Origin of the sequence: Achromobacter insolitus, assembly GCF_002209555.1 — a bacterium.
In the GTDB taxonomy this organism is placed as follows: domain Bacteria; phylum Pseudomonadota; class Gammaproteobacteria; order Burkholderiales; family Burkholderiaceae_B; genus Achromobacter; species Achromobacter insolitus.
In genome coordinates this window covers 57672-112635 of the sequence record NZ_NJIF01000012.1, presented here as the reverse complement: position 1 = coordinate 112635, position 54964 = coordinate 57672, and the positions used below count along the sequence as shown (strand labels likewise).

The following is a 54964-nucleotide window of genomic DNA, read 5'->3' as shown; positions in this document are numbered from 1 at the left end:
CTTGCTGCCGCGGAGCAGCCCTGGGTCCAGGGTCAATTCCTCGCCCTGGCCTACCACGACGTGGAAGACGACGACCCCGACCAGGCGTTCCTGAGCGTGCGCACCGACCGCCTGGCCGAGCAACTGGCCTGGCTGCGCGCCAACGGCTACCAGGCGGTGACCGTGGACCAGATCCTGGCCGCGCGCCAGGGCGGCAAAGCGCTGCCCGATCGCGCCGTCCTGCTGTCCTTCGACGACGGCTACCGCAGCTTCTATACGCGCGTGCTGCCCATCCTGAAAGCCTATCAATGGCCTGCCCTGCTGGCGCCCGTGGGCGTCTGGATGGACACCCCCGCCAACCAGCGCGTGGACTTCGGCGGCAGCCCCGAAGACCGCAAGCGTTTCCTGAACTGGGACGAGATCCGCGAAATCTCGCGGTCGGGGCTGGTGGAAATTGCCGCGCACACCAATGCCTCGCACTACGGCGCGCTGGCCAACCCCCAGGGCAATACCGAGCCTGCCGCTGCCATCCGCGCCTATGACGCGCAGACCCGGCGCTACGAGACCGAAGCGCAGTTCAATGCCCGCATGGGCGGCGACGTCGCCGCCATCACCGAGAAGATCCGCCGCGCCACCGGCAAGAAGCCGCGAGTGTGGGTCTGGCCCTACGGCGCCGAAGGCGGATCCACCCTGCGTATCACTGCCGAGCATGGCTATCAACTCGCCCTGACGCTGGAAGATGGCGCCGGCCGCGTCGGCCGCCTGATGTCCACGCCGCGTCTGCTGCTGGCGAGCGACCCGACGCTCAAGCCCTTCGCCAACAGCGTGGTCGGCATGGAAGCCCAGCCCTTCATGCGTGTCGCGCACGTGGACCTGGACTATGTCTACGACCCGGATCCGGCCCAGACGGACCGCAACCTGGGCGAACTGGTGCAGCGCATCCTGGACATGCAGATCAACACGGTGTTTCTGCAGGCCTACTCGGACCCCGAGGGCGACGGGCTGGTGAAATCGGTCTACTTCCCCAACCGCTGGCTGCCCACCCGGGCCGACCTGTTCAACCGCGCCGCGTGGCAGTTGCACAACCGCGCCAACGTGATGGTCTATGCCTGGATGCCTGTGCTGTCCTTCGACCTGGAACCCGCCCTGCCCCGCGTCACGCGCTGGACCGACGATCAGGCGCAGCCGGCCCCGGACCCCGACCAGTACCGCCGCTTGTCGCCGTTCGACGCCACCGTGCGCGCGCGCATCGGCGATCTGTACGAGGACCTGGCCCGCTACGCGATCTTCGACGGCATCCTGTTCCACGACGACGCGCTGCTGTCCGACTATGAAGACGCCAGTCCAGGCGCGCTGGCTGCCTACCGGGCCGCCGGTTTGCCAGGCAGCATCGCCGAGCTGCGCGCGGATCCCGACACCCTGCAGCGCTGGACGCGCTTCAAGAGCCGCGCGCTGGTGGACTTCACGGCCGAGCTCACGCAACGGGTGCGGGCGGTGCGCGGTCCGCAGATCAAGACGGCCCGCAATATCTTTGCAGAACCCATCCTGAATCCCGGCAGCGAGACCTGGTTCGCCCAGAACCTGGACGACTTCCTCGGCGCTTACGACTGGACCGCGCCCATGGCGATGCCGCTGATGGAGAACGTGCCCGCTGGCAAGGAAAACGCCTGGCTGGACAAGCTGGTCGATACCGTCGCGAAACGCCCCGGCGCGCTGGACAAGACGGTGTTCGAGCTGCAGGCGCGCGACTGGCGCACCGGCCCCGGCCGCCCCGAGGCAACCCCGGTCGACACGGCAGTGCTCGCCGGCTGGATGAAGCGGCTGCAACTGCGTGGCTCGCGCAGCTTCGGCTACTACCCCGACGACTTCTCGCAAGACCAGCCCCGGTTGCAAGGCATCCGGCCCGCCATCTCCGAAGCCTGGTACCCCATCCGATGATAGACCGACTGATTGCCCTGCTGATTCTCTGCGCGGTGCTTGGCGCGCCCTTCGGTTTCACGCTGATGCTGACCGGTGAGGCGCTCCTGGGCTTCGTGTTCTTCTACCCGCTGTTCATGTCCGGCATGTGGATGGCTGGCGGCATTTACTTCTGGTGGCATTGGGAGCGCCACTGGAAATGGGGCAAGGACAGCCAGCCGCCGGCCCTGGCCGGCAATCCGCTGGTGTCCATTCTTGTGCCCTGCTACAACGAAGCCGACAACGGCGAAGAGACGCTGCTGGCCGCGTTGGGCCAGAACTACCCGCACATTGAGGTTATCGCCATCAACGACGGCTCCAGCGACGGCACCGCCGAGATGCTGGACCGCATGGCAGCCGCCCATCCGCGGCTGCGCGTGGTGCACCTGGCGCAGAACCAGGGCAAGGCGATGGCGCTGCGCATGGGCGCCATGGCCGCGCGCAGCGAATACCTGGTCTGCATCGATGGCGACGCCATGCTGGATCCGGACGCGGCCGCCTACCTGGTGGCCCCGCTGATCGACAACCCGCGCGTCGGCGCCGTGACGGGCAACCCACGCATCCGTACCCGCTCCACCTTGATCGGGCGGATCCAGGTCGGCGAGTTCTCTTCGATCATCGGCCTTATCAAGCGCACGCAGCGTGTCTATGGCCAGGTGTTTACCGTGTCCGGGGTGGTCGCCGCGTTCCGGCGCGCGGCGCTGGACCGGGTGGGCTACTGGAGCCTGGACATGATCACCGAAGATATCGACATCAGCTGGAAGCTGCAGCGCGACCACTGGTCCATCTTCTATGAACCCCGCGGGCTGTGCTGGATCCTGATGCCGGAAACCCTGCGCGGGCTATGGAAGCAGCGGCTGCGCTGGGCCCAGGGCGGCGCCGAAGTCTTTCTGAAAAACCTGCGTTCCATCTGGATCTGGCGCCATCGCCGCCTGTGGCCGCTGATGGCGGAGTTCTGCCTGTCCACGGCCTGGGCCTTCGCCTTCGGCGTATCGGTGCTGCTGTGGGCCATCAGCCAGGTGGTCGCGCTGCCCAACAATATGCAGATTGCCAGCCTGATGCCGCCCGCCTTCACCGGCATGATGCTGGCGGTCGTCTGCCTGCTGCAGTTCGTCGTCAGCATCCTGATCGACCGCCGCTACGAGCCCGGCCTGGCCCGTTCGTTGTACTGGGTCATCTGGTATCCGCTGGCCTTCTGGATGGTGAGCCTGTTCACCACCCTGGTCAGCTTTCCCAAAGTCATGCTCCGCAAGCAGGCCCGGCGCGCGCGCTGGACCAGCCCTGACCGGGGCATCAAATCTCCGGACGCAAGCTCATGATCATCACCACGCAACGTTCCCGCGCAGGCTACCTGTTCGACCTGGTCCTGACCGCCATCGGCTGGTTTGCCTTCGTCTATCTCTTTGGCTCCGGGATCCTGGCCATACTGCGCGCCGCCGCGGGCGGTCCCGACGCCTCGCTGTGGCCGGTGTTCCTGCCCACCGTGAACACGCTCTGGGGATACGCCGTGCTGGCGCTGGTCAATGCCGGTGTGTTGGTCGCCTGGGCCATCTACAACCACCGCAAATTCGCCGGCAAGGACCGCCGCAAGCCAATCAAACCGCTGAGCGACCGCCGCCTGGCGGCCAGCTTCGCGATCACGCCGGCCCAGCTGACGCAGCTGAGGTCGGCGCGCACCTGCATCATCCACCATGGCGCTGCCGGGGACATCACCGGCATCGAAACCGGCCAGCCCCACCTGAGCGCCGTGCGGACAGGCTGACACCCGCGCTTGCCGGGAAGCCAGGGCCCAGGCAAAGGCCCCGGTTTCCCCGGGGTGCGCGGGGAGTTGCCGACGCAGCACGGCCGTCAGCGGCGCGACTTCTCCACGTCGGGCAGCAGGATCGCCACCACGCCCAGCAAGGGCAGATAGGCGCAGACCTGGTACACATAGCCTATGCTCGTCGCATCGGCCAGCTTGCCCAGCGCCGCGGCGCCCACCCCTCCCATACCGAAGGCAAAGCCGAAGAACAGGCCGGCGATCATCCCCACCTTGCCTGGCACCAGCTCCTGCGCGTAGACCACGATGGCCGAGAATGCCGAGGCCAGCACCATGCCGATGATCACCACCAGCACGCCCGTCCAGAACAGGTTCATGTAGGGCAACAGCAGCGTAAACGGCGCCACGCCCAGTATGGACACCCAGATCACGATCTTGCGGCCGATGCGGTCGCCGACCGGGCCGCCCACCACCGTGCCCACCGCCACGGCGGCCAGGAAAAGGAACAGATAGAGTTGCGCCTCGCGCACCGACAGCGCAAATTTATCGATCAGGTAGAAAGTGAAGTAGCTGTTCAGGCTGGCCAGATAGAAGTACTTGGAGAACACCAGCACGCCCAGCACCGCCAGCGCGCCCAGCACCTGGTTGCGCGACAGCGCATGGCCTGCGCCCTCGCGCCGCGCGCGCGGCTTGAGCCGCACGCGGTTGGCGCTGTACCAGCGCCCGATACCGGTCAGCACGACAATGCCGAACAGCGCGGCCAGGGAAAACCACGCCACGCTGCGCTGCCCGTGCGGAATGATGAAGAGCGCGGCCAGCAAGGGCCCAAGCGCCGACCCCACGTTGCCTCCCACCTGGAACAGCGATTGCGCCAGGCCGTGGCGCCCGCCCGACGCCATGCGCGCCACGCGCGATGACTCCGGATGGAACACCGAGGAGCCCGTGCCCACCAGGACCGCGGCCACCAGCAGCCAGCCGAACGACGGCGCCATGGAAAGCAGCAGCAATCCCACCAGGGTGAAGCCCATGCCCACCGGCAGCGAGTACGGTTTGGGATTGCGGTCCGTGTAGAAGCCGATGAAGGGCTGCAAGAGCGATGCCGCCAGCTGGTAGACCAGCGTGATCAGCCCAATCTGCGCGAACGACAGGCTGAAAGAGTCCTTCAACATGGGATAGATGGCCAACAGGATCGACTGGATCATGTCGTTCATCAGATGCGCCACGCTGATCGCGCCCAGCACCTTGAAGGCGGTGGACGGATCCGAGGAGGCGGCTGGCGGTGCAGCCGTATCGGCATCGGCAATGGCGGCGGCGGGGTTCTGGGGTGGATTCATGGGTTGCGGGACGCGGTATGGGGATAAGGGCACGCCCGGCACCGTGCCGGGACCTGTAGCCAGTGTAGGAATCGGGACCGGGATCGATCTGCCAATTTCCGTCGCGTAAGTGACAAAATACGGAAATTACACTTCAGCCGCCCCTTGCTCATCCTTACGCCGGAAGTGACACGCATGCCCGCCCGACTACTTTTGCCCGACCCCGCCCGCAGCATCAATCCGCAGGACTACCAGCACCGGCCGCGCGTGGTGACGGCCATGGCCAAGGAATTCCCGCCCGGCACCCGGACCGGCACCCATTCCCATCCTCGCGCCCAGTTGGTCTACGCGGTGGAGGGCATCATGCGCGTGACGACCCCCAGCGGCTTCTGGGCCCTGCCGCCGCTGCGCGCGCTGTGGGTGCCGGCGGGCGTGCCGCATGGCGTGGACATGGTGGGCGCCGTATCCATGCGCTCGCTCTACCTCGAAGCCGAAACCGCCCGAGACTACTGGCCGCAATGCCAGGTGGTCGAGGTCAGCGGCCTGCTGCGCGAACTGATCCTGGCGCTGACCGCCGAACCCATCGACTACCCGCTGGGGGGCCGCGCGGAGCAGATCGCCGCCCTGCTCCTGTCCGAACTGGCCGCGGCGCACGTCGCGCCGCTGCAAATTCCCTGGCCGCGCGACCGCCGCCTGCAGACCATCTGCGCGGCCATCCTGGATGCTCCCGGCTTGCAACGTGGCATTGAGGACTGGGGCAGCGAAGTCGGCGCCAGCGCGCGCACGCTGATCCGGCTGTTCCAGGCGGAACTGGGGCTGAACTACCGACAGTGGGTGCAGCAGGTACGGCTGGCCGAGGCCGTGTGCCGGCTGTCCCAAGGCGCGCCGGTTGCGCGCATTGCCTCCGACCTGGGCTATCGCAGCACCAGCGCCTTTTCGGCGATGTTCCACCGCGCGCTGGGCGCGCCGCCGCAGCATTACCTGCGCCCTGCGGCCGCCGGCTGAACCGGGCGCGGGCCGCTAACGGCCCGCTGACGCCTGCAACCGGACTTGCCGTTTGTCACGGCGCGCAATACATTTCTCGGCGCGCGGGAGCGGCGGTGGCGCAACAAAGCCGCCCCCGGCGTATGCTAGAGCCCGTCCCTGAATTTCCCCCCGCGTCCGCTGGCTCCGCCCCCCGGGCAAGTTTGGTTACCGAAACCTTATTGCTCCCTGGGCGGTCTATAGCGTTCTGCCCTAGAATCGCCTGCAATGAGCACCCCCCAGCAATCCTCCGCCACCCCGGGCGGCAAACCGGGCCTCCCCTGGAAACGACTCCTGATCAAGGCAGGCGTGGCCGCCGCTGGCGCCGCCGTGTGCGGCGCCGTCCTGCTCGGCCTTGCTCTGGCCCTGGCGTGGCCCAGCCTGCCCGACCTGCACGCAATGACCGACTACCGGCCGCGCGTGCCGCTGCGCATCTATACGGCGGACAAGGTACTGATTGGCGAATACGGCGAAGAACACCGCAATGTGCTGCGCTTTGACGAAATCCCGCCCGTGATGCGCCAGGCGGTGCTGGCGGCCGAGGACGACCGCTTCTACAGCCATGGCGGCGTGGACTGGATGGGCGTGGCGCGTGCCGTGCTGACCAACATCGTCAAGGGCTCCAAGAGCCAGGGCGGCAGCACGATCACGATGCAGGTGGCGCGCAATTTCTACCTGTCGTCCGAGAAGACCTATTCGCGCAAGTTCTACGAGCTGCTGCTGACCTTCAAGATCGAATCCGAGCTCACCAAGGACCAGATCCTCGAGCTCTACATGAACCAGATCTACCTGGGCCACCGCGCCTATGGTTTCGCGGCCGCCTCGCGCACCTATCTGGGCAAGCCCCTGTCCGAAGTCACGCCCGCGGAAGCCGCCATGCTCGCCGGCATCCCCAAGGCCCCGTCACGTTTCAACCCCATCACCAATTTCCCGCGCGCCGAGATCCGTCAGCACTACGTGCTGGGCCGCATGAAAACACTGGGTTACCTCACGCCCGAACAGACCGATGAAGCGCTCAAGCAGCGCCTGACCATCCGCGGCGCGGACGGCGCCAGCGCGCGCGGCTTTGCGATCCATGGCGACTACCCCGCCGAACTCGCGCGCCAGCTCATGTATGGCGTGTTCCAGGAAGAAACCTATTCCAAGGGCATCGACGTCTACACCACCATCGATTCCAAGGACCAGGAAGCGGCCTATCGCGCCGTGCGCGACGGCGTCCTGGACTACACCCGCCGCGCGGTATATCCCGGCCCGGAAGATCAGATCGACCTGCCCGACGGCGTCGAAAAGGACGCGGCCGCACTGGATGAGATCCTGGATGGCGTGCAGGAAAAAACGCCTGACAGCGAAGACCTGCTGGCCGCCGTGGTGCTGGCCGCCAGCCCCACCGAAGTAACGCTGGCGCGCAGCGCCCGCGACATCATCACGATCAGCGACAAAAAGGCATTGGCGGTCGTGGCGCGCGCGCTCAATCCCAAGGCCAGCGACAGCCAGCGCCTGCGCCGTGGCTCGGTGGTCTATATCCACAAGAATGGCGACAACTGGGAAATCATCAACATGCCGACGCTGCAGGCGGCGCTGGTTTCCATGGTGCCGCAGGACGGCGCCATCCGCGCCATGATCGGCGGCTTCGATTACAACCGCGGCGGCTTCAATCGGGTAACGCAAGCCTGGCGCCAGCCCGGCTCGAACATCAAGCCCTTCGTCTACGCCGCGGCGCTGGAGCGCGGCCTGACCCCGGCCACGCAGATTTCGGACCAGCCCTTCATGCTGACGGCGGAGCAGACCGGCTCCAAAGCGTGGCAGCCCAAGAACGACGGCAACAAATACGAGCCCATGCTGACCCTGCGCCAGGGCCTCATGCGCTCCAAGAACATGGTGTCGATCCGCATCCTGCAGGCCATTTCGCCGCAATACGCGCAGGACTACCTGACCCGGTTCGGTTTCGACAAGGCGCGCTGGCCGGCCGTGCTGCCGCTGGCGCTGGGCGCGGGCGGCGCCACGCCCCTGCAGGTGGTCAATGGCTACAGCGTGTTCGCCAACGGCGGCTACCGCGTCACTCCCTACCTGGTGGACCGCGTCACCGACCGTTCGGGCAATGTGCTGATGCAGGCGCAACCGGTGGTGGCCGGCGACGCCCAGGCACGCGCCATCGATCCCCGCACCGCCTGGGTCATGGACGACATCCTGCGCGGCGTCACGGTCAGCGGCACCGCCGCGCGCGCACACCAGGTGCTCAAGCGCAATGACATCGGCGGCAAGACCGGCACCACCAACGAGGCCGTGGACGTCTGGTTCTCGGGTTTCACGCCCAGCCTCGCCACCACGGTCTGGATGGGCTTTGACCAGCCGAAGTCGCTGGGCACCAACGAATTCGGCAGCGGCCTGGCCTTGAGCACCTGGCTGGACTATATGCAACCGGCGCTGAAAGGCATCCCGGAAGCAATGCCCGCGCCACGGCCTGACGGCCTGATCGTGGACAACGGCGAATACTATTTCTCGGAATTCCCGCCGGGCCAGGCCGTGGCCTCGCTGGACCTCTCCTCGGGCGACGCGCTGACCGACTTCCTGAACAACAACCGCTCCACGGATGGCGTGGACACCTCGGTCAAGCCCTTGCCGCCCGGCGGCTCGGCGCCCCAAGGCGGTCCTGGCCAGCCCCCCTTGGCCCTGCCGGTCCCCGTGCCATCGGCGTCCGGCGCGCCGGCCGGCAATGCGCCGGTCATCCCGCCCATTCCGGTTCCTCGCGTGGACGCCGACACTCCCGCGCGCGCCAGCGCCGTCAGCGGCGCCGGACCGGTAGCCGCCCGGCCGCTCTGATCGCGCCCGCCCCCCCCGGCGCCAGGCGCCGGGGCCACGCCTGAGCTATTCCTGCTCCGCGAGTTCGGTCACGACCTCGCGCGGCCAAGCCTGCAGGGACTCCAGATCCAGGAAGGTGAAGTAGCCGGATTTCCAGCCTTCGGTATCGATGTGGTAGACGTTGCCCAGCACCAACGGCGCCGGAACCGGCGTATGCCCGGCCACCACCGCCCTCACGCCCCGGATGCCGGTGCGGTCCATCTGCCGCAGACGGTCGCGCGACCACTGGCAGGCGGCGCTGGTGCGCCGGTAGCGGTCCTGCAGCGCGGACTCCAGCCGCGGCCAGAACAGCACCGGGCAATCCGCGTGCAACAGCCCCACCGCGCCGTCCAGGGTTTCAACTTCGATGGCGATGGGTAATTGCGCGAAGGCTTCAGCAAAGACCTTCTGGCGTTCCGAGGGCAGATCCAGGAACCAGCCGCCGCCATAGCCACGCCAGTTGTCCACGTCCACCTGCCCGGTGCGCACGTGGCGGATGGCGTAGTCCTCGTGATTGCCCTGGACCGCGTAAAACCAGGGCCGGGCGAGCCACTCCAGCGCGGCCTCGCTCTCCGGGCCGCGGTCCACCAGGTCTCCCACGGAAAACAGACGGTCCGTGGCCGGATCGAAACCCAGTTGGCCCAGGCTTTCCTCCAGGCGGGAAAAATGGCCGTGCAGATCGCCCACCGCGAAATCGCGGCCTAGCTCGTTGCGCGGGACTTTGAGAAAACGCTGCTCCATGATGATCCGGGACTGCTGCTGGGTTGATGCTTGATCCCCCTTTTTAACCCGCTTTCAAGCCGTCTCGGCGTCCCACCCTTGCCGTCCCATGGTCAAAATTTGGTTACGAGAATCGATATTATTCGCGATAATATTCAGCTTTCTCCAACCCGCGCCTGCAAGGGCCCGCCCCCCATGACTGCCGCGTCCACCATCAAAACCTGGTATCTGGTCCATAAATGGACCAGCCTGGTCTGCACGATCTTCCTGCTTATCATCTGTCTTACCGGCTTGCCGCTGGTTTTTCACCACGAGATCGAGCACTGGCTCGACGATGCCAAGCCGCTGTCGGACGTGCCCGCGTCGACCCCGCGCGCCAACCTGGACAAGCTGGTCGACAGCGCCCGCGCGATGTATCCGGGCGAAGTCATCGACTATCTGTTCTTCGATCCCGACGAACCGCAGGTCTATGTGGGGATGGCCAAGACGCCCGGAGACGGCCAGGTGTCCGGTCACGCCGTGCGCATGGACGCGCGCACGGGCGACGTGCTGCTGGACGGCCCGCTATACACGCAAGACAAGTTTTCCTTCATGGGCATCATGCTGGCGTTGCACGTGGACCTGTTCGCAGGGCTGCCCGGCGAGCTGTTCCTGGGCTTCATGGGGCTGCTGTTCTGCGTGGCGATCGTCTCCGGTGTCGTGCTCTACGGCCCCTTCATGAAGAAGCTGGAGTTCGGCACGGTGCGCGCCAGCCGTTCCACCCGCCTGAAGTGGCTGGACCTGCACAATCTGCTGGGCATCGTGACGTTGGTCTGGGCCTTCGTGGTGGGCGTCACGGGCGTGATCAACGAACTCTCCACCCCGCTGTTCCGCCTGTGGCAGTCCACTGAACTGGTGCGCATCCTGGAACCCTACAAGGGCCAGAACGTGCCCACCGAGCTGGCCTCGGCCCAGGGCGCCGCCGATACCGCCCGCAAGGCCATGCCCGGCAATGAAGTGTCGTTCATCGCCTTCCCCGGCAACGCCTTCGGCAGCCCCCATCACTACATCACCTGGATGCGCGGCGACTCGCCGCTGACGTCGCGCCTGAACACGCCGGTCCTGGTGGACGGCAAGACGGGCGAGCTGACCACCGTGGCCAAAATGCCGTGGTACCTGACCGCGCTGGAACTGTCGCGCCCCCTGCACTTTGGCGACTACGCCGGCATGCCGCTGAAGATCATCTGGGCGCTGCTGGATGTCATCACCATCATCGTGCTGGTCAGCGGGCTATATCTCTGGCTGGCGCGCCGCCGCGCCACCGAGGCGCGCATTGCCGAACTCGTGCGCAAGCACCAGGCCGCCGCCCTCCCGAAAAGGACTCCCGCATGAGCAAGACGGCCCGTGGTTTCATGTTTGTGTGGGGCGCGCCTATCCTGCTGGGCGTGCTCAGCGCGTTCGGCCTGCTGGCCGCCCTGCTGGGCACGGGGGGCTGGCACTGGGCATCCTGGACCGCCCTGGCCATCCTGCTGGTGGTCATCGTGCGCTACTGGATGTTCCCGCTGAAGCGCCAGGCTTGACCGCTGCGCCCCGTGCCTAGGCCTGGCCTTACTTGCCGAACGTCTCGGGGTCCGGCCCCAGGCGCGCGCCTTCCTTGATGCCATCGATGGCGGCCATGTCCGCCGCCGACAGCTCGAAATCGAACACGTCGATGTTCTCGCGGATGCGGACCGGCGTCACCGACTTCGGAATCACGATCAGATCGCTCTGCAAATGCCAGCGCAGCGTCACCTGGGCAGCCGATTTGCCGTATTTCTTCGCCAGCTCCAGGATAACCTTGTCCTTGGCGACCCCGCCCTGGGCCAGGGGGCTCCAGGACTCCGTCGCGATGCCGTGCCTGGCATGGAAGGCCCGCAGCGCGCGCTGGGTGAAGCCGGGATGCAGCTCGACCTGATTGACCGAGGGCGTGACGCCGGAGGCATCGATCAGCCGTTCCAGGTTGGCCTGGGTGAAATTGGACACGCCGATCGAGCGCGCGCGGCCGTCTTCCTTCATTTCGATCATCGCCTTCCAGGCGTCCACGAACTTCGTGCTGCCGGCCACCGGCCAATGGATCAAGTACAGGTCCACATAGGCCAGGCCCAGTTTTTCCAGGCTCTCGTCCATGGCTTTGTGGGCCTCGTCGTAGCCATGCCTGTCATTCCAGAGCTTGGTCGTGATGAACAGATCCTTGCGCGCCACGCCGGCCGCGCGCAACCCCGCGCCCACGCCAGCCTCATTGCCATAGATGGCCGCGGTGTCCACCGAGCGGTAGCCCGCCGCCAACGCCTCTTTCACGCTTGCGGCCGCCTGATCGTTCGGCACTTGCCAGACGCCCAGGCCCAGCTGGGGAATCTTGCTGCCGTCGTTCAACTTCACTGCGGGTACCTTCGCCATAAGACCCTCCGTAGCTTGCAACGCGACGCCCGCGCGGCGAACATGCGCCGGGTCGCGCAACCAAGGGGCAGCCAGGCTCTATCCTTGGTTGAGACAGTAAAAAACGGGCCCGTCAGGCTGCGCCCGAGTCGCTATGCCGGATTGAAAACCCCCGGGAGAGGTCTACACATCCCAGGGGCCGTGAGGCCGATAATACCCCCAGAGCCGCCAATTCCTTGAATGTCCTGCGCCACAGCGGGCATTTCCGCCCCTGGCGCGGCCTCCCGGCGGAAATGCCGCCCGTGGCCGATAATGCGCTTCCGACGGCCTGCCGGCCGATGCATCCCCCTCCCGGCACTGACTATGAATGCTCCTGACACGCGGCCGCAAGGCCGCGGTGGTTTCTCCACGTTACGCACCCTGCTTCCCTACCTCTGGCCACCAGGCGAGACGGGCCTGAAGACGCGCGTGGTCGCGGCCCTCCTGTGCCTGTTCGCGGCCAAGGGGGCACTGGTCTACGTGCCCCTGCTGTACAAGCAGGCCATCGACGAGCTGGGCAAAGGCACGCCGGGAACCGTCACGGTGCCGCTCGGCCTGATCCTGGCCTACGGCACCGCCCGGGTGCTCTCGCTGCTGTTCTCGGAATTGCGCGACGCCATCTTCGCCCGTGTCGGGCAGCACGCCATTCGCGCGGTCGGCCTGCAGGTCTTTCGCCACCTGCATGCGCTGGCGCTGCGCTTTCACCTGGCGCGCCAGACCGGCGGCCTGAACCGCGCCATCGAGCGCGGCACCAAGGGCATCCAGACCCTGCTGTCGTTCCTGCTCTTCAGCATCCTGCCGACCTTTTTCGAGATCGGGCTGGTCTGCATCGTGCTATGGAAGATGTTCGACATCTGGCTGGCGCTGGCCACCGGCGCGACCGTCACGCTGTACATCGTGTACACGCTGCTCGTCACCGAATGGCGCGCCAAGTTCCGGCGCCAGATGAACGAAACCGACTCCGAGGCCAACACCAAGGCGATCGAGAGCCTGCTGAACTACGAAACGGTCAAATACTTCGGCAACGAAGAGCACGAGGCGCGCCGCTACGATGCCTCGCTTACCCGCTACGAGCGCGCCGCCGTGCGCAGCCAGGTCAGCCTGTCCATCCTGAATATCGGCCAGGCGGCCATCATCTCCGTGGGTCTCACGCTGGTCATGTGGATGGCGGCCACAGGCATCGCCGAGGGCCGCTACACGCTGGGGGACTTCGTCCTGGTCAACACCTATCTGCTGCAGCTGTACCAGCCGCTGAGCTTCTTCGGCTTCGTCTATCGCGAGATCAAGCAGGCCATCATCGACATGGAGCGCATGTTCGAACTGCTGGGGCAGGACCGCGAAGTGGCGGACCGCCCGGACGCCCTGCCTCTGCGCGTGGCGGGCGGCGAGGTGGAATTCCGCAACGTGCGTTTCGGCTATGACGCGCGCCGCCCCATCCTGAAAGGAGTCAGCTTCACCATCCCGGCCGGCAGGACCGTGGCCGTCGTGGGCACCTCCGGCGCGGGCAAATCGACCATCGCGCGCCTGCTGTTCCGCTTCTATGATGCCGATGGCGGCGCAATCCTCATCGATGGCCAGGACGTGCGCGACGTGACGCAGGCCAGCCTGCGGGCGGCGATTGGCGTCGTGCCCCAAGACACCGTGCTGTTCAACGACACCATTCTCTACAACATCGGCTATGGCCGCCCCGGCGCCACCGAAGCGGAGATCCAGGCCGCCGCGCGCCTGGCGCACATCCACGACCTGATCATGACCATGCCGGACGGCTACCAGACCATGGTCGGCGAACGCGGACTGAAACTGTCCGGCGGCGAAAAGCAGCGCGTGGCGATCGCCCGCACCATCTTGAAGAACCCGGCGATCTTCCTGTTCGACGAAGCCACCAGCGCGCTGGACACGCATACGGAACGCGAAATCCAGGCAAACCTGCGCGAAGTCAGCCAGGGCCGCAGCACCCTGATCATCGCGCACCGCCTGTCCACCGTGGCGGATGCGGATGAGATCATCGTGCTGGCCGATGGCCGCATCGTCGAACGCGGCCGCCATCCGCAATTGCTGGCGCGCGGCGGCGTATACGCCGGGATGTGGGCCCGCCAGCAGGATGGCGCGCAGGCCGGCGCGCCGGATTGACAAGCCCAGCCGCCCTGTCCGAACATCCCTCACTTTGATTTCCAGGCCTACCATGCAGGATTCAGCCCCCCTCCCAGCCGTCCGCGTCTGCGCATCGTCCGATCTGGCCAATGGCGGCCTGGGCGTGAAAATCCCCGTGTCCGACGGCGCAGGCCGCACCACGGCCTTTTTCGTGCGCTACCAGGACCGCGTACATGGCTACCTGAACCGTTGCGCCCACGTCGGCGTCGAACTGGACTGGGAAGGCAGCTTCTTTACCCGCGCCGGCGACCTGATCATGTGCGCGCGCCACGGGGCCACCTATCAGCCGGACACCGGCCTGTGCGTGGGCGGCCCCTGTAAAAACGGCCGCCTGACCGTCCTGGCGGTCGAGGAACGCGACGGCACCGTTTACTGGCAGCCCGCCGGAAAAATCCGCCCGCAGGACGACGCGGCCGCCGGTCTTTCGTAGGAACCAGCGCCTCCGAACGCCGTCCGCCCCCGGGCACCTTGCGCCGTCCCGCAGGTTCGTCGCATGCCGGAATCCTTACGCTGGCGTCGGGTTCAGGCCCGGGCCACGGCGGTTTCGGACGGCGCCTGCCGCTCCGCGTAGCGGCGGGCCAGCACCGCGCAAACCATCAACTGCATCTGGTGGAAGATCATCAGCGGCAACACCACCACCCCCATCTGCGACGTGCCGAACAGCACCGTGGCCAGCGGAATCCCAGAAGCCAGCGACTTCTTCGAACCGCAGAAGACCAGCGTGATCTCGTTTTCCTTGGACAGCCCCAGCTTGCGGCTGCCCCAGGTCGTAACCAGCAGCACCGTGCCCAGCAGCAAGGCGTTCACCAAAACCATGGAAGCCAGGTCGATGGCCGGAAATGCGTGCCAGATGCCCTGCGCCACCGCCTCGCTGAACGCGGTATAGACGGCCAGCAGAATGGAGCTGCGGTCCACTTTGGACAACGTGCGGTTGTTGCGCTGGGCCCAGGCGCCGATCCAGGGCCGCAGCAAGCTGCCCACCGCGAACGGCAGCAGCAATTGCAGGAGAATGCGGCCGGCATCGGCCAGCCCATGCCCGCCGCCCTGGCGATGCAGCAGCACCGCCACCAACAACGGCGTCAACACGGTCCCCAGCAGGTTCGACGCAGTGGCCGCGCAGATCGCGCCCGGAACATTGCCGCGCGCCATGGACGTGAAGGCGATCGACGATTGCACCGTGGAAGACAAGGTGCAGACGAACAGCACGCCCAGCCATAGCGACGGCGTCAACAGTCCGGGGAACAGCGCCCGCAATCCCAGGCCTAGCGCGGGAAAGAGCAGAAAGGTACACGCCAGGATCAACGCGTGCAGGCGCACGTCCTTTACGCCCGCCACGATGGCATCCGTGGACAGGCGCGCCCCGTGCAGGAAGAACAACAGGGAAATCGCCACATTGCTGGCCACGGTCATGAACGCCGCGCCCTTGCCCACTGCCGGGAAAAAGCTGGCAAAGACCACCGTGGCGATCAGGATGAGCGTGAACTGGTCAGGGAGAAAACGGCGCATGTCGGCAAGCCTTGGAGTTTCCGTGCAGGTTGCCGAAAACTATAGGCGCGCCACTTGCCATCGTGAAGACCATTAGGTACTTTAACTGTCATCGGATTTTCCTATGACCCGCCTGCCATGCTCAATCCTTTGTGGCTCAAGACTTTCGCCGCGGCCGCCGCCGCGCCCAGCTTCACCGAGACCGCTCGCCGGCTGGGCCTGACCCAGCCTACGGTCAGCGAGCACATCCGCCAGCTGGAGCAGGCGCTGAACCGGCGCCTGTTCCAGCGCGATACGCACTCGCTCGCGCTCACCAGCGACGGCCGCAGCCTGCTGGTCCATGCGCAGATCATCCTGAATGCCCATGAGCGCGCCGAACGCCTGTTCGACGCTCCTCGCCTGCGCGGGCGCGTGCGCCTGGGGACCTCGGACGACCTGGCGATGGGGCCGCTGCCCGACGTGCTGGCCGCCTTCCGCCTGGCGCACCCCGAAGTGGAACTGGATCTGACCATCGGCGTCACCAGCGAGCTCTACAAGCTGCTGGACGACAACGGCCTGGATGTGATGATAGGCAAGCGCCGCAAGGGCGACCGCCGGGGGCAGACCCTGCACAAGGAAGCCCTGCTCTGGCGGGCCAAGGAAGGCTTGCGCGTGGCGCCCGGCGAGCCGCTGCCGCTGATACTGCTGCGCGAACCCAGCGTGACGCGCGCGCTGGCGCTGGATGCGCTGGCGCGCGCCGGCCGCAGCTGGCAGATCGTATGCACCAGCACCAGCTATGCGGGCTGCCAGGCGGCTGCCCGCGCCGGCCTGGGCATTACGGTGCAACCCTCGCACCTGTCCACGGCGGGTCTCGCCGCGCCAACGGGCGCCGCCCACCTGCCCGCGCTGCCCCAGGTCGAATTCATCGTGATTTCGGCTCCCGCCCCCAACAAGCCTACGCGGGCGCTGACCGAAATCCTGATGCGCAGCACGCTGACCTGAGCCCCCGCGCCCGGGGGCTACTGCGCAGCGGTCTGGGTATGCAGCAGCCTGCCTTCCAGCGGTTGCGGCTGCTTCAACAGGTTCAGGATCGGGCACCATTGCTCCACGGCCTCGTGCACGGCTCGCACCGCGCTCTCGTCGGCGGGCGACACGATATGCGCGGTATAGCGGATGTTGTGCGGAAAGAACGGCACGCGCTCATAGCCCGGCTTGCCGCCGCGAGGGTCAAGATCGCCTTCGATCTCGACCTGCAGTGACTCCAACGGCAGCTCCAATTCCGCCGCCTTGATCAGGAAGATGTGGGTCAGGCAACTCCCCAGCGATCCCAACAGCAATTCGGGCGAACTCGGCCCCAGGTCATAGCCCGCGAAATCGGCCGGACTATCGCTGACCACCTGATGGTCGCGGATCCGGATGCGGCGCACGCCGCTGCGTCCTTCCGCACTGACGTGCGCGCGCAGCTTCACCGGCTCCACGGACTTCGGATCGCGTCCGTTACGCGCCAGCACGGCGGCGCGCTTCTGGTCCAGATACTCGTTCAATGTACTCATGTTGCAGGCCTCGCATGGGTTGGAATGTGCTTAATTAACCGCCGCGCCTAGCGTTCGCGCCGCGTATCAGGAATGGCAATGGGCGCACGGTCCATTGCCAGCAACAACTCGCCCAGCCCGCGGGCCGTCGTGCCCTCCATCCGTCCTCCCGGCCCGCAGACCTCGTCCGCGCTGGTCCAGGCGGGCGCCGCGCCCGGCAGCCGGCGCGCGCGCAGCCAGCCCTGCCGGTCGACCATGAACTGCGCGCCTGCCAGCTCTCCGGGCGCAACGCCCGCCGCCAGCGCATAGGCGTTCCAGGCATCTGCTCCCGCGGCCACGCAATCCGCATTCACGTCCTCGGTCACGCCACGGGTCAGCGCCACGCTCAGGAGCCGCGGATCCTGCGGTTCCTCGGGCGCGCCCGCGGCATACGCCATCACCCGCAGGGGCAATCCGCGCAGGCCGCTCAACCGCGTCGCCCGGCCGTCGCGGCACACCAGATCGACGACGGGCGCAGGCACGGCCGGCATGCCAATGCCGCCATCGACGCCATATGCCCGCAAGCGCAGATGATCCAGCACCTGCCAGATCTCATCCGCGCTCAAGGTGGCGCCGAACGCCGGCATCGCGGGCCGATCGGCCGGCTCCCGTCCGCCATGCGCGATACGCCAATGCAGCTCGCCTTCCAGACGGTTCTGGAACAAGGCGGCGCCCAGCACACTGGGCCAGACGGGCAGGCTGGCCGCCCGCTCTCCACGTCCATCCGCCGCCGCGCCATGGCACGCGGCGCAATGTGCCTGGTACAGGCGCCCGCCTTGCAGCAGATTCTCATCGGAAAATGGCAATGCCGACCGCTGATAGGAAGAACTGTGCGCCTCGGTCAACAGCATCTGCGGGCGCGGCCAGTCCGTAAACAGCACCATCATTGCGGCAGCGCACAACCACGCCAGGCGTCGACGCTGGGCCAACAGCGCGCCGCAAAGCAACGCCAACGCCGCCGCCGTCTGCGCCAACGCCAGCCATAGCCGGCGCCAGGTATGCGGGCTGACGGGCAGATCCGGGTCGTAGCGCCACGGGAAAGGCCAATAGGCCAGCACCGGCGTACCGCCGGGCTGGCGCCAGGCCGCCGCGGCCAGGAGCAGCGCCAGCACCATGAGCCCGATTGTGAATACGGCCGCAAGCCGCCATGGCGGCCGCGCGGCGGCCGGCCCGGGCAGCCGCCGACGCGCAGGGTTCACCACGTTGCGTCCAGTCCCAGCAAGGCCAACGCGCGATGGCGCAACGCCGCCAGGCGCGGATCGCCGCGATGCCTGGGGTACGGGAGATCGTTGACGATCTCGGCCTTGATCCGCGCCGGCCGCTCGCTCAGCACCACGATGCGCGAGGCCATGAACAGCGCCTCTTCCACATCATGCGTGACCAGCAAGGCCGTGTAGCCCGTGCGTTGCCACAGTTCCACCAGTTCGGATTGCATGGCGATGCGCGTCAGCGAATCCAGTTTGCCCAAAGGCTCGTCCAGGATCAGGATGCGGGGATCGTTGACCAGCGCGCGCGCCAGCGCGGCCCGCTGCGCCATGCCCCCCGAAAGCTGATGCGGGTACGCCTGGCCAAACGCCTGCAGGCCCACCCGCTGCAAGGCGTCATCCACCCTGCCACGCTGCGCTTTAAGCAGCCCCCGCGCCTGCAGGCCCAGGGCTACGTTGTCCCAGACCGTGCGCCAGGGATACAGCGTCGGATCCTGGAACACCACGATGCGTGACGGCGACGGCCCCGTTATCGGTTCGCCGTCCGCCAGCAGGCCGCCCTCGGCGGGAGGCTCCAGGCCCGCGACCAGGCGCAGCAACGTCGACTTGCCGCAACCGCTGGGCCCAAGCAACGCCACGAACTCGCCCGGCTCCACCTCCAGGTCTATGCCGTCAAGCACCGGCAATTCCGCGCCGTCCAGGTCGAAGTGATGGTTCACGCCGCGCACGGCCAGCGCGGCGCCGGACGCACCCGCGTTTTCCGAGACCGCCCCTACCATTTCACGACTCCCTTCTGCCAGGCCAAAAGGCGATCGCGGCCCAGGAACAGCAGCGTGATCAAGCCCGAGAACACCAGGGCCATCACGATGAGCGCGCCATACATATTGGCGTAGGACGCCCAGCCCTGGGCCCAGGACAGGTACCAGCCCAGCCCGGATTTCACGCCCATCATCTCGGCCGCCACCAGCACCGAGAATGAGGCGCCCAGCCCCATGAACAGGCCCACGAAGACCTGCGGCAATGCCGCGGGGATCGCCACGCGCAGCACCAGGAACCATTCATTGGCGCCCATGGTGCGTGCCACGTCGTAGTACGCGCGGTTTACCCCGGCCACGCCCGACCAGGTCAACACCGTGACCGGAAACCAGGTGGCCAGGGCGATCAGGAACACGGCGGCCGACCAGCTCGACGGGAAAAAGAAGAACGCCATCGGCAGCAAGGCAGTGGATGGCACCGGGCCCAGAAAGCGCAGCACCGGATGCACCCAATAGCCCAGTCCGCGCGACCAGCCGATCGCAACCCCGGTCAGAAAGCCCGCGGCCGCGCCCAGCACAAAGCCGTTGGCCAACAGCCACAGCGAATTCACCAGGCTGTCGGCCAGCCGCTTGTAGTCGGTGGCATACACCTCGATCAGCGATTGCGGCGGCGCGAAGAACGGGCTGGGCAAGAGCGCCAGCTTGGCTGTCGTGATTTCCCAGGCGCCTACCGCCACGGCCAGGGCCGCGAGCCAGGGGCCAGCGCGATGCAAAGCGCGCACCGCCCGCAACTGGCCTGCGCCAGGCGCCGCGGCCAGCAACAGCACAATCGCCAGCGCCAGCGCTGCCGCGCCGAATTCACGCGTGTAGCCCCAGGAAGAAAAGCCGACCTCTACATTCGGCCACGCCAGCGTCACTCCGCCCACCCCGGCCCACAAGACGGCGGCCGCGATCCCGGTTTTCCACAGGCGCCCGTGGCGCATGGCCGAGGGCGCGCCCGCGGCGGCGCCGGGCAATACGTCAGCCGAGGACATTGGGCACCACCACTTGCGCGTATTTGTTGACGTCCAGGCCCGCGCTGAGCACCTTGATCGTCTTCAGGTCTTTCGCGTAGCCCACGATTTCCTCACGCAGCGCGGCGCCCGTCGATGCATGTCCATGGCTATGGCTGCGCAGGATGGCCGCCACGCGTTCCGCAGGTACCTTACCGGGCACGTAGGGCGCGAAAATGCGGGCGGTCTCATCCGGATTGGACGCTGTCCAGCGCTGCGCATCGATCACCGCGCGCGCAATGGCGGCGGCGGCCTCGGGATCCTTGCGCACCAGATCGCCGCGCAGGCCCAGCACGCAGCAGGTGCGGTTCTCGTAGTCACCCTCGATGTTGGTGGCGATCTCGCGCAAGTGGTTGTCTTCGCGCAGCGTGTAGATCAGAGGATCATCGCCGGCGATGGCGTCGACCTCGCCTTTGCGCAGGACCTCGCCGAACAGGTCCTGGGGATACTGGCGCCAGTCCACCGATTCCGGATCGATGCCCAGCTGCGCCACGCGGATCGCGAAGAAGTTCTTTACCGGGCTGGCCTGGTCAGACACGGCCACGCGGCGTCCTTTCAAGTCGTTGACGCTTTTGATTGGCGAATCCGCCGCAGTCAGCAGGCGCATGCAGCCGCCATGCGTGCCCACGGCCAGCTTCACATCAAAGCCCTGTTCCAGCGGCTTCAGCCAGCGCAGCGCCATGCCGATGCCGCCATCGGCGTGGCCAGTGGCGATTGCCTCCAGCAGCTGATCGGTGGAACCGCTGAAGTTGATGCGTTCGACCTTCAGGTTGTATTTGTCGAAGAAGCCGCGCTCCAACGCCACGGACACGGGCGACTGGCAGACCGCGGTCTGGCTCCATGCGATCTTGAAAGTGCGCGGCGAGGCGTCGGCTGCCAGCACGCGCGAGCCCAGCATGCCCAGCGGCGCGGCAAGACCCGCAGCGCCTGCCGCGCGCAACAACGCGCGGCGCGAAATTCCCCGCGTGGAGATGGCGCGGGAATGGACGTTCGTATTCATCAACCTTCCTTTTGAGCAGACTGTGAATGGCGATGATTGCCATGCGGCATCATCGGCCTGCGCTCAGGGGTTCGACAAATACAAAGTCGGGATAACAATATGGGCGGCGCACCGCCGCCGAAGGGTCGTGCTATTCGGGCAGGTAGTCCGGAACGCCTTCTTCGTCGACCTGCTTGATGCGGTCCAGCGCGTTGCGCGCGGCCGACATCGCCTCCACCGTGCTGCGGAAACGCCGGCTGATGAAGATTTCGAAGGCCAGGTGGTCCGGCTTATCGTCGTCGATCTGCTCTGGCACATCCGCCTGGTCGGCGGCCTGCGCGTCCAGCTCTGCCTGCGTCTGTTTTTTTGGCAGCCGCCGCGTTTCGATGAAAGCGCGCGGCGGCACGCGCCCCTCGGGTTGGGTCGCATACGCGAGCACCGAAAATCCGTTGATGATCTTCTCAGCCATGGCGGTTCCGTGTGGCCGCGCCCAGAAAGGCGCGGATCGTTGTTACCGACTACGGCCCGCCGCAGGGAAACTTAAGCCAGCGCCGCCTGGCGCGTGCGCACGTAGGCCGCCACCTGCCCCAGCACATCGGACAGGTCGGCCTGCAGCGGCGCGAAGCCCGAATTGCGCTCGCGCGTCACCTCATCCATGTACAGCGGACGGCGGATTTCCACCTGCAGACTGTGGCGGTTCAAGGCCGGCTGCCCGATCTGCGCAATCAGTTGCACGCCCTTGTAAGGGTCGTTGCGCGCGACGGTATAGCCCTTGTCGCGCAGCGCCGCTTCGATGAGGGCGATGAACTCCGGCTCGCAGGTCGAGCCGTCGCGGTCGCCCAACACGAAGTCCGCCAACGGATGCTCGCTCGTGCGGCCCAGACGCTCGTAGGCGTCGTTGGGCATGGAGTGCAGATTCAGGTGCCAGACCGCGCCAAAACGCTGCCGCACCTGCTGGATCGCCTGCGACAAGGCAGCGTGATAAGGCTCGTAATACGCCTGGATGCGATGCCGCACTTCAGCCAACGTCAGCTTGCGATCATAGATCGGCGTGGACTTGTCCATCCTGCGCCAGATCAAGCCTTTGCCCAGGCGGGTCTTCTCACCCGGATCCAGCGGTTCAGGCCAGGGCTGCGCCAGCAGCTCCGGATCGAGGTCTTGCAGCGTGCGGTTGGGATCGATGTAGACCCGCGGAAAGTTCGCGGCGATCAGCGTTGCGCCCAAGGCAGGCGCCGCCGACCACAACGCGTCCACATGCGTGTCCTCGCCTTGGCGCAGCTGCGCCAGGGTAGCCACAGCCCCAAAATCATCAGGATAGCGCTCGCCGCTATGCGGCGAATCGCATACCAGCGGCAAGGCCGGGCCCGTGGGCTCGTGTACGGAAACAGCGTCGAAGTCGGCGTGGGTCATCGTCAATCAGCCTGAATGTTCGCAGTCTTGGCGACCTTGGCGTAACGGGCCAGGGCCTGCTCGATCTGCACCTGGAATTCCTGGGGCGTCGTGCGCACCAGCGTACCACCCACGTCCTCGGCCTTCTTGCGGAACTCCGGGTCGTCCTGCGCAGCGCGCACCGCCTTGTTCAGGCGCTCGATCACGGCCGGCGGCGTGCCGGCGGGCGCCACCAGGCCAAACCAGCCGCCCGTGCCCATGTCGGCATAGCCCAGTTCGATGTAGGTAGGCACGTCGGGCAACAGCGGCGAGCGCTCGGCGCCCAGCACGGCCAGCGCGCGCAGCTTGCCGCCCTGCACCTGAGGCAAGGTCGAAGACAGGTTGTCGGTGATCGCGTCCACCTGGCCGCCCATGACATCATTGAGCGCCGGGCCCGCGCCGCGGTAGGGCACGTGCAGCAGCTTGATGCCCGACAACATCATGAAGTTCTCGATATTCACATGGCCCAGCGAACCCACGCCCGGCGACGCAAAGCTGTAACGCTCAGGTTGCTGCTTGGCCAGGGCCACGAACTCGGCCATGTTCTTGGCCGGGATATTCGGGTTGATCGCGAAAATGCTGGGCACTGCCACCACATTGGCCACCGGCACGAAATCCTTCACCGGGTCGTAGTTCATCTTGCGGAAGACGGCCGGGTTCGAGCCGTGCGTGCTCATCGTGGCCATGCCGATCGTGTAGCCGTCAGGCGTCGCGCGCGCCACCTGCTCCATGCCCAGCGAACCGCCGGCGCCGGCCTTGTTCTCGACCACGATGGTCTGCTTCAGGTCGCGGCCGGCGTACTCGGCCACGAGGCGCGCCACGATGTCGGTCGAACCGCCGGCGGCGAACGGCACCACCAGCTTGATGGGGCGGGCAGGATAGTCGGCGGCTTGGGCGATGCCGGCGAAGGTCAGCGTGGCGAACATGCCGGCAAGCGCGACGCGCGCGGACCGGCCCAGAAGGCGGCGAGACATGGGGATGACTCCGAAAGTTGAAGGTCAATCGACAAGGCCGCCAGTGTCCGAACTTTACGGTCCCCTTTCAAACGACTATATTGCACGGCTTCATTACCATTGGTCATGCTAGGGCCCTAGACACGCAATGCGCCTGCACTCGCCATCCATGTCCGAACTGCACGCCTTCGTGACGGCGGCGCGCCTGGGCAGCTTCACCCGGGCCGCCGAAACCTTGTGCGTGACCCAGGGCGCCGTCAGCCGGGCGATTTCACGCCTGGAAGCGCATTTCGGCCAACCGCTGATGCACCGCAACGCCCACGGCCTCACGCTCACCGAAACCGGCCGCCGCCTGTACGACGGCACGCAAAATCCCCTGCAGGAGATCGAGACGCTCAGCGCCGGCTTGCGAGCCGGCAACCGCCGCCAGCGCCTCACGCTGTCCACGGTCCCGACGCTGGCCAGCGCCTGGCTGGTGCCCCGCCTGCCCGACTTCCACGCGCGCCATCCGGACATCCAGCTAGGCTTCGCGGCCTACCGCCGCAATGAAGACTTCTCGGGCGAAACGCCCGATGCCAGCATCCTGTCCGGATTGCCCGAGCAATGGCCTGGCTGGCAGGTGGACTATGTGATCGGCCGCGAGATGGTTGTCATCTGCCACCCTGCAAGGCTGGCGGCACGGCGCGCGCAAGGGCTCTGGGACACCCCCGCGGGCTTGCTGGGGGAGCCGCTGCTCTACCACTCCAACGGCGTGGACAACTGGACGCAATGGCTGGCCGCCGCCGGCGTGCCGCGCGCCAAGGTGCAGCTGGCCAACGGCTTCGACCAGGTTTCCATCCTGGTACGCGCGGTCATGACCGACATGGGCATCGCCGTCCTGCAGCGCTGCCTGGTCCGCGACGATCTGCAGTCGGGGCGCGTGGCCGCCCCTTTTCCCGAACTGCCCGTACGCATCGCCCGGGGCTACCACCTGTGCGCGCCGGCGCAGCGCCGCGATCACTATGCGCTCGCCTGTTTCCGCCAATGGCTGCTGGAGACCGCCGGCCAGGATCCCGACGTGCTGGCCGCAAGCCCGGACTGAGTCGGCCCCGGTCGATACAAGTCGTTTCGCGAAGCGGGCGGCAACTGCTACAAAACGAAAACGGGCTCCTGTACAGGAGCCCGCTCACATGAGGGGACGGAATGCTCAAGGCGCGAGCTTGAACCCCAGGTCCACGCCCCACTTGTCGGTCTCGCGCAGCCACTTCGCCCCGCAGTTCAGGCAACGGAAGTGGTCTTCGCGGCTTTCTTCCCGGCCTTTCTGCGTCGGGTTGGTAAATCCTTGATGTCCCAGATGGGCATGCGGCGCAACGCCCGCAAGCCCTGGGTTAATGCGTTGGCAAGCCAGGCACATAACGCTCATTGGTGCTTCCCTACAAACATAGTTACTAAATTGTAAGGGATTTCACCAATACTTTTCTATCAATCTATGTCGATAAATCCAAAAATAATTGTTAACGCCACAATTAAACAACGGTCGGCATGGCGGCCAGGCAGGTAGCCAAGTGGTAGGGCGAGGTCGAGGGCATGTCCGCGCGCACCACCGTCCCCTCCGCATCCAGGCATTCATGCCAGCCTCCGGCGTGCAGGAAACGCGTCCGGAACATGGCCAGGCCCGCCTCCAGGGCGGGCAGGTCTCCCAGCACCCCGAGCACCCGCAGATACTCGGTCTGGGCCCAGATCCTGCGCGTGTCGTCGATGACGGCCCCGGATTCATCCAGCGCTGCCACCACCCCGCCCTCGTCCACCCCCAAACGGCGCGACCAACGCACCGCGCGCGGCAGCGATTCCGCCAGATCCAGGCCTTCGAACACCTCGGCCGAACCGTGCACCAGCGACAACCACTCGAACTGGTGGCCGGGTTCCAGCCGGTTGCCTGCGGTGCCCTGCCGCTCTTCCGAAATGCACTGCGAGGCCGCGTGCACGAAGAAATGGCTGATGCCTTGCGCCAGGCCACGCAGACGCTGCGCATACAGCGTGGGCTCCGCCACATGTGCGGCGGCCAGATACGCCTCGGTCAGGTGCATCATCGGATTCTGCGCGGGCGCGCGCAGGGGCTGGTTCAGGTCGGCGCTCAACGCCGCGTGATACAGCGAATCGGCGGTCTTGAAACGCGCCTCGATGACCGACGAAGTGGCCAGCATGAGCTTGCGCGCATCTGCGTTGCGGCTGCGGCGGAAATACGCGGCGCATGCCAGCACGATGAATGCGTGGGTATACAGGTCCTGGGTTTCGTCCAGCGGACGCGCCTGGGCGTCCACGCTGTAGCGCCAACCGCCGTTTACGTCGTCACGGAATACACGGCGCAGCGATTCGAACAACAGATCGGCATGCGCGCCGGCGGCCGCGCCCGGCGCCTCAGAAAAAATGTAGAGCTGGCGCGCGCAAGCCATGGCGCGATAACGCTGCGCCGGCAGCGCAGCGCCGGTGGCCGCATCCAGCGATTCAAAAGGCAGACCCAGCGCGCCATTGAAGCCCGGCCCCATCCAAAGAGGCAGGACAACGGAATCAAAATGGTCGCGTAGTGCGCGGATGTGCTCCGCAAGTGAAGAGTTGGTCTGTGCGGCAGTCATCTTGGAACGGCGCATACCCAATAAGGGCCCCAGATTTTGGAGCAGCAACGATAACCGAAATTTTCGCCGCAAACCGTTGAGTATTCTCCAAAGCGTCATGCTCACACAGACCGGTCCCGCCAATCAGCTCCGTCCAGGGCGAAGCGCCCTATCGGAAGATGTTTTCCTCTACCCAGTTCTGCGCGAATACTTCCGCGCGATCGCGTGCTTCGTCCAACGAAGCGCAGTTGCCCAAGTGGGAAAACGCGGCATCCACTTCGGTGCCGCCCTCGGCCGTAACCGTCAGCAATACGCCATATCCGCCGGTATCCATGGCCGCTGTGGAAACGTCGATCAGAACTTCCTGGTCACGATGCTGCATGTGCTACCTCCCAGTCGGTTACTTAAACGCGTGAACCACGCGTGACGTTGCGGGGGCAGAATCCCCGCGCAAATGAATAGACCCGTAAACGTCACGCAAGTTCATCTTACTGGCGACTCGGTGCCCGCGATACGACGAAAAGCAGCCAAATCGCGCATTCCGTCTCAGGAAATTCCCGTAGCACGGCCCGAATAGTCGCGAAGCTGCGAAATACTGCGAAAACATTCGCAAATTGTGCAGGAATTGCCGCAGCAAACGCTCAAGACGCGGCAAAACGCGGAATGATGTCCTGCGCTGCGACTGTGACCCGCCTCATCGAAATTCGCGGTGCCGCGCCTGCGCAGGACTACCTCAAGTGGATCGCGCCGGGCTCTTCCATGCGCAGCGCGAGCTTGCCCTTGTCGGTGATGAGCCAGCGGCCGTCGGCGCCGGCTTGAATGCAACGCAGCGTCTCCAGCGCCTGCGCAACGTGCGCGGGCACTTCAGTCTGGGCAGCGCCGGGCTCGCAGTTGTCTGCCACGATGCGCAGCCAATGGCCCAACTCGCCTTTCTCGAAACGGTGCAATGCCATGCGGTAACTCTCTCTTGAATTCCCTACGATAGCACGCCGCCAGGCTCGCCCTAGGTGAGCAGCCTGGGCAGCGACGAGGCCAGCAACGCCACGCCCGACACCGTAAGCAAACCCAGCACAATGCGGCGGAACGCGGCATCGCTGATGCCCACATAGACGCGCGTGCCCCACAAGGTCGGCACCAGCATCGCGGGCACGATCACTCCAAACAGCGGCAACATGTCGCGCGTGACCACGCCGGTGTAGACATAGCTCGCCATCGTCACGACCAGCATCGACAAGTTGAAGTTCTGGATCACCGCGCGCTGCACGTCACGGTCGAAGCGGCGCAAGGTGCACCACAAGGTCGGGATAACGCCCGTGAATCCGCCTATGCCGCCCATGACGCCGCCCATCGCGCCCACCACGCCATCCGCGAACCGTCCGCCGGCGGTAATGGGAGGCAGGCGTGTCGCGAACAACATGATGGGGCACCAGATCGCCAACAGGCCGCCGACCAGCGCCTTGAACATCAGCGGGTCCAGATACGGCAGCAGCTTGACGCCCACCGGAATGCCCAGCAATCCGCCTGCAACGAACGGCAGCAGATGCGCCACCGTGAAGCCGCGGCGCACCGTAAACGCGGCCAGCAACTGGCCGGTCAGCGAGCCGAACACCACCATCGCGGCGGCAAGCTTCGGATCTATCGTCCAGGCCCAGAAGGACATGGCGACCATGCCGAAGCCGAAACCCGACAGGCCCTGCACGAAACCTGCGGCCATGGCGCCCGCCGCGACCAGCACATATAAGGAATCCATTTCCGCCGCGCATCCGCAAGAGAAGCCGGAACCGGTCCCGGCGCACGACATTCTAGAACGCGCCGGCGCTTCTCTCGGAGATGTACGCGAGTCGCGGCCTACGAAGGGCGCAGCGCGAGCGGACGCTTCATGCGTGTCGCTGCCGCGGACGCCGCCACGCTGGCGGCGATAAGCGCCAGGCCCAGCGCGAGATCAGCCGAAATGCGTTCCTGGAAAACCAGCGACGAAACGATCAAACCGATCACCGGCACGCAGAGCATGGCGATCGAAGTCGCGACCGGCGGCATTTTCTGCGTCATGCCCAGCACCACGATGAAAGTCAGTGCGGTGGCCAGCGGGCCGGTGTACAGGATCACCGGCCAGGCCTGTGGCTCCGCGAGAAAGGCCGGCGCACCGTCACGCGCCCACGCCAATGCGGCCAACGGTATCGCAGCGATGGCGGTCTGCCAGGGAATCATGTCCGCCCCCAGCCGGATATGCCGGTTGCCGCGCAACTGGATGATGTTGCACGCCCATGCGAAGGAGGCGCCCAGCAGCATGGCCAGTCCTATCACCGTGTGCGTCTGCCAGGGGCTGAACGCCGGCGCGACGATGACGCCGATGCCGGCGTAGCTCAACGCCGTCGCCAGCCATTGCGCCATCGAGAGGCGTTCCTTCAGGACCAGCGACGACAGCGGGATGACCCAGATGGACGTGGCGTAGGCGATCACCGATGCGCGTCCGGGCGCCACGTACTGCAGCGCCCACAGGGCCAGCGCGGTAAAAGCACCCATCTGCAGCAACGCCACGCCCGCCACCAACGGAAGCTCCTGCCGCGTGGGCAGGCGCAGGCGGCCCAGCATGCCCAGCACCAGCACGCTGATCAACGCGGCCGATCCGAAGCGGCTGGCGGCCAGCCAGAGCGGGCTCATGTGCGCCAGCCCCAACTTCATGATGGGCCAGTTCCCGCCCCAGATGGCTACCGCGCCGACCAGCGGCAAAAACCTGCCCAACGTGCTCTGCTGACTCATTACTGCCAATCTACCGCTTGAATATTCCGTGTTTTAGCGAAATCGCCAAATGATGGAATAGTCTATAGGGTAAACCCCAGCATCTTTCACTGCATTCACGCGAATTTCCCGTCATACTCGGCACACTTGAATGGCCGAATGACGATAGCTAGGTGACTTATGCCGGAAATCAACCTGGATGCCACTGACATCCGTATCCTCAACGAACTCCAGCGCGATGCGCGGCTGACCAATGTCGAGCTCGCGGCGCGCGTAAATCTGTCCGCCTCGCCCTGCCTGGCCCGCGTGCGCCGCCTTGAGACCGAAGGCCTGATCGACCGCCGCGTCACGCTGCTGAACGCCCGCAAGCTTGGCCTGAAGGTCAATGTGTTCATCCAGATTTCGCTGGACAAGCAGCGCAAGGCGGCGCTGGACGTATTCGAACGCGAGATCGCCGTCCTGCCGGAAATCATGGAGTGCTACCTGATGTCGGGCGACGCCGACTATCTGATACGCGCCCTGGTGCCCGACGTCGATGCGCTGGAACGACTGATCGTCGAACACATCACCCGCATCCCGGGCGTGGCCAGCATCCGCTCCAGCTTTGCCTTGAAGCAGGTGCTCTACACCACCGCCGTCCCGCTCGCGTAAGGCGCGTCGCGGCAAACTTGCGGGATCCTCCGCGCCCCTCCACAATGAAAGCGCCACGCGGGCCGTGCGCCCGCGCCGGCGTCCCTCCCATCGCCTAGCAAGGAGAACACCATGCCTGAAACCGACTGGTTCCCCGGCGGCACGCTACCCGATCGTCAGGGCTATTTCGAAGTGGAATTCGAGACCGGTGAAACCGAAATCACACGCTACGGCATGCTCGGCTGGGAGCCCGAGCAGGATCGTGGCCGCATCAAACGCTGGCGCGGCCTGGACCCGGCAATCGAAGCCGCCGAAATGCAGCGCGAGCGCGCGGTGCGCAGCAACGGCGACTCCGTCATGGGCTGACGCCCGGCCGCCCCTTGCGGCGGCCAGCCAATGCAAAACGCCGCGGAGGACTCATCCGCGGCGTTTTGTTTTGCCAGAAGGCTTACAGGTCCAGCTTGGAGATCTTGGTACCAGCCAAGGACACGCCCGCCATCAGGCCGCCGTTGTTCATCACGAAACCGACGATGGGCTGTTGAGCCGTATTCGTATCGATCCGGCCGTTCGCACCAATATTGACGACCGCCACCGTAGCGTCGGCACCCACGGTCCAGCCACTGCTATTGCGGAACTTGGCCAACGCTTCATCGGTCATGAACAGCAACACCATCGCCTTCGATTGGGCACCGGCCTGGAAGCCGACCGAGCCCGCCGTGGTGCTGTAGTAGCCGGCGTTGGCACCGCCCACGCGCAACACGCCCTTGCCGTGCTCCGCCCCGATGATGAAACTGCCGCTCAGCACGTCTGGGAATATCAGCACGCCCTTGGCGCGCGCGACCAATTCCTTGGACTGGGGCGATGCCTGGTAAAGCTTGCCCAACGTGGCATCGGCCGCGCTGTTCAATGACTGGCGCTGCTCGGTTGCGGTGGCCGAGGATTTGGGACTGGTGGTGGTGCAGCCCGTAAACATCAGACCGGCTACGCCGATCGCCGCGGCGGCCAAGCCAGCGCGACGCAAGACAGGAAAAGTATCAAACATGGAACTCTCCTTTTTGTTGTCACCCTGTACCACTGTACCGGGCAAATGCGCCCGCGCAAGGCACACGATTGTGCGAAAAGAAACAAAACCTGCCTGCGCCGCGGGTTCCCGCCCTTCGATAGCGCCCCTACAGGATGCCGTAACGGGGTTCGCCCGTGGACTCATCCACCGACACGATGCCCGACAGCACCAGTTCCGCATGGCGTCTTGCTGTGCCTGGGTCGTCGAAAGTCACGAAGCGCGGCAGCGACCAGCGCCGCTCGAAAACGCCCTCCGTCCTGCGGCACACCGCAACCTCGATAGCCAACACGCCGGTATCCAGCCGGATGACCTGGCATTCCACCTCGAATCCATCGATATGACGCTGTGGCCACGCGCCCATGCCTCGCTCCTGAAAGAAGTTCGCCCGGCCGCAATATGCCAAAAATAATTCGGCTTGAAAAGCAATGTTTTCAAGGAGTTATGACGTACTAGAGCAGCTAGTGCGCAAGCATCTTGCAGCGTGCGGAAACGGCCTCGAATCGCCCCATTTCCGGGTCGATTGCCACTGGCGCGCAAAGCGTGGCCGCGCGCCGCCACTCCCCTATTGAGCGCCGGGCGGACGTATCCATTGCGCGTCCCATAAGCCCTCGCCGCGCTCGAGCGCCGCGCCCAAGGCCTGTTTGCTGCGCTGCGCTACCGCTGCGAGCAGGGCATTGCATACCGAGAAAGCCGCCGTGTAGGAATCGAAAGGCGACGCGCTGGAACTGCGCGCAATGAGCACGTGGTGCGCAGAGGCCGCGGCGGGGGCCGATGCCGAATCGGTGATCAGGATTACCTTGCCGCCGCGCTGCCGGAAGTATTTGACCGCATTGGCCGCAGCAACTGAATAGCGTCGGAACGTGAAGGCCAGCAGCACGTCGGCCTCATCGATCCAGAGCAACTGGTCTTCCAGGAACAGCGGGCCGGCGGCCACCATGGGTTTCACCGATGGCAGGCACAGGTTCAGGTAAAGCGCCACATGGCTCGCCAACGGCGCTGCCTGGCGCAGCCCCAGCACATGCACCCGCCCCCTGCGTTGCGTCAGCAGCCGCACTGCCGCTTCGAAGGCGGCCACGTCGATGGACGCGTACGTCTCTTTCAGGTTGTGCTGATCATGCAGCAAGGCGTTGTGCAGGCAAGCGCGCGGCGACGGCTTGTCGCTGCCGACCACGTCCGCGCGCTCGCCAGGCGAGGCCAGGCGCGCCGTCACTTCCGCGCGCGCCTCCATCTGCGCCTGCGCATAGCTTTCGTAGCCCAGCTTGGCCAGCAATCGCACCACGGTGGACGCGCTGGTGCCGACCAGACTGGCCAATGCCGTTGCCGATTCCAGCAAGCTTTGCGGATAGCGCGCCTGCATTTCCTCAACCAGCACCTGTTCGGTCTTGCTGAGCTTGCGGCCATAGCCGGCAATTCGTTGGTGCAGGTTCATTCTTGGAAGGTCCTAGGTGATAACCCCAAATTTCACAACACTCATTGCATCTTATATTGCAGCCTGCAATTTCTATTGCAAATTAGACCAAACCCGCAGTCACCACAAGAGAATTCCATGAAGCATCACCCGCAGGGGCCGTCCTTGGCCCGCCGCAGCCTGGTCCTGGCCGGCCTGGGCGCCGCCTTGCTGCCGTTGGCCGCGCGCGCCAATGCCTATCCGTCGCGCCCCATCACGCTGGTCGTTCCTTTTCCGGCGGGCGGCTCTGTCGACCTGATCGGCCGGCTGTATGCGGACGCCCTGGGCAAGGCGCTGGGCACCAGCGTCATTATCGAAAACCGCGATGGAGCGGGCGGCGCCATCGGCAGCAAGCGGGTCGCGCGTGCCACGCCTGACGGCTACACGCTGGTTGCATCATCGCAAAGCTCGCATCTGGCCAACCCATTGATGCGCGGAGATATCGGCTACGACCCGATCAAGGATTTCGTCTCGATTTCGCAGCTGTCGCGCACGCCGAACGTGCTGGTGACCAACGCCGCCGTGCCCGCCCGCAACCTCGCGGAGTTCGTCGCCCTGCTGAAAGCGCGTCCCGATCAGCTGCATTACGCCACCGCGGGGATCGGCAGCATGGGACAACTCAACGCCGAGCTGTTCAAGAACACCCTGCAAGTGCAGGCGGTGCACGTGCCCTACCGAGGCGGCGCCCCCCTTATCAATGCCCTGCTCTCCGACCAGGCGCAGTTCGCCCTGGACAACCTCGCGCCCTTCCTGCCCCACATCCAGGTCGGCAAGATGCGCGCCTTGGCGGTCGCCGCTCCCAAGCGGCTGGATTCGCTGCCCGATGTGCCGACCTTCGAAGAACTGGGCTATCCCGTGCTCAACTCCATGTCGTGGATCGGCCTGGCCGCGCCCGCCGGCACGCCTGACGACATCGTTCAGAAACTGCTGGCCGCCGTGCGCACCGCCGCCAAGGAGGACGGCATGCCGCAATCCCTGGAAAAGGCCGGCGCGCTGCCGCCCGAAGATCAGACGCCTCAACAGTTCACCTCCATGATGTCCGAACGCCTGGCGTTGTACAAAGACCTTATCGACCGCGCCGGCATCCGTCCTGAATAGGCCCGACTCCCATGAAAAATCCCGCTTTCGAACCCGACACCGCTCCACTCGAAGTCTTGCCGCGCGATCTTGCGGCCTACCGCAAGGGCAATGTCGGCATTCCGTATGTGCATCGTTTCGAATCGGGCCGCCCCGGCCCGCACGTGCTGATCAACGCCATCACGCACGGCAACGAGATCTGTGGCATGGTGGCCGCCACCCATCTGCTGGACACGGGCGTGCGGCCCAAGATCGGCACGCTGACCGTCAGCTTCGCCCATGTCGAGGCCTATGAAGCCTTCGACATCGAGAACCCCTACGAAAACCGCCAGCTCGTCCACAACCTGAACCGCATCTGGTCGGCCGCCATGCTGGACGGTCCGGAAGACAGCCCCGAACTGCGCCGCGCCCGCGAACTGCGTCCGGTGCTCGATGCCGCCGACTTCGTGCTGGATATCCACTCCACGCGCGCCCCCGTGCAACCCTTCTGGGTCTACACGGAAATGGACCGCAACACGGCGCTGGCCAGCGCCGTCGGCGCGCCGCAGGTGCACCTGGTAATGCCGCCCGACCTGTTTCCTGGCACGGGCGTAATGGGCTACGGCCGCCACGGCGACCCGGACTCCGATAGCGGCGGCTCGCTGGTGGTCGAATGCGGCCAGCATTTCGCGCAGTCCGCCGCCGCCCTGGCGACGGACGTCACGCTGCGCTTCCTGGCGCACCTGGGCCTGATCGATGCTTCCGCCGAAACGCCGCCCCCGCCCGTGCCGCAGCGCTATCGCCTGCTTGAAGTGCACATGGTGAAGTCCGAGAACTTCGCCTTCACCCGTCCGGTCATCGGCTTCGAAACGTTCGCAAAGGGCGAACTGATCGCCATGAACGGCGCAGAGGAAATCCGTTCGCCCTGCGACGACTGCACCATCTTCATGCCCACGCGCATGCCCATCGTGGGCCGCGAAGCGGTCTACCTGACCGTGGCGATCTGAGACGCGCGGCAAGCGCCCGTTCCGGGTCTCTTCAAAGATCCGGAATCAGGCGCTTGCCCAGGCTGATGACCTCGTCCTGCTGAAAGCCCAGCGTCGCATAGAAATCCTTGACGGCGACATTGCCCGACCGTATCAGCAGATTGATCTTCGGGCAGCCCATTTCCAGCAGCTTGCGCTCCACCGCAAGCATCAGCGCGGTCGCGTAACCACGGCGCTGATGGGCAGGCGATACCGCCAGGTAATTGATCCAGGCACGATGGCCGTCATAGCCGCCCATCAGCGTTCCGACGATCGCGCCTTCCGCCTCCCCCACCAGGAAAAGATCCGATTGCACCGCGAGCTTGCGCGCAATGTCCTTGCGCGGATCGTTCCACGGACGGGTCAGGCCGCAGTCATGCCACAGTTGGATGATCGCGGCTTCGTCGGTCGAATGGTAGGGCCGGATGGCGAGGTCTTGCGCACTCATGCTTCGTTCCTTCAATGATGGCAACGAAAGCCTTGCGATACGCCTCGATAGCGGGACCAGCCGGAAACAGAAAAGCCACGAGAGGTATCGTGGCTTTCAAAGGATGGCGCCGATGATTCGGCGCCCGGACGTGACTAGCCACTCAACTTGGACGTCGAGTGATTCGTCGATGGTTTGCACCGAAAATCGGCGCGCAATGCGGTACGCTCATGCGGTCAAGCATACACGAGGCCCCGCGGAGCCGCCAGGCTCAAGACACATCAGGCGCCCCCAGCGTGCCTTCCATGACCACCACGGCCTCGCCCGCCACGCCTGCCCACACGCCGTCGGTGCGCGGTTCGGCGTGGGCCAGCAGCACGCTGGCGCGCCCCATGTCCACGCCCTGCTCCACCCGCAGGCGCAGCGCGCCCTCTCCGCGCAGGGCAGCGCGCAATGCCGTCATGGCCGCCGTCGCGCTGCCGGTCGCGGGGTCTTCCGTCATGCGTCCGGTGAACATGCGGGCCTGCACATCCGCCCCGCCCGGGCGAGTATCGGTGGCATAGGCATAGATGGACTTCGCGCCGTCCAGCGGCAGCAGGGCCGCATAGCCCGCCGGGTCGGGCACGGCCCGGCGCAAGGCGTCGCGGCTGGCCAACTGCACCACCAGGAAGATCAGGCCGACCGACGCCACCTGGGGCGCATGCGCGGAGCTATCGATGTCCGCGGGTACCAGGCTCAAGGCCCGCGCCACCGCGGCGGCCGGCGCCTCGCTGGCGAGCGACAAGGGTTGCGGCGCGAGCAGTTCCGCGGCGTCCACGCCCCTGGCGCCCTTGCGCAACGCAATGCGCACCAGTCCCGCTTCCTCCTCGAACACAAAGGCATCCGGCACGGTCAAGGCCGAAGCCGTCATTTCCCGCGCCAGCACCACGGCCGTGCCCACATTCGGATGCCCCGCGAACGGCACCTCGCGGTCGGGCGTGAAGATGCGCACCCAGGCCGTGTGGGCCGGGTCCCGCGGCGGCAGCACAAAGCTGGTTTCGGAATAGTTGAATTCGCGCGCGATGCGCTGCATCTGCAGCGCGCTCAGCCCCTGAGCGTCGAACACCACTGCCAGCGGATTGCCGCCGTATGCTTGGCTGGTGAACACATCGGCGGTGACATAACGGTAGCGCATGGGACGTCCTCTCAAGCCGCGCGGACTGCGCGGCGACCTGGGAAGTGTGTGCGGCTGGCGCCCCGCCCGCCAGACACAGACACGACCAATCGGGACCGTAACAGCGGGAGGATTTGGCATAGACTCTGGGCAGGCGGCGAACGGACGTCACCATCAAACTGCGCAGCAACAGTCTGCTCGAAGTGCGTTTTTCCCGGCCTGCCCCACGCCCGGGCGACGCCCTGCCTTGATCTCCGCGGCGCGCGGCCCTCCTGTCTTGCATCAACGCAGCCCCCCACGCTGGCCCAGTACAATATCCCATATATGGGGACGATGAAAATGAAAGACAGTGCAAGGCCCGCGGGGGTACTTACCGTCGACGAGGCGGTACGCCTGGCGCAAGACTGGGCACGCGCGCATCACGCGGACGCCGATCGAAGCAAAAAGTTCGCCATCCAGTGGCACCGGGACACGAGCCCCGGCAACAGGCAAGGCGATGCATTGCAAAGAGATCTCGCCTTCTTTTTCCAGGCCGCCTCCAATGACGCCGCTTACTGGCGCTCCGTCGGCGACTTCACCGAGGAAGCCACGGGTCCCTGGGGAGTGCAGGCACTGAAGGCGTTGGCCGGCTTGAATTTCGTCGGCCTTGCCGCGGCCATCATCCTGTTTGCCGCGCGGGACAGCTCCGCGTTCACGGCGGGCGCGATCAGCGCATGCGCCCTGTTCCTGGCCGGCCTGCTGCTGGCCTATCCGGCACTGCGGCTCACCAACATTTCCCGCTCCACGGCAAACGCCGCCTCCGCCCTGCAAAGCCGGGAAGCCGGCGCCGCGTCGACCTGGGAACAACTGCAGTCCGCCAATCACGGCAATCCCAACGTCGGTCGCCGGGAACGCAAGATCGCCTTGCACATGGCCTGCATCATGGCCGCCACGGCGACGGCAGGCTGTGCCGCGCTGGTCGCGACCGTGTGGCTCTAGGCGCGCAACCGCAACAGGCGCAGCTACACCACCGGAGTGATCGCCCGTCCCGTCGTGAAGAACGACACAAGATTCCGGATCGCCAGTTCGGCCATCTGGCGGCGCGTTTCGTGCGTGGCGCTGCCGATGTGGGGCGCCAGCACCACGTTGGGCAGGGACCGCAACGGGCTCTCGCCCAGCGGTTCGCTCTCGAACACATCGAGCGCGGCGCCCTGGATGGTGCCACTGGCCAACGCCTGGCACAGGTCTGCCTCGTTGATGACCGAACCGCGGGCGACGTTGACGACGACGCCATTCGGCCCCAACGCGCGCAATACCTCCGCATCCACGATATGCCGCGTGGCCGCTCCGCCCGGGCACGACAGGATCAGCACGTCGACGTGGCCAGCCATGGCAGGCAGGGAATCGAAGTGCCGCCATGGCACTTCCTGGCGCGCACGTCCAAAGTAGCTGACGTCCACTTCAAACGGCACGAGCCGCTGGACGATCTCCTTACCGATGCGCCCCAAGCCAACGATGCCTACCTTCTTGCCGGCGAGGCTTGCCCCCAACGGAAATGGCGATCGCTCCCAAGCGCCGCTGCGCACGTAAATGTCGGCCGCGGGCACCCTGCGCAACAGCGCAAGCAACATTCCCACCGCGAGTTCGGCCACGGCCTTGTTCAGCACGTCCGGCGTATTGGTCACGGCAATTCCCCTCTGCCGCGCATGCTCCAGCGCAATCCCGTCGTAGCCGACCCCGTTGGTCGTGATAATGCGCAACCGCGGCAAACGGTCCATCAGCTCGGCGGTAATCCGGTAGTTCGAACGCGTAACAATGCCGCCTATCAGCGCCGCCAGCGCCGGGTCCTGCTCGAGCGCCTCCTCGTCGATCATCGCGAACACCGAACGGAAGCGGGCTTCCACTGCCTCGGGGAATACCCCTACCTTAAGCAGTGGGGGAAACACGCTGCTTCCGTCCACAGGGGATTTTTCTGGTTCCTGGCGCGCTGCAGCCAGTTCAGGGGCCATCATGGGTTTCAACCTCGACGCTTTAACATAGGGGAAATTGGCGCGACAAGCCTGCAGCTTTCGCGGCCGGGCTCGTAGCGGTTCGTGCGATCTTCAATCTGAAGTTTCTCCTTCCAGGGCGAGAGCCCAGCGCATCATGGACATAAAGTGCATGCAAAGCTTCGTCGCGGTCGTCGAAGCCGGTTCGTTCGCCGAAGCGGCGCGCAAGCTCGACCTGACCTCGGCCGCCATTGCCGCCCGCATCAAGGCGCTGGAGATGGACCTGGGCGTAGCGCTGGTCAAGCGATCGGGCCGCTCGGTCAGGCCAACCGAAAGCGGCATGCGGATTCTCGAAGGCACCAAGGCGGCCATCCGGAACATCCGTGACTTGCGCGCCATGGCCATCGATGGGGACCAGCCCGGCGAGTTCCGCATCGGTTGCTTCGTCTCGGCGCTCACGAATGTGCTGCCCCCCATCCTCAAGTCCCTGTACCGCCGGCATCCGGATGCATCGGTGTTCGTCACGCCGGGCGGCTCCATCGACCTGTGCGGCAAGGTGGTCAACGGAGAACTCGATGCGGCGATCGTGGTGGAGCCCCAGTTCTCCGTGCCTAAAAGCTGTCTCTGGCAGCCGTTCATGGAAGAGCCGCTGGTCGTCGTGGCCCCATCCCATCTTGCCGGACAGGACGCACACACCCTGTTGTCGACCCAACCCTTCATACGCTATGACCGGAACATCTATGGCGGCCAGCTGGCGGACCGCTATCTGCGCGATCACCAGATCTGGCCGAAACAGCGCCTGGAGATCGACGGCCTGCTTGCCATCGTCGCCCTGGTGCACGAAGGCCTGGGCGTCGCGCTGATTCCGGACTGGTCCTCCATGTGGAAGTCGCTGGATGTGGCGCGCATCCCCCTGCCCAACCGCGCCCCCGTGCGCAGGAACGGCCTGATCTGGAACACCCGCGGCCATCACGCCAAGATGGCCGCGTCGATTTCCCAGGACGCCCGCGCCATTTTCGGGGGCTTGGAAGAACGCGAGGCAAAGGAGTAGCCCTACTTCGGTTTGGCTGGCACGCCGCGCAGGAAATCAAAATCGACGCCCTTGTCGGCCTGGGTCACCGTATCCAGGAAGAGCTTTTTGTAGCCGCGCTCGGCCGTGGGAGGCGTGACGGGCTGCTCGCGGCGGCGGCGGTCCAGCTCTTCTTCCGGGATCAACAGGGAAATCTCCCGCTGGCTGACGCTAAGCCGTATGCGGTCACCGTTGCGCACATAGGCCAGCGGCCCGCCTATCGCGGCCTCCGGTGTGACATGCAGCACAATAGTGCCGAAGGCGGTGCCGCTCATGCGGCCGTCCGATATCCGGATGATGTCCTTCACGCCCTGAGACGCCAGTTTCTTCGGGATAGGGATATAGCCCGCTTCCGGCATGCCGGGCGCTCCTTTCGGTCCGATGTTCTTCAGGACCAGTATGTCCTGCGGCGTGACGTCCAGGTCCGCGGCGTCGATACGGGTCGCCAGGTCCTCGGCGTTCTCGAACACCACGGCGCGCCCTTCGTGTTCCATCAGCGCGGCATTGGCAGACGACTGCTTGATGATGGCGCCTTCGGGCGCCAAGTTGCCCGACAGCACGGCGATACCGCCCTGCGGATAGATCGGGTCCTGCCTTGTCTTGACCACGCTCTGCGTGAACCCCGGTCCCGCGCGCTCGATCTCCTCACCCAGCGTCCTGCCGGTCACCGTCAGCGCATCGAGCTTCAGCAAGGGCTTGAGCTCGCGCAGCAGCGTGGCCATGCCGCCTGCCTTGTGAAAGTCCTCCATGTAGTGCTGGCCGGACGGCTTCAAGTCCACCAGAACTGGCGTCTCGCGGCCCATGCGGTCCAGCGCTTTGAGGTCCAGGTCCAGGCCCAACCGCCCGGCGATGGCGGTGAGGTGGATGATGCCGTTCGTCGATCCGCCTATGGCCAACAGCACCCGCATCGCATTCTCGAACGCATCCGCGGTAAGGATCTTCGAGATGCGCAGGCGTTGCCTCGCGATTTCGACGGCCTGCGCGCCGGTGAGTTCGGCGATGCGCATTCGGTCCGCCGTGACCGCGGGAGGCGTGGCGCCGCCAGGCACCGTCATGCCCAGCGCTTCGGCGATGCACGCCATGGTGCTTGCGGTACCCATGACCGAACAGGTGCCCACGCTGGCCACCAACTGGTTGTTGACGTCGGCGATCTCCTGGTCGTCGATCTCCTCGGCCCGGTACTTGCCCCAGTACCTGCGGCAATCCGTGCATGCGCCGACTCGTTCAGAGCGATGCGAACCCGTCAGCATCGATCCCGTCACCAGCTGGATCGCAGGAATGTCCGCGGAGGCGGCGCCCATCAGCTGGGCGGGCACGGTCTTGTCGCATCCGCCTATCAACACCACCGCATCCATGGGCTGCGCGCGTATCAGTTCCTCGGTGTCCATGGACATGAGGTTGCGCAGGTACATGCTCGTGGGAAAGGAGAAGCTCTCGTGGATGGAGATGGTCGGGAAGTCCATCGGCAGCCCGCCGGCGAACATGATGCCGCGCTTGACCGCTTCCAGCAGCTGCGGCGCATTGCCATGGCAGGGGTTGTAGGCGCTGCCCGTGTTGGCGATGCCAATGACGGGCCGATCCAGCGCCCCGTCCGTATACCCCGCGCCCTTGATGAAGGCCTTTCTCAGGAACAGCGAGAATCCGCTGTCGCCGTAGCTGGTAAGGCCCTTACGCAGGCCGCTAGCCTCGTCCTGCGCCGCCCCGTTGGTTTTCTTGCTCATCTTGTTCAAGCTGCTTCCAGTTAGTTTGCGGTGATGCCACCGTCGCGGATGACCTTGGCCCACTGCTCGATTTCCGCGTTCAGGCGCGCCTTGGAGGCATCGACATCAAGCGCGTCGGCGTAGACGCCTTGCTGCAGCAGCTGGGCCTTGGCATCGTCCTTGGCCAGCGCAGTCATCAGCGCTTTGTTGATCTTGGCAACAATGGGAGCCGGCGTGCCCGCCGGCGCCATGACGCCAAAGAGCGAACTGACGTTGAAGCCGCTGAAGCCCTGCTCCTCTGCGGTCGGGATGTCCGGCAGCATCGACACGCGTTGCGGCGTCAACACGGCCAGCGGACGCAGCTGGCCGGACTTGATAAAGGAGATCGCGGCCGGGACCGTCTCCGTCATCGTCTCCACCTGGCCACCGACCAGGTCGGTCATGGCCGGGCCGCTGCCGCGGTAAGCCACGTGCACAATGTTGACGCCCGCGATCTGCTTGAACAGCTCCATGGCCATGCGCTGGGGAGCGCCGGCGCCCGATGAGGCGAAGTTGAGTTTTCCGGGATTGGCTTTTGCGTAGCTCACCAGCTCGGCCAAGGATTTGATCGGCAGCTTGGGATTGACCACCGCCACCAGCGGGACGAAACCGACTACCCCGGCAGGCGCAAAGTCTTTGCGCAGGTCATAGGCAATGGTGTCCTTTTCCAGGGTCGCCATGACCGAGTGCGAGGTCAGCGCTCCCATCAGGAGGGTGTACCCGTCAGGCTGCGCGCGCGCCACTTCGGCAGCGCCGATATTGCCGCCCGCGCCGCCCCGGTTCTCGATCACGACCTGGCCGCCGATCTGCTCGCTCAGGCGCTGGCCTACGATACGTCCGATGACGTCGGTCGCGCCGCCGGGCGGGTACGGGATGATCAGGCGGATGGGCTTGCTGGGATAGGTGTCGGCAGCCTGCGCGGATGCATGGCCGGAAACGGTGAACGCCGCGGCCGCGATAAACGCAGCCGCCGCGATGTGTATGCGCTTGCGCGCGGCATTCTTACAGAACATTTTTGTCTCCCGATGCGTTCTTATGGCCTGAAAGCTCTAGACGCATGTTCGCAAACTCTCGCCCGCGAAAAGAGAAAAAAATTTATGTTCTGTCAAAAAAATCCCTGAGAGTCCTAGGCCGTCTGGATGAGGAGAATCCGGACTGCACTTGGGTGTTGTGACGCAGGGTTCTTGAGCCGCCAGCGGCTGGACTGCGGGATTCCGATGCTCGCCCCATTGGGGCTGCGCTTCGGATCCCTCCGCCCGGCCACCGGCTCGCGACACCTGCCCATGAACGGGGGCTGAAAACCAATGCATTAGGCGACTGCCAGCCGAGGACCCCGGAGCCATACGAAGCACAGCCCCGCCGGGGCGAGCATCGGAATGGCGCAGGGCAGCCTCGGCGACTAAAGAACCCTAGCATCCGCAGGCTCGAAGCCCTGCCACCCGCACTTCGATTTTGGGAAGCACGGTTCTTGAGCCGCCGGCGTCCGGACTGCGGGATTCCGATGCTCGCCCCATTGGGGCTGCGCTTCGGATCCCTCCGCCCGGCCACCGGCTCGCGACACCTGCCCATGAACGGGGGCTGAAAACCTATGCATCAGGCGACTGCCAGCCGAGGACCCCGGAGCCATACGAAGCGCAGCCCCGCCGGGGCGAGCATCGGAATGGCGCAGGGCAGCCTCGGCGGCTAAAGAACCCTGACATCCGCGAGCTCGAAGCCCTGCCACCCGCACTTGGGTTTTGTGACGCAGGGTTCTTGAGCCGCCAGCGGCCGGACTGCGGGATTCCGATGCTCGCCCCATTGGGGCTGCGCTTCGGACCCCTCCGCCCGGCCACCGGCTCGCGACACCTGCCCATAAACGGGGGCTGAAAACCAATGCATCAGGCGACTGCCAGCCGAGGACCCCGGAGCCATACGAAGCGCAGCCCCGCCGGGGCGAGCATCGGAATGGCGCAGGGCAGCCTCGGCGGCTAAAGAACCCTAGCATCCGCAGGCTCGAAGCCCCGCCGCTTGCGTCAGGCCAATGCTTCCTCATCCTTCAGGATCTGCATGGCCTTGCCCAAGGCGACCTGGTAGCGCCGCTGCTCCTTGGCGACCCTGTCCGGCGTCCACTGGTAGAAGCCCCTAAGGGAAGGCGATTTGACGCCGATGTTGCCCTGCTCGACCAGCTCGCGCATGAGCGGGCTGGGCCTGTCGTCCGTGCGCAAGTGCGGGTACATGGTCGCGGCAGCCGCGCAATGGATGTCGATGCCAGCCAGGTCCTTCTGCAGCAGCGGACCGGCCGCGATATAGCGGAATCCGAATCCATAGCGCACGGCCGTATCCACGTCCTCGGCCGAAGCGAAGCCCTCCTCCACCAACGCAATGGCTTCACGCATCAGCGCATGCTGGATGCGGTTGGCCAGGAAACCCGGCACATCTCGCTTGACCTGCACCGGCTTCTTGCCGGTATCGCGCATGATGCGGCTGACTTCCTGGGCCATGGCTTCATCGGTCGCCTCGCCGCGTATCACCTCCACGGCGGGCACCAGATGGGCGGGCATGAAGTAATGCAGGCCCACCATGCGCGAGCGGGTGTGCAAACCTTCGCCGATGGCACTGATGGGAAAGCTCGACGAATTGCTGGTCAGGGGAATGGAAGCCGGCGCCAGCCGTTCCAGGCGAGCGAAGACCTCGCGCTTGGTTTCCAGCAGTTCCGGCACGCACTCGACCACAATGCGCGTATCGCTCCAGTCGATTTCCTCCATGGTGGCGCTGGTGACGATGCGCCCGGCATCCGCCTGCCCGCCGATCATTTCGCTGGACGCATTCACGCGCCGCGTCGCCGCCGCGCGCGCAGCCGCGTCGGGCTCCACCAGCCACACTCGCCAACCGGCGGCATGAAAGCCGGCGGCAACGTCGGCCCCCATGGTGCCCGCGCCCAGCACAATTGCCTGATCCATCTGTTCCGTCCTTTTGGTAGTTGGGGTATGTGGTACTCAGAGAGCCTGCGCATCGGGCGCCGGCAGATACATGGGCTTGCCCGCCACGTCCAGGTCAACGCGCAGGATGCAGGCCGAACTGGACTCGGTGATGTAGAGCGTGCGTCCGCCAGGCCCGCCAAAGGCCACATTGGTTGTGTGCAGCCCCTCCGGCGACTGGATGCGCAGGGCCGGCTGGCCCAGCGCATCCATGCACCAAACCGTGCCCAAGCCCACGTGGGCGATGCACAGGCCTCCGCGCGCGTCCAGCGCCAGTCCGTCCGGACCGCCGCCTCCCGACATCTGGATGAAGGTCCCGACCTTGCCGACCTGACCATTGCGCAGCAGCGGCACCTTCCAGATCGCATTGGCCCGCGTCGCGGCGACATACAGCGCGTGCTCGTCCAGGTCCATGACCAGGCCGTTGGGACTGGGTATGCAATCAAGCAGGCAATCCAGCTGTCCGTCCGGGCGCAAGCGGAACAGGCGTCCGGTCGGGTCCTGCCAGCCGGTCATGCCCTGGTCGGTGAAGTAGAGATCGCCCGCCTGCGAGAAGAACAGGTCGTTCACTCCCTTGAAGCGCTCGATGTTGTAGCGCTCGAGCACCGGCCGCACCTCGCGGCGTTCAAGGTCGAACTGCATGATGCCGTGCTTGTAGTCGGCAATGAAAATGCGCCCGTCGCGATGGAACTTCAGGCCATTGGGCCAGCCGTCGTACTGCGCCAGCGGCTCGAACTCGCCGCGCGCATCGACGCGCAAGATGCGGCCGTTGATGACGTCCACGCAATACAGCAAGCCGTCCGGCCCGAAGGAAGGCCCTTCCAGCAACGAGCGCGGCGGATTGCCCTGCGGCTGGCCGGCGACCCACTCGTTCAGGTCCTGGCCTTGCCACTTCAACTCGTCGGGCAGCCGGGCATATACGCTGGCCTGAATCCTCGGGACGGGATCGTAGAACATGCGGGTCTCCTCTGATTTTCCGAACGGGAATCCATGCGTCCCGTTTCGAGCAAAATTCTAAGGAGAGCCAAGTATTTAAGGAAATGAAATATATAGAACGAATCTTTCAATAAAAACGATCGCTGATTTCTAATGTCCCGAGGCCATCCTCCCCCGGACGCCGCGCGGCCGCTCCCCGAGCAGGATACGATGACGCGTCCCTTGCTTATCGCCCACCGCCCTATGTTCCGCATCGCCAGCCATACCGTACTCGCACTCGTCATCGCTGGGGCAGCATTGCTGCTGCTGCGGGGCAATGGCGGCCCGCAGCTGATCCATAGCGAAGACTCGCAGTTCGGCAAACTGCTGGTATTCGAGGAAAACGGCGAGCGCTGCATGAATTTCAACTCCATGCACGACGTCGGTCGCCAGACCTGCATGAGCCTGGAGCACCCCGGGCAATTGGTGTTTTCCTACACGCGCATGATGATGACCGCGCTCTACGTCCACCCCAAGCCGAGAAACATCCTGATCGTCGGACTGGGCGGCGCCACGCTGCAGAACACCCTGGCCAGGCTCTTGCCCGGCACGGTTGTCGATACCGTGGAAATCGATCCCGCGGTGGGCACCGTCGCGGCGCGCTACTTCGGCTACCAGCAGGGCCCCAGGCAACGCCTATTCCTGGAAGACGGCCGAGCGTACATTGAACGCGCCCATCGCGACGGGCAGCAATACGACATGGTGATGCTGGACGCGTTCGACGTCGACTACATCCCCGAACACCTGATGACGCTGGAGTTCCTGCAGCACGTGCGCGGCATCCTCGCGCCGGGCGGCGTGGCGGTGGCGAATACGTTCACCAATAGCCAGCTGTATGAGCGCGAGTCGGCGACCTATGCGGCGGTGTTCGGAACGTTCTTCAATCTGCAGACGGGCAATCGCGTCATCGTGGCGGTCAATGGCGAGTTGCCCGGCCGCGATGAGCTTGCTCGCAATGCCGAAGCGCTGGATGCCGTACTCGGGCCTTTGGGCGTCAATGCCAAGGAAGCCCTGGACCTGTACTCGCGCCGACAGGCGGCCGCCAGCGAAGCGCCGGTCTTGCGCGATTGAGCGCACCCGGCGCTCGCTCACTTCACCGCGGAGTTGCCCCCATCTGCGTAAAGTGCGGACCCCGTCACGAAGCTTGCCATCGGACTCGCCAGGAACAGCGCCGCCGAGGCGATTTCATCGGCGCGCGCAATCCGCTTCATGGCGTGCAGGCCGGCCGCCCAGTCCTTCTGTTCCTGGCTCCCGGCCATCTCGGTGTCCACCCCGCCGGGCAAGAGCGCGTTGGCCCGGATGCCTTGCGCGCCATAGTCTGCCGTAATGCCTTTGACCAGGCCCATCAGCGCGGCCTTCGACGTGCCGTAAGCCGTCATCCCGGGCAAGCCCACGCTCGTCCCCACAAAGCTGGACACGAAGACCAGCGCGCCGCCGCCGCGCTCCAGCATGGCCGGAATCTGATGACGCGCTCCCAGGAACGCCGCGGTGAGATTGACGTTCAGCGTGTGTTCCCACTCGTCCAGGGCAACTTCCGCCAGCGGCCTGACGGGGCCGATGGTGCCGGCGTTGTTTACCGCGATATCCAGGCCGCCGAATTCGCGTTGCGCGTCCTGCACCGCTTGCCTGTGCGTTTCCGGCCTGGCGACATCGCCGGCCGAAACACAGACCCGCCCACCGGCGCTTCTGATCTCGTCCGCCACTTGCTCCAGGAGTTCATGGCGCCTCGCGGTCAGCACCACTGCCGCGCCCTGGGCCGCCAGCAGCAGCGCTATCGCGCGTCCGATACCCGATGACGCGCCCGTCACCAAAGCGACCTTTCCAGCAAGAGATAAAGACATTGGCGTCAGCTCCAAGCATGAATAATGCTTGCATCCTACAAATGCGAGTACGCCTTGTCCTCCCGCTTCTTGCTGTCCACGCGCGGCATATCACGCCACGGATCCGCGCTGCGCCATCCGTCCCGGCAATGCCTGAGCCGCCTGCCTGGCATCATCGGCAGGCCGTAACAACACGCAGCCCAACACACCAAGCGCGCCGCCTGCAAGACTGTAGAACACAGGCGCCAGCGATATCCCCGTGACCTGGATCAGCCAGGTCACGATGAACTGGGCAAAGCCGCCAAAAATCATGACAGCGATGTTGTAGCAAACCGCCAACCCGGCCGAGCGCACGTTGGTCGGAAACTGTTCTCCGAGCGCTGTCGCAAACGGTCCGAGAAAGCCGCCCAGCAGGATGCTCAGCACGGTGAATGCGACGATCAGATTCGGCAAGGTCGGCGCCGACTGCACCCACGAGAAGAGCGGATACATCAATATCGCGTAAGGCAACAGAAACGACAGCATCACCGGCTTTCTTCCATGGCGGTCCGAAATCGCGCCGGAAATTGGAATGATGACGATCAGCGCCAACAGTCCGACGGCCTGCGCGGTGAAGGCATCATGCAGCGCGAAGCCGAACTGGCGGGTCACGAAGGTCGGCAGATAGATGATGAATGTATAGACCGAGGCCGTGGCGCAAGTGGTCAGGCACAGCGTGGCTGCGATGGACCGTGGATAACGGCCCAACATGGCTGCCAGACTGACCGTCTCTCCCTTGCGCAGCGACGCCGCGGATTCTTCGGGCTCGTCCAGATACCGCCGGATCCACCATCCCAACGGCGCGATCAGCAATCCCACGACAAACGGAATGCGCCACATCCCGTCGAGCAACTGTTGCTCGGTGAAGATCGATGTCAGCAGGAACCCGGTGGCGGCGCCTCCAAGATTGGCGAGATTCTGGCCGAACATCTGCCAGGCGCCATAGAGCCCCTTCTTGTTCCTGGGCGCGGCTTCCACCAGATAGGCGGTAGACGATGCGAACTCGCCCCCGGTCGCGATCCCCTGCATCAGGCGAGCCAGCACGATCAGGATGGGCGCGGCGACGCCGATGGTGGCATACGAAGGCGTAAAGACCATGATGAGCAAGGACACCGTCATCAATGCAATGATCAATTGCAGCGCGGACTTCCTGCCCTTGCGATCCGCGTACATGCCGATGGCAATGCCGCCGATCGGGCGCGTAACGAAACCGACGCCGAACGTCGCCAGCGTCAGCAACAGCGCGGTATGTTCGCCCGCTTCCGGAAAGAACACCTTGGCAATGATGAACGCCATCGCCGCGAACACGCCGAAGTCATACCATTCGAGCGCATTGCCAAATATCGCCGCCGTCAATTGCAGCCATCGCGGGGCGCTCTTCTTTTTTGCCTTGTTCATGTCTTGTCTCCTCCCTACTGCTACCTAGTTGTTGTTGTCCAGCGGCAGCGCTCTTTCGGCTATCCGGGAAAGCACCGCGCTACCAATGGGAATGGCGGCATCGTTGAAATCGAAATGCGAGGTATGCAGCCCGTGCACATGATCCGAATCGCCCGTGCCCAGGTGGATGTATGCCCCCGGCCGTTCGCGCAGCATATAGGCGAAGTCCTCCCCTCCAAGACTTGGCAAGGGCTGCCGGACGACATGCTGCTCGCCCACCACATCCTGCGCCGCGTCCCTGGCCAAGCGGGTCTGCGGTTCCGAGTTGATCGTGGCTGGCACGTTCGGCTCATACTCAAGCGTCGCCGACCCGCCGAGCCCTCTGGCGACACTCTCGACGGTTTCCCGCAGACGGGCTTCCAGTACCAGCTGAACTTCCGGCCGCAATGATCGGGCGGTACCCGTCAGCACTACCTCGTCCGGAATGACGTTGAAGCCGGCCAGGCAGCCTCCGGCCACGGCGCAAAGGCTCAACACGCCTGCGTCCAGCGGGTCCAGGTTGCGGCTCACGATGGAATGCGCCGCGACGATGACGTGGCCTGCAATCAGCACCGGATCCACAGTCCGTTGCGGCGCGATCCCCCCATGGCCGCCCTTGCCCCGGATCCGGATCGTAATGCGGTCGGACGCGGCCATGACAGGCCCGACCGGGATGGACACCGTTCCCAGGGGCAATGCCGGCCAGTTGTGTAGCGCGTACACCTCTTCAATGGGAAACTGCTCGAACAGTCCATCCTTGACCATTTCCAGGCCGCCGTTGTGCCCCTCCTCTCCGGGCTGAAAAATCAGATAGACCACGCCATTGAAATTCCGGGTGCGCTGCAGATAAGCGGCGGCGGCCAACAGCATCGCGACGTGGCCGTCATGGCCGCAGGCATGCATCTTTCCGTCATCCGCCGACGCGTACCCGAGTCCGGTGCATTCGCGGATGGGGAGCGCGTCCATGTCCGCTCTCAAGCCTATCGCCCGTCCGCTGCTCGTATCCCGGCCTTGAATGAAACCGACCACGCCGGTGCGTCCGATGTTGGTGTGGAATCCGATGGAGAGCCGACGCAATTCCTCGCAAACGACCTTCGCCGTGCGGTGTTCCTCAAAACCCAATTCTGGATGCGCGTGCAGGTCGTGCCGGATTTTCCTGTACCTGGTGGCATCCGCGGACAACTGATCAAGAATTTTCTGTGGCATGGGCTTGGATTCGTTATCGAAGGTTTTATCTACACGTGCGTGTTCACTACCGCCCGAATGGTAGAGACACCCTATCCATGCCGTAAAATGCTATTTAACGATGCCCGTCATACTAATAAGGTATAGCCATGGATCTGCGGCAATTGCGCTATTTCGTTGCCGTCGCCGAGCGCGGCAGCATCAGCCTCGCGGCGCAGTCGGTGCATATCGCCCAGCCGGCATTGACCCGGCAGATCCAGGCATTGGAAGAAGAACTGGGCACCGCGGTTTTTGAACGAACCACGCGCGGCGTCCACCTGACCGAAGCGGGCAAGCAGTTGCTCGTGGACGCGAACCGCCTGCTGGGCGATGCGACCGCAGCCATGGAACGCGCCCAGCGCGCCGGACGCGGCGAGATCGGACACCTGACCATCGCCTTGCCGGTCATGCTGACGCTGCGTTCCCTGCTCGCCGATGCGCTGCGGCTATTCCGCCGTGACGCCCCGGGGGTCTCCTTGACGCTCAGTCATCTGCTTTCGGATGCGCAGATCGAACTTCTGCCGACGGGCAGGCTGGATGCGGGATTCACGCTATTCAGGCCGCTCGACGATCCCGCGTTCAAAGGCATCCCCATCTATTCCGAAAAGATGTTGGTCGCCTATCCCGCAGACTGGCATTGGGACAATGGCGGCCCTGATTCCCTGCGCGAACTCGCCGGCCGGGACTTCATCTGGCTACCGCGCCATGCAGCGCCCGTCTGGCATGACAGGCTGATTCACTGCTTTTTCAAGGCCGGATTCGTGCCCCGCTCATCGATACAGGGGGTGGACGTCGGATCGATGCTCACCCTGGTCGCCGCGGGCTTGGGCTGCACGGTCCTGCCCGACTCGGCCACGCGCGCCGCACCGCCGACCGTCGCCTTCAAGGAACTGCCCGATCTGGACGTGGTCCAGCATTGGGAACTGGTCTGGCGAGCCGACAACCAGTCGGCCCCGCTCGAGCGGTTTATCGACATCGTCACGAATCATGTCGCGGACCCTGGCCGCCGTCTGGTGTGAAGAGCGGCACGCTGCAGCCCGCGCTACCTCGCGCAGCTCCAGTACGGGCAACCCGAGTGCCCGATGATTGCCCAAGCCAGCTCGCCCGGGCGGCGGAGCATGCCCTTCAAGGCGCTTGCCTGCGCCCGCAAGGGCGCTGAATCCGTCCGGTACATGCCTTTCTGGTCGAGCAGGAAGTTCATCTTCAAACGCGCCTGGCGCGCCTTCTCCGGATCGATTTCGCCGCCGTCTTCTTCAAAGATAGCGCGATAGATCTGTGTTTGAGTTCCGCAGTACTGGTCCGCCGCGGTCAATGCCTCTTGCATGGCGGCATCCGTGTAGAGTTTGCGCAAGCCTGCGATCTGCGCATGGCAGCTTTGGTACTGCAGCGGCATGAACCTTGCCAGCAGAGCCAGGTCCCGATCGCCGGGTTTCGCGCAGCGCCGCAGATCCGGCGTTTTCAATCCGTCGCGCGCAGCGGCGGCCAACGCGCCGGCAGCGCACTCCTCCAACGACGGCGCTTTCCATAGCGCCTGATCCGAGCCCAGCAATCCCATTTTTCCCAGCGTGCGTCCGAACCGGGCAGCGGCAAGCTGTTCCTGCATGTCGCGGTCATGATTGTCGAGCGTCACCGCAGCCAACGCCGCGACGCCGAGCATGCCGGTGGCGGCCAGGACCACCGCCGCCGTCACCGGCCGCAAGCGCTCGGCATACAACGCGATACCCGCGAGCAGCGCCCCCGACAGCAAGCCGCCCAGGTGCGCCGCGTTATCGACGTCGAACGCAAAGCCCGCGCCAAAGGTCAGCACCAGGCTGAACAGCAGATTGCCAGGTGGGATATGCGGCCGGCCCATGCGCCGGTCATGCAGGCCGTAAACGATCGCCGCCCCGAAAATGCCCAGGATCGCGCCGGACGCACCGCAGCTAAGGAAGAATTCGTCGCGATGCCATAGCGCCGTGACCAGGCTGCCGCACAGGCCCGACAGCAGATACACGCCCAGGAACACCCAGGAACGCATGCGCGCTTCCAGGATGATCCCCAGCGACCACAGCGCCAGCATGTTGATCGCCAGATGCAGGAAGCCGATGTGCAGGAACATGCTGGTGAACAAACGCCAGTATTCCCCGGACAAGGTCAAGGCTGGAACGTTGCCGCCCCAGTCGATTAGGAATGAGGTCTGGCTCAGGCTCTCGAACGCGCGGGAATCCAGGAATCCCGCTACGCAGTACAACGCGATATTGCAGGCGATCAGCAAGAGCGTGAACTTGCTGGCGAATATTCTTTTGAGCAGGAACCTGCGTTGGGATAGAAGCATCAGGTAGGCATATTGATGAGTGGGCTTTATCTTAACCAAGCCAGGCGTGACGTCGCAGGAGCTCGCGGTGCGCGATGTACCGCTGCGGTGCGTTACTCAACGCCAGCCTTGATCGCAGGCTTCTCGTTGCTGCACCCTTCGTTTTGATATCGGCCCGGCTTGCCGAGCTTCGCCGTAAATATGCAGGGCTCGCCGGAATACGCATGCGTGGCCTGCACTTTCAGCACATTGCCGGTGACAAGCACGCTCTGCATGCGCTGCCCGCAACTCCAGAAGGTGGTCGAGAGTTCCGCGAAGGTCTGTTCCGCGACGAGCTTCGCGGGGCGGCCAGGGGACGCGGAAGCGATCCATTGAATCTGGACGCGGCAGCTGACATGCTCGAAGCCGACCTCCTCCACGACGATCCGGTACGCGCCCGTGACTGCGCCGTCGGTCCAGCGGCCGCCCTGCACCGCGCGCGCGACCGACGTGTCCGCTTGCGTTTCAGCGACAGCGCTGGTCGCCTGTAGCGCCAGCAAAAGGAACACCGCAAGACTTCTCATGGCTTTCATCCGCAGACTGCCTGGTTGTCAATGATCGTCAAACGCCTCGACAGCGCTGCCTGGGCCGGCGCTTACACCAAATTCAGACGCGGCGCCGATCGTCATACGTTCAGCGCGATCACCAGCGCCAGAACGGCGATTGTCATCAAGGCTCCAGCAATGCCGGCAGACGGCCGATAGTCCGGCCCCGCGCCCTGATCCTTGAACTGAAATGGCCGCGTCCAGAAGACAAACAGACTGCCTGCGAATGCGGCCACCGCGAACACACTCCACACAACTACGCACGCCACCGGTATCTCCTCCTGCCCCTGGGTTGCGCGAAGGGCGTCCCAGTGTACCCATTCGGGGTCATCAATTTGACGCCGGAATTAAAGATCAAATACGCTGCGCGGATGATTACGATAAGAATCTCCCGTCCCGAAGAAGGCCCACGCGCAGTCGAAATCTGGCGCAACGCGGTCGATGCCACGCACGACTTTTTATCACCCGAAGATCGCCAGGCCATCGACGAGATGGTGTGCGGCTTTCTCCCCCAAGTGCCGCTCTGGCTTGCGGTCGACGCCAATGATTATCCGCAGGCATTCATGCTGATCGACAACGGCCACATGCAGGCGCTGTTCGTCGACCCCGCCTGCCGCGGAACAGGCATAGGCGCTGCGCTGGTGCGACACGGCCTCTCGCTTCATCCCAACATGACGACGGACGTCAATGAGCAGAACGGCCAAGCGGTAGGCTTCTATGAAAAGATGGGCTTCAAGCGCACGGGCCATTCGCCGTTGGACGATCAAGGCAGGCCATACCCGCTGATCCATCTGGCGTATCGAAGCTGATCGGAAGAAAACAAAAGCCACCTTCATCAGGTGGCTTTCTTTTGACCGGCGCCGATGCAACGGGCCTGCGTCGCACGCATCGACTTGCGTCGCGCGCATCGAGATTGAGTCGCGCGCATCGAAAATGGACCAGCAGAAATGAAAAGGCCGTCAGTGATTTCTCACTGACGGCCTTTGGAACTACTGGTCGGGACGGCGGGATTCGAACTCGCGACCCCTTGCACCCCATGCAAGTGCGCTACCAGGCTGCGCTACGCCCCGAAAGAAAAAGAGTATAGCAGAACAAAAAAATGTTTGCACGCATTCGTGCAAAAAAAGTGCTGAATACTCAAAAAAATTTTCGCGCTGCGTTCATCGATTGCATCAACCGCATGCGCATCGATGCATGCTGCGCGAGGTACTGCTCAATGCAACGCGCGGCTTGCGCCGCGCGTTGCAGGGACTGCGTTCAAACAATATGGAGAAACCGATGCGCCGGCGATCAGGCTGCGGGGCTGACGTTGCCGGCGCTTGCGCCTGCAGCGTTTGCCGCAGTGCCCAAGGCTTCGGCCAGCATCGTCGAGACGTTGCCCAGCTCGTTGCGCAATGCTTGCATCTCGGCGCCCGAGAGGCGCACTGCGGCATCCTGATCGTGCGGCACGTCGCGTGCATCGCCCAGGCGATTGCGCGCGCCGCTGATCGTGAAGCCTTGCTCATACAGCAGCGAACGGATGCGGCGGATCAGCAGCACTTCGTGATGCTGGTAGTAGCGGCGATTGCCGCGCCGCTTCACCGGCTTGAGCTGCGTGAATTCCTGTTCCCAATACCGCAAGACATGGGGCTTGACGCCACACAGGTCGCTGACTTCACCGATGGTGAAGTAACGCTTGGCGGGAATGGGCGGTAAGGTAACGGTGGATTCGGTACGTGTCATAAGGAGATTTTATGCCGCGATGCGTCAGGCGCCGATAACAATTGCCGACAAAGCGTATCACTCCTCGGCATCGGATGCCGCGGGGGCCGCCTGCTCCACCACGCTCTTGAGCTTTTGGCTCGCGTGGAAAGTAACGACGCGGCGCGCGGCGATGGGGATGGTCTCGCCGGTCTTGGGATTGCGGCCAGGGCGCGGCGGTTTGTCGCGCACCTGGAAATTGCCGAAGCCGGACAGCTTGACGGAATCTCCGCGCGCCAAGGCATCGCGGATTTCCTCGAAGAAGGTATCAACGATGTCCTTGGCTTCGCGCTTGTTCAGGCCGACCCGCTCGAAGAGCAGTTCGGCCAGTTCAGCCTTGGTCAGAGTGCGCGGCTCGGCAGCAAGCATACTGTTCCCCATGGTTCAAGCGCGTTGGCGGGCGCCATGCGCAGCCACCAAGGCTTCCTTGATGCGAGCCAGGCAATCCGCCAACCGGGGCTCGTCCAGTGTGACCTCAGTGTCCTGTAGCCAGAAACGGAAAGCAAGGCTTTTCTCGGCGACGGGCTCGCTGCCTTGGGCCTTCTCGCGCCACACGTCGAACACGCGCGCGTCCTGCACCACCGACAACTGCGGGTCCGCCTTCACGGCCGCGGCGACGGTGTCGAGCATGGATTGCACCGACACGTGGGCATCGACCCACAGCGCCAGGTCGCGCACCACCACAGGCTGGCGCGACAGCTCGCGTACCTGGGGCAGTTCGCCTTCAGATAGCGCGGCCACGTCCAGTTCGAACACGACAGGCGCGTGCGCCAGATCGGCTTGCTGGGCCCAACGCGGATGCAGCTCGCCGACCCAGCCGACCAGCTTGCCGTCCAGTTCGATGCGGGCGCTGCGGCCAGGATGCAGGGCAGGATGCGAGGCCGCTTCGAAGCGCAGACGGTCGCCGCGCGCACCAAACAGCGCCTCGACGTCCATCTTCACATCATAGAAGTCCACCTGGCGCGTTGCGACGCCCCACTGCTCTTCCACCGCCGGCCCCCAGGCCGCGCCCGACAGTTTCATGGGCTGGCGCACACCGGCCACTTCCAGCGGACCGTCCTGAGCGGATGCGTCTCGCAGGAACACCCGCCCCAGCTCGAACACACGCACGCGAGTCTGCTTGCGATTGGCGTTGTGGCGCACGTTGGCGACCAGGCCGCCGATCAGGCTCGAGCGCATGACCGAAAGATGGCTGGCGATCGGGTTGACCAGGCGCACCGGCGTCTCGTTGCCGGCATAGTCGCGTTCCCAGTCGGCTTCGACGAAGCTGTAGTTAACGACTTCCTGGTAATCCTGCGCAGCGGCCAAGCGGCGCAGCGCGTGCGCGCCACGGCGGACCTCGGGCTGCGAGTACATCTTGGCGCGCGCCATGGGCGGTTCCGCCGGAATGTTCTCGAAGCCATAGATGCGGGCCACTTCTTCGATCAGGTC

At 65.0% G+C, this 54964-nt stretch carries 57 protein-coding genes and 1 tRNA gene (2 of these 58 only partly in view); 20 read left to right on the top strand and 38 right to left on the bottom strand.

The window, feature by feature from the left end; translation table 11 throughout:
* The 3 genes in view from pgaB to pgaD are tightly spaced (each overlapping or abutting the next) and all read left to right on the top strand, a layout consistent with a single transcriptional unit that may run on beyond the window.
* Nucleotides 1-1917, top strand: partial view of a poly-beta-1,6-N-acetyl-D-glucosamine N-deacetylase PgaB gene (pgaB, locus tag CEY08_RS26745; RefSeq protein ID WP_063640441.1) — the 3' portion only. 117 nt of this gene lie to the left of the window's left edge; the window shows 1917 of its 2034 coding nt (coding positions 118-2034); its start codon lies beyond the left edge, outside the window; it ends in the stop codon at nt 1915-1917.
* A complete protein-coding gene (pgaC, locus tag CEY08_RS26740) occupies nt 1914-3254 on the top strand; it encodes a poly-beta-1,6-N-acetyl-D-glucosamine synthase (protein WP_063640442.1) in 1341 nt (446 codons plus the stop codon). Before pgaB ends, pgaC begins: the two co-directional genes overlap by 4 nt.
* A complete protein-coding gene (gene pgaD / locus CEY08_RS26735; protein WP_063959523.1) occupies nt 3251-3697 on the top strand; it encodes a poly-beta-1,6-N-acetyl-D-glucosamine biosynthesis protein PgaD in 447 nt (148 codons plus the stop codon). Before pgaC ends, pgaD begins: the two co-directional genes overlap by 4 nt.
* 86 nt (nt 3698-3783) lie before the next feature.
* Here the strand turns inward: pgaD and CEY08_RS26730 are convergent, their stop codons facing one another.
* On the bottom strand, nt 3784-5028 hold the full coding sequence (locus tag CEY08_RS26730) for an MFS transporter (protein ID WP_076812527.1): 1245 nt from the start codon (nt 5026-5028) through the stop codon (nt 3784-3786).
* Nucleotides 5029-5202: 174 nt separating this feature from the next.
* Here CEY08_RS26730 and CEY08_RS26725 point away from each other — a divergent pair, with 174 nt between their 5' ends.
* On the top strand, nt 5203-6012 hold the full coding sequence (locus CEY08_RS26725) for an AraC family transcriptional regulator (RefSeq protein ID WP_076812524.1): 810 nt from the start codon (nt 5203-5205) through the stop codon (nt 6010-6012).
* Between the two features lie 246 nt (nt 6013-6258).
* Entirely contained in the window at nt 6259-8850 is a 2592-nt protein-coding gene (locus CEY08_RS26720; RefSeq protein ID WP_076812521.1) for a penicillin-binding protein 1A, read from the top strand.
* Nucleotides 8851-8895: 45 nt separating this feature from the next.
* On the opposite strand, the gene CEY08_RS26715 is transcribed toward CEY08_RS26720, so the two are convergent.
* Nucleotides 8896-9609 carry a metallophosphoesterase gene (locus tag CEY08_RS26715; RefSeq protein WP_042793006.1) on the bottom strand — a complete coding sequence of 238 codons (714 nt, stop codon included), beginning with the start codon at nt 9607-9609 and terminating at the stop codon, nt 8896-8898.
* A gap of 174 nt (nt 9610-9783) precedes the next feature.
* Here CEY08_RS26715 and CEY08_RS26710 point away from each other — a divergent pair, with 174 nt between their 5' ends.
* Together CEY08_RS26710 and CEY08_RS26705 are read left to right on the top strand one after the other, a co-directional pair.
* Entirely contained in the window at nt 9784-10959 is a 1176-nt protein-coding gene (locus CEY08_RS26710; protein WP_042793005.1) for a PepSY-associated TM helix domain-containing protein, read from the top strand.
* The gene (locus CEY08_RS26705) at nt 10956-11147 is read left to right on the top strand and encodes a hypothetical protein (protein ID WP_042793004.1); all 192 of its coding nucleotides are present in this window, start codon (nt 10956-10958) and stop codon (nt 11145-11147) included. Before CEY08_RS26710 ends, CEY08_RS26705 begins: the two co-directional genes overlap by 4 nt.
* A 28-nt stretch (nt 11148-11175) precedes the next feature.
* Here CEY08_RS26705 and CEY08_RS26700 read toward each other — a convergent pair whose 3' ends face one another.
* Entirely contained in the window at nt 11176-12003 is an 828-nt protein-coding gene (locus tag CEY08_RS26700) for an aldo/keto reductase (protein ID WP_076812518.1), read from the bottom strand.
* Between the two features lie 342 nt (nt 12004-12345).
* Between CEY08_RS26700 and CEY08_RS26695 the strand changes: the two genes are divergently transcribed.
* Both CEY08_RS26695 and CEY08_RS26690 read left to right on the top strand, forming a co-directional pair.
* Entirely contained in the window at nt 12346-14151 is a 1806-nt protein-coding gene (locus CEY08_RS26695) for an ABCB family ABC transporter ATP-binding protein/permease (protein WP_076812515.1), read from the top strand.
* Nucleotides 14152-14203: 52 nt separating this feature from the next.
* Entirely contained in the window at nt 14204-14602 is a 399-nt protein-coding gene (locus tag CEY08_RS26690; RefSeq protein WP_042793002.1) for a Rieske (2Fe-2S) protein, read from the top strand.
* Between the two features lie 92 nt (nt 14603-14694).
* On the opposite strand, the gene CEY08_RS26685 is transcribed toward CEY08_RS26690, so the two are convergent.
* Nucleotides 14695-15678 (bottom strand): bile acid:sodium symporter family protein, encoded by a 984-nt coding sequence (locus CEY08_RS26685; protein WP_063640450.1) that lies wholly within the window; start codon nt 15676-15678, stop codon nt 14695-14697.
* 117 nt (nt 15679-15795) lie between these two features.
* Here CEY08_RS26685 and CEY08_RS26680 point away from each other — a divergent pair, with 117 nt between their 5' ends.
* Entirely contained in the window at nt 15796-16638 is an 843-nt protein-coding gene (locus CEY08_RS26680; RefSeq protein WP_076812507.1) for a LysR family transcriptional regulator, read from the top strand.
* Between the two features lie 17 nt (nt 16639-16655).
* On the opposite strand, the gene CEY08_RS26675 is transcribed toward CEY08_RS26680, so the two are convergent.
* The 8 genes from CEY08_RS26675 to CEY08_RS26640 all read right to left on the bottom strand — a co-directional run bounded on the left by CEY08_RS26675 (nt 16656) and on the right by CEY08_RS26640 (nt 23600).
* Nucleotides 16656-17189 carry an OsmC family protein gene (locus CEY08_RS26675; protein ID WP_042793000.1) on the bottom strand — a complete coding sequence of 178 codons (534 nt, stop codon included), beginning with the start codon at nt 17187-17189 and terminating at the stop codon, nt 16656-16658.
* A 47-nt stretch (nt 17190-17236) separates the two neighbouring features.
* Nucleotides 17237-18322 (bottom strand): c-type cytochrome, encoded by a 1086-nt coding sequence (locus CEY08_RS26670; RefSeq protein WP_076812504.1) that lies wholly within the window; start codon nt 18320-18322, stop codon nt 17237-17239.
* A gap of 80 nt (nt 18323-18402) precedes the next feature.
* Entirely contained in the window at nt 18403-19191 is a 789-nt protein-coding gene (locus CEY08_RS26665) for an ABC transporter ATP-binding protein (protein WP_042792998.1), read from the bottom strand.
* Nucleotides 19185-20201, bottom strand: coding sequence for an ABC transporter permease (locus tag CEY08_RS26660; RefSeq protein ID WP_063640455.1), 1017 nt, complete (start codon nt 20199-20201; stop codon nt 19185-19187). Before CEY08_RS26660 ends, CEY08_RS26665 begins: the two co-directional genes overlap by 7 nt.
* Nucleotides 20188-21219, bottom strand: a complete 1032-nt coding sequence (locus tag CEY08_RS26655; protein ID WP_042792997.1) for an ABC transporter substrate-binding protein — start codon at nt 21217-21219, stop codon at nt 20188-20190. The genes CEY08_RS26660 and CEY08_RS26655 overlap by 14 nt, the downstream gene beginning before the upstream one ends.
* A 130-nt stretch (nt 21220-21349) precedes the next feature.
* Nucleotides 21350-21667 (bottom strand): hypothetical protein, encoded by a 318-nt coding sequence (locus CEY08_RS26650; RefSeq protein ID WP_042792996.1) that lies wholly within the window; start codon nt 21665-21667, stop codon nt 21350-21352.
* A gap of 71 nt (nt 21668-21738) precedes the next feature.
* Complete coding sequence (locus CEY08_RS26645; RefSeq protein WP_042792995.1) at nt 21739-22608, bottom strand: N-formylglutamate amidohydrolase; 870 nt, start codon at nt 22606-22608, stop codon at nt 21739-21741.
* 2 nt (nt 22609-22610) lie between these two features.
* The gene (locus CEY08_RS26640) at nt 22611-23600 is read right to left on the bottom strand and encodes a Bug family tripartite tricarboxylate transporter substrate binding protein (RefSeq protein WP_042792994.1); all 990 of its coding nucleotides are present in this window, start codon (nt 23598-23600) and stop codon (nt 22611-22613) included.
* A gap of 127 nt (nt 23601-23727) precedes the next feature.
* Between CEY08_RS26640 and CEY08_RS26635 the strand changes: the two genes are divergently transcribed.
* A complete protein-coding gene (locus tag CEY08_RS26635) occupies nt 23728-24660 on the top strand; it encodes a LysR substrate-binding domain-containing protein (protein WP_076812501.1) in 933 nt (310 codons plus the stop codon).
* Between the two features lie 105 nt (nt 24661-24765).
* Here CEY08_RS26635 and CEY08_RS26630 read toward each other — a convergent pair whose 3' ends face one another.
* From CEY08_RS26630 to CEY08_RS26605, 6 genes are all read right to left on the bottom strand, one after another.
* A complete protein-coding gene (locus CEY08_RS26630; protein WP_042792993.1) occupies nt 24766-24981 on the bottom strand; it encodes a hypothetical protein in 216 nt (71 codons plus the stop codon).
* Nucleotides 24982-25084: 103 nt separating this feature from the next.
* A complete protein-coding gene (locus CEY08_RS26625) occupies nt 25085-26191 on the bottom strand; it encodes an AGE family epimerase/isomerase (protein ID WP_076817596.1) in 1107 nt (368 codons plus the stop codon).
* A gap of 148 nt (nt 26192-26339) precedes the next feature.
* On the bottom strand, nt 26340-26552 hold the full coding sequence (locus CEY08_RS26620; protein WP_008159938.1) for a hypothetical protein: 213 nt from the start codon (nt 26550-26552) through the stop codon (nt 26340-26342).
* 346 nt (nt 26553-26898) lie between these two features.
* Nucleotides 26899-27123, bottom strand: coding sequence for a hypothetical protein (locus CEY08_RS26615; RefSeq protein ID WP_042792992.1), 225 nt, complete (start codon nt 27121-27123; stop codon nt 26899-26901).
* 50 nt (nt 27124-27173) lie between these two features.
* On the bottom strand, nt 27174-27920 hold the full coding sequence (locus CEY08_RS26610) for a sulfite exporter TauE/SafE family protein (protein WP_042792990.1): 747 nt from the start codon (nt 27918-27920) through the stop codon (nt 27174-27176).
* A 98-nt stretch (nt 27921-28018) separates the two neighbouring features.
* Nucleotides 28019-28930 (bottom strand): DMT family transporter, encoded by a 912-nt coding sequence (locus tag CEY08_RS26605; RefSeq protein WP_076812498.1) that lies wholly within the window; start codon nt 28928-28930, stop codon nt 28019-28021.
* Between the two features lie 159 nt (nt 28931-29089).
* Here CEY08_RS26605 and CEY08_RS26600 point away from each other — a divergent pair, with 159 nt between their 5' ends.
* Both CEY08_RS26600 and CEY08_RS26595 read left to right on the top strand, forming a co-directional pair.
* Nucleotides 29090-29560 carry an Lrp/AsnC family transcriptional regulator gene (locus tag CEY08_RS26600; RefSeq protein WP_006226939.1) on the top strand — a complete coding sequence of 157 codons (471 nt, stop codon included), beginning with the start codon at nt 29090-29092 and terminating at the stop codon, nt 29558-29560.
* A 111-nt stretch (nt 29561-29671) separates the two neighbouring features.
* A complete protein-coding gene (locus CEY08_RS26595; RefSeq protein ID WP_042792988.1) occupies nt 29672-29905 on the top strand; it encodes a hypothetical protein in 234 nt (77 codons plus the stop codon).
* 82 nt (nt 29906-29987) lie between these two features.
* Here the strand turns inward: CEY08_RS26595 and CEY08_RS26590 are convergent, their stop codons facing one another.
* The 3 genes from CEY08_RS26590 to CEY08_RS26580 all read right to left on the bottom strand — a co-directional run bounded on the left by CEY08_RS26590 (nt 29988) and on the right by CEY08_RS26580 (nt 32031).
* Entirely contained in the window at nt 29988-30581 is a 594-nt protein-coding gene (locus CEY08_RS26590) for a BPSL1445 family SYLF domain-containing lipoprotein (RefSeq protein ID WP_076812494.1), read from the bottom strand.
* Between the two features lie 127 nt (nt 30582-30708).
* Complete coding sequence (locus CEY08_RS26585) at nt 30709-30963, bottom strand: hypothetical protein (RefSeq protein ID WP_042792986.1); 255 nt, start codon at nt 30961-30963, stop codon at nt 30709-30711.
* 201 nt (nt 30964-31164) lie between these two features.
* A complete protein-coding gene (locus tag CEY08_RS26580; protein WP_076812491.1) occupies nt 31165-32031 on the bottom strand; it encodes a MurR/RpiR family transcriptional regulator in 867 nt (288 codons plus the stop codon).
* 117 nt (nt 32032-32148) lie between these two features.
* Between CEY08_RS26580 and CEY08_RS26575 the strand changes: the two genes are divergently transcribed.
* A complete protein-coding gene (locus CEY08_RS26575; protein ID WP_042792984.1) occupies nt 32149-33147 on the top strand; it encodes a Bug family tripartite tricarboxylate transporter substrate binding protein in 999 nt (332 codons plus the stop codon).
* Between the two features lie 11 nt (nt 33148-33158).
* Nucleotides 33159-34112, top strand: coding sequence for a M14 family metallopeptidase (locus CEY08_RS26570; protein WP_042792983.1), 954 nt, complete (start codon nt 33159-33161; stop codon nt 34110-34112).
* A gap of 31 nt (nt 34113-34143) precedes the next feature.
* Here the strand turns inward: CEY08_RS26570 and CEY08_RS26565 are convergent, their stop codons facing one another.
* Together CEY08_RS26565 and CEY08_RS26560 are read right to left on the bottom strand one after the other, a co-directional pair.
* Nucleotides 34144-34578, bottom strand: a complete 435-nt coding sequence (locus tag CEY08_RS26565) for a GNAT family acetyltransferase (protein WP_042792982.1) — start codon at nt 34576-34578, stop codon at nt 34144-34146.
* Nucleotides 34579-34828: 250 nt separating this feature from the next.
* A complete protein-coding gene (locus tag CEY08_RS26560; protein WP_076812486.1) occupies nt 34829-35731 on the bottom strand; it encodes a PhzF family phenazine biosynthesis protein in 903 nt (300 codons plus the stop codon).
* 480 nt (nt 35732-36211) lie between these two features.
* Here CEY08_RS26560 and CEY08_RS26555 point away from each other — a divergent pair, with 480 nt between their 5' ends.
* On the top strand, nt 36212-36688 hold the full coding sequence (locus CEY08_RS26555; protein WP_063640461.1) for a hypothetical protein: 477 nt from the start codon (nt 36212-36214) through the stop codon (nt 36686-36688).
* Between the two features lie 23 nt (nt 36689-36711).
* Here CEY08_RS26555 and CEY08_RS26550 read toward each other — a convergent pair whose 3' ends face one another.
* The gene (locus CEY08_RS26550) at nt 36712-37635 is read right to left on the bottom strand and encodes a 2-hydroxyacid dehydrogenase (RefSeq protein ID WP_076817594.1); all 924 of its coding nucleotides are present in this window, start codon (nt 37633-37635) and stop codon (nt 36712-36714) included.
* A gap of 199 nt (nt 37636-37834) precedes the next feature.
* Between CEY08_RS26550 and CEY08_RS26545 the strand changes: the two genes are divergently transcribed.
* Nucleotides 37835-38728, top strand: coding sequence for a LysR family transcriptional regulator (locus tag CEY08_RS26545; RefSeq protein WP_063640463.1), 894 nt, complete (start codon nt 37835-37837; stop codon nt 38726-38728).
* 2 nt (nt 38729-38730) lie between these two features.
* On the opposite strand, the gene CEY08_RS26540 is transcribed toward CEY08_RS26545, so the two are convergent.
* The 4 genes from CEY08_RS26540 to CEY08_RS26525 all read right to left on the bottom strand — a co-directional run bounded on the left by CEY08_RS26540 (nt 38731) and on the right by CEY08_RS26525 (nt 44399).
* Nucleotides 38731-40467 (bottom strand): IlvD/Edd family dehydratase, encoded by a 1737-nt coding sequence (locus CEY08_RS26540; RefSeq protein WP_042796928.1) that lies wholly within the window; start codon nt 40465-40467, stop codon nt 38731-38733.
* A 20-nt stretch (nt 40468-40487) separates the two neighbouring features.
* Nucleotides 40488-41498 carry a Bug family tripartite tricarboxylate transporter substrate binding protein gene (locus CEY08_RS26535; protein ID WP_063959510.1) on the bottom strand — a complete coding sequence of 337 codons (1011 nt, stop codon included), beginning with the start codon at nt 41496-41498 and terminating at the stop codon, nt 40488-40490.
* Nucleotides 41499-42497: 999 nt separating this feature from the next.
* On the bottom strand, nt 42498-43424 hold the full coding sequence (locus CEY08_RS26530; protein ID WP_076812483.1) for a 3-hydroxyacyl-CoA dehydrogenase family protein: 927 nt from the start codon (nt 43422-43424) through the stop codon (nt 42498-42500).
* A gap of 36 nt (nt 43425-43460) precedes the next feature.
* Nucleotides 43461-44399: an SMP-30/gluconolactonase/LRE family protein gene (locus tag CEY08_RS26525; protein WP_042792977.1), complete on the bottom strand. Its 939-nt coding sequence runs from the start codon at nt 44397-44399 to the stop codon at nt 43461-43463.
* Nucleotides 44400-44588: 189 nt separating this feature from the next.
* Between CEY08_RS26525 and CEY08_RS26520 the strand changes: the two genes are divergently transcribed.
* Complete coding sequence (locus CEY08_RS26520; RefSeq protein ID WP_232033742.1) at nt 44589-45488, top strand: spermidine synthase; 900 nt, start codon at nt 44589-44591, stop codon at nt 45486-45488.
* 17 nt (nt 45489-45505) lie between these two features.
* Here the strand turns inward: CEY08_RS26520 and CEY08_RS26515 are convergent, their stop codons facing one another.
* The 3 genes from CEY08_RS26515 to CEY08_RS26505 all read right to left on the bottom strand — a co-directional run bounded on the left by CEY08_RS26515 (nt 45506) and on the right by CEY08_RS26505 (nt 48898).
* A complete protein-coding gene (locus tag CEY08_RS26515) occupies nt 45506-46258 on the bottom strand; it encodes an SDR family oxidoreductase (protein ID WP_076812480.1) in 753 nt (250 codons plus the stop codon).
* Between the two features lie 90 nt (nt 46259-46348).
* Nucleotides 46349-47674, bottom strand: coding sequence for an MFS transporter (locus CEY08_RS26510; RefSeq protein ID WP_088607841.1), 1326 nt, complete (start codon nt 47672-47674; stop codon nt 46349-46351).
* Nucleotides 47675-47698: 24 nt separating this feature from the next.
* The gene (locus CEY08_RS26505) at nt 47699-48898 is read right to left on the bottom strand and encodes an amidohydrolase (protein ID WP_063640469.1); all 1200 of its coding nucleotides are present in this window, start codon (nt 48896-48898) and stop codon (nt 47699-47701) included.
* Nucleotides 48899-49026: 128 nt separating this feature from the next.
* Here CEY08_RS26505 and CEY08_RS26500 point away from each other — a divergent pair, with 128 nt between their 5' ends.
* A complete protein-coding gene (locus CEY08_RS26500; RefSeq protein ID WP_063640470.1) occupies nt 49027-49935 on the top strand; it encodes a LysR family transcriptional regulator in 909 nt (302 codons plus the stop codon).
* A gap of 23 nt (nt 49936-49958) precedes the next feature.
* Here CEY08_RS26500 and CEY08_RS26495 read toward each other — a convergent pair whose 3' ends face one another.
* The 3 genes from CEY08_RS26495 to CEY08_RS26485 all read right to left on the bottom strand — a co-directional run bounded on the left by CEY08_RS26495 (nt 49959) and on the right by CEY08_RS26485 (nt 52029).
* Nucleotides 49959-51230 (bottom strand): rhomboid family intramembrane serine protease, encoded by a 1272-nt coding sequence (locus CEY08_RS26495; protein WP_076812478.1) that lies wholly within the window; start codon nt 51228-51230, stop codon nt 49959-49961.
* A 92-nt stretch (nt 51231-51322) separates the two neighbouring features.
* On the bottom strand, nt 51323-51772 hold the full coding sequence (locus CEY08_RS26490; RefSeq protein WP_076812475.1) for a hypothetical protein: 450 nt from the start codon (nt 51770-51772) through the stop codon (nt 51323-51325).
* A gap of 101 nt (nt 51773-51873) precedes the next feature.
* Nucleotides 51874-52029 carry a hypothetical protein gene (locus tag CEY08_RS26485; RefSeq protein ID WP_232033743.1) on the bottom strand — a complete coding sequence of 52 codons (156 nt, stop codon included), beginning with the start codon at nt 52027-52029 and terminating at the stop codon, nt 51874-51876.
* A 135-nt stretch (nt 52030-52164) separates the two neighbouring features.
* Between CEY08_RS26485 and CEY08_RS26480 the strand changes: the two genes are divergently transcribed.
* Complete coding sequence (locus CEY08_RS26480; RefSeq protein ID WP_076812472.1) at nt 52165-52602, top strand: acetyltransferase; 438 nt, start codon at nt 52165-52167, stop codon at nt 52600-52602.
* Nucleotides 52603-52786: 184 nt separating this feature from the next.
* Here the strand turns inward: CEY08_RS26480 and CEY08_RS26475 are convergent.
* The 4 genes from CEY08_RS26475 to pheT all read right to left on the bottom strand — a co-directional run.
* Nucleotides 52787-52863: transfer RNA gene (locus CEY08_RS26475), tRNA-Pro, on the bottom strand.
* 220 nt (nt 52864-53083) lie between these two features.
* The gene (locus CEY08_RS26470) at nt 53084-53515 is read right to left on the bottom strand and encodes a MerR family transcriptional regulator (RefSeq protein ID WP_042792973.1); all 432 of its coding nucleotides are present in this window, start codon (nt 53513-53515) and stop codon (nt 53084-53086) included.
* A 57-nt stretch (nt 53516-53572) separates the two neighbouring features.
* Nucleotides 53573-53914, bottom strand: coding sequence for an integration host factor subunit alpha (locus CEY08_RS26465; RefSeq protein WP_042792972.1), 342 nt, complete (start codon nt 53912-53914; stop codon nt 53573-53575).
* A gap of 3 nt (nt 53915-53917) precedes the next feature.
* Nucleotides 53918-54964, bottom strand: partial view of a phenylalanine--tRNA ligase subunit beta gene (gene pheT / locus CEY08_RS26460; protein ID WP_076812469.1) — the 3' end only. 1371 nt of this gene lie beyond the right edge of the window; 1047 of the gene's 2418 nt are visible here — the last part of the coding sequence; its start codon lies off the right edge, out of view; its stop codon occupies nt 53918-53920.

Bases quoted from the DNA above. Each gene is read 5' to 3' on its own strand.
- CEY08_RS26535 (WP_063959510.1), bottom strand. From the start codon at position 41,498: ATGTTCTGTAAGAATGCCGCGCGCAAGCGCATACACATCGCGGCGGCT.
- CEY08_RS26665 (WP_042792998.1), bottom strand. From the start codon at position 19,191: ATGGTAGGGGCGGTCTCGGAAAACGCGGGTGCGTCCGGCGCCGCGCTG.
- pgaD (WP_063959523.1), top strand. From the start codon at position 3,251: ATGATCATCACCACGCAACGTTCCCGCGCAGGCTACCTGTTCGACCTG.
- CEY08_RS26710 (WP_042793005.1), top strand. From the start codon at position 9,784: ATGACTGCCGCGTCCACCATCAAAACCTGGTATCTGGTCCATAAATGG.
- CEY08_RS26605 (WP_076812498.1), bottom strand. From the start codon at position 28,930: ATGAGTCAGCAGAGCACGTTGGGCAGGTTTTTGCCGCTGGTCGGCGCG.
- CEY08_RS26670 (WP_076812504.1), bottom strand. From the start codon at position 18,322: ATGGTGCTGGCGCTGCTCCTGGCCGCGGCGGCCTGGCGCCAGCCCGGC.
- CEY08_RS26480 (WP_076812472.1), top strand. From the start codon at position 52,165: ATGATTACGATAAGAATCTCCCGTCCCGAAGAAGGCCCACGCGCAGTC.
- CEY08_RS26625 (WP_076817596.1), bottom strand. From the start codon at position 26,191: ATGACTGCCGCACAGACCAACTCTTCACTTGCGGAGCACATCCGCGCA.
- CEY08_RS26545 (WP_063640463.1), top strand. From the start codon at position 37,835: ATGGACATAAAGTGCATGCAAAGCTTCGTCGCGGTCGTCGAAGCCGGT.
- CEY08_RS26655 (WP_042792997.1), bottom strand. From the start codon at position 21,219: ATGAATACGAACGTCCATTCCCGCGCCATCTCCACGCGGGGAATTTCG.
- CEY08_RS26650 (WP_042792996.1), bottom strand. From the start codon at position 21,667: ATGGCTGAGAAGATCATCAACGGATTTTCGGTGCTCGCGTATGCGACC.
- CEY08_RS26725 (WP_076812524.1), top strand. From the start codon at position 5,203: ATGCCCGCCCGACTACTTTTGCCCGACCCCGCCCGCAGCATCAATCCG.
- CEY08_RS26615 (WP_042792992.1), bottom strand. From the start codon at position 27,123: ATGGCATTGCACCGTTTCGAGAAAGGCGAGTTGGGCCATTGGCTGCGC.
- CEY08_RS26690 (WP_042793002.1), top strand. From the start codon at position 14,204: ATGCAGGATTCAGCCCCCCTCCCAGCCGTCCGCGTCTGCGCATCGTCC.
- CEY08_RS26565 (WP_042792982.1), bottom strand. From the start codon at position 34,578: ATGAGTGCGCAAGACCTCGCCATCCGGCCCTACCATTCGACCGACGAA.
- CEY08_RS26675 (WP_042793000.1), bottom strand. From the start codon at position 17,189: ATGAGTACATTGAACGAGTATCTGGACCAGAAGCGCGCCGCCGTGCTG.
- CEY08_RS26660 (WP_063640455.1), bottom strand. From the start codon at position 20,201: ATGTCCTCGGCTGACGTATTGCCCGGCGCCGCCGCGGGCGCGCCCTCG.
- CEY08_RS26470 (WP_042792973.1), bottom strand. From the start codon at position 53,515: ATGACACGTACCGAATCCACCGTTACCTTACCGCCCATTCCCGCCAAG.
- CEY08_RS26720 (WP_076812521.1), top strand. From the start codon at position 6,259: ATGAGCACCCCCCAGCAATCCTCCGCCACCCCGGGCGGCAAACCGGGC.
- CEY08_RS26525 (WP_042792977.1), bottom strand. From the start codon at position 44,399: ATGTTCTACGATCCCGTCCCGAGGATTCAGGCCAGCGTATATGCCCGG.
- CEY08_RS26630 (WP_042792993.1), bottom strand. From the start codon at position 24,981: ATGAGCGTTATGTGCCTGGCTTGCCAACGCATTAACCCAGGGCTTGCG.
- CEY08_RS26515 (WP_076812480.1), bottom strand. From the start codon at position 46,258: ATGTCTTTATCTCTTGCTGGAAAGGTCGCTTTGGTGACGGGCGCGTCA.
- CEY08_RS26715 (WP_042793006.1), bottom strand. From the start codon at position 9,609: ATGGAGCAGCGTTTTCTCAAAGTCCCGCGCAACGAGCTAGGCCGCGAT.
- CEY08_RS26730 (WP_076812527.1), bottom strand. From the start codon at position 5,028: ATGAATCCACCCCAGAACCCCGCCGCCGCCATTGCCGATGCCGATACG.
- pgaC (WP_063640442.1), top strand. From the start codon at position 1,914: ATGATAGACCGACTGATTGCCCTGCTGATTCTCTGCGCGGTGCTTGGC.
- CEY08_RS26570 (WP_042792983.1), top strand. From the start codon at position 33,159: ATGAAAAATCCCGCTTTCGAACCCGACACCGCTCCACTCGAAGTCTTG.
- CEY08_RS26500 (WP_063640470.1), top strand. From the start codon at position 49,027: ATGGATCTGCGGCAATTGCGCTATTTCGTTGCCGTCGCCGAGCGCGGC.
- CEY08_RS26620 (WP_008159938.1), bottom strand. From the start codon at position 26,552: ATGCAGCATCGTGACCAGGAAGTTCTGATCGACGTTTCCACAGCGGCC.
- CEY08_RS26575 (WP_042792984.1), top strand. From the start codon at position 32,149: ATGAAGCATCACCCGCAGGGGCCGTCCTTGGCCCGCCGCAGCCTGGTC.
- CEY08_RS26580 (WP_076812491.1), bottom strand. From the start codon at position 32,031: ATGAACCTGCACCAACGAATTGCCGGCTATGGCCGCAAGCTCAGCAAG.
- CEY08_RS26635 (WP_076812501.1), top strand. From the start codon at position 23,728: ATGCGCCTGCACTCGCCATCCATGTCCGAACTGCACGCCTTCGTGACG.
- CEY08_RS26680 (WP_076812507.1), top strand. From the start codon at position 15,796: ATGCTCAATCCTTTGTGGCTCAAGACTTTCGCCGCGGCCGCCGCCGCG.
- CEY08_RS26600 (WP_006226939.1), top strand. From the start codon at position 29,090: ATGCCGGAAATCAACCTGGATGCCACTGACATCCGTATCCTCAACGAA.
- CEY08_RS26540 (WP_042796928.1), bottom strand. From the start codon at position 40,467: ATGAGCAAGAAAACCAACGGGGCGGCGCAGGACGAGGCTAGCGGCCTG.
- CEY08_RS26495 (WP_076812478.1), bottom strand. From the start codon at position 51,230: ATGCTTCTATCCCAACGCAGGTTCCTGCTCAAAAGAATATTCGCCAGC.
- CEY08_RS26590 (WP_076812494.1), bottom strand. From the start codon at position 30,581: ATGTTTGATACTTTTCCTGTCTTGCGTCGCGCTGGCTTGGCCGCCGCG.
- CEY08_RS26610 (WP_042792990.1), bottom strand. From the start codon at position 27,920: ATGGATTCCTTATATGTGCTGGTCGCGGCGGGCGCCATGGCCGCAGGT.
- CEY08_RS26700 (WP_076812518.1), bottom strand. From the start codon at position 12,003: ATGGCGAAGGTACCCGCAGTGAAGTTGAACGACGGCAGCAAGATTCCC.
- CEY08_RS26585 (WP_042792986.1), bottom strand. From the start codon at position 30,963: ATGGGCGCGTGGCCACAGCGTCATATCGATGGATTCGAGGTGGAATGC.
- CEY08_RS26505 (WP_063640469.1), bottom strand. From the start codon at position 48,898: ATGCCACAGAAAATTCTTGATCAGTTGTCCGCGGATGCCACCAGGTAC.
- CEY08_RS26645 (WP_042792995.1), bottom strand. From the start codon at position 22,608: ATGACCCACGCCGACTTCGACGCTGTTTCCGTACACGAGCCCACGGGC.
- CEY08_RS26465 (WP_042792972.1), bottom strand. From the start codon at position 53,914: ATGGGGAACAGTATGCTTGCTGCCGAGCCGCGCACTCTGACCAAGGCT.
- CEY08_RS26530 (WP_076812483.1), bottom strand. From the start codon at position 43,424: ATGGATCAGGCAATTGTGCTGGGCGCGGGCACCATGGGGGCCGACGTT.
- CEY08_RS26490 (WP_076812475.1), bottom strand. From the start codon at position 51,772: ATGAGAAGTCTTGCGGTGTTCCTTTTGCTGGCGCTACAGGCGACCAGC.
- CEY08_RS26685 (WP_063640450.1), bottom strand. From the start codon at position 15,678: ATGCGCCGTTTTCTCCCTGACCAGTTCACGCTCATCCTGATCGCCACG.
- CEY08_RS26705 (WP_042793004.1), top strand. From the start codon at position 10,956: ATGAGCAAGACGGCCCGTGGTTTCATGTTTGTGTGGGGCGCGCCTATC.
- CEY08_RS26595 (WP_042792988.1), top strand. From the start codon at position 29,672: ATGCCTGAAACCGACTGGTTCCCCGGCGGCACGCTACCCGATCGTCAG.
- CEY08_RS26560 (WP_076812486.1), bottom strand. From the start codon at position 35,731: ATGCGCTACCGTTATGTCACCGCCGATGTGTTCACCAGCCAAGCATAC.
- CEY08_RS26510 (WP_088607841.1), bottom strand. From the start codon at position 47,674: ATGAACAAGGCAAAAAAGAAGAGCGCCCCGCGATGGCTGCAATTGACG.
- CEY08_RS26640 (WP_042792994.1), bottom strand. From the start codon at position 23,600: ATGTCTCGCCGCCTTCTGGGCCGGTCCGCGCGCGTCGCGCTTGCCGGC.
- CEY08_RS26695 (WP_076812515.1), top strand. From the start codon at position 12,346: ATGAATGCTCCTGACACGCGGCCGCAAGGCCGCGGTGGTTTCTCCACG.
- CEY08_RS26520 (WP_232033742.1), top strand. From the start codon at position 44,589: ATGACGCGTCCCTTGCTTATCGCCCACCGCCCTATGTTCCGCATCGCC.